40 protein-coding genes and 10 pseudogenes (2 of these 50 running past the window's edge) are annotated in these 57,671 nt (G+C 69.3%); 28 read left to right on the top strand and 22 right to left on the bottom strand.

Annotated features, from left to right (window positions below; genetic code table 11):
- From FRZ33_RS16030 to FRZ33_RS04840, 4 genes and pseudogenes are all read right to left on the bottom strand, one after another.
- A protein-coding gene (locus tag FRZ33_RS16030; protein ID WP_227978371.1) for a hypothetical protein crosses the window boundary here: on the bottom strand, positions 1-50 show its 5' end (the start). The gene continues 145 nt to the left of window position 1, outside the view; the window shows 50 of its 195 coding nt (coding positions 1-50); it begins with the start codon at positions 48-50; its stop codon lies beyond the left edge, outside the window.
- A complete protein-coding gene (locus tag FRZ33_RS04850; protein WP_146908021.1) occupies positions 47-1,912 on the bottom strand; it encodes an FAD-dependent oxidoreductase in 1,866 nt (621 codons plus the stop codon). Before FRZ33_RS04850 ends, FRZ33_RS16030 begins: the two co-directional genes overlap by 4 nt.
- Before the next feature lie 145 nt (positions 1,913-2,057).
- Positions 2,058-5,122 (bottom strand): annotated as a pseudogene (locus tag FRZ33_RS04845) (efflux RND transporter permease subunit).
- Positions 5,123-5,131: 9 nt separating this feature from the next.
- On the bottom strand, positions 5,132-6,223 hold the full coding sequence (locus tag FRZ33_RS04840; RefSeq protein ID WP_227978138.1) for an efflux RND transporter periplasmic adaptor subunit: 1,092 nt from the start codon (positions 6,221-6,223) through the stop codon (positions 5,132-5,134).
- Between the two features lie 102 nt (positions 6,224-6,325).
- Here FRZ33_RS04840 and FRZ33_RS04835 point away from each other — a divergent pair, with 102 nt between their 5' ends.
- From FRZ33_RS04835 to FRZ33_RS16790, 5 genes are all read left to right on the top strand, one after another.
- Complete coding sequence (locus FRZ33_RS04835) at positions 6,326-6,976, top strand: TetR/AcrR family transcriptional regulator (protein ID WP_227978278.1); 651 nt, start codon at positions 6,326-6,328, stop codon at positions 6,974-6,976.
- Positions 6,977-7,189: 213 nt separating this feature from the next.
- Complete coding sequence (locus FRZ33_RS04830) at positions 7,190-7,843, top strand: protein-L-isoaspartate O-methyltransferase family protein (RefSeq protein ID WP_146908017.1); 654 nt, start codon at positions 7,190-7,192, stop codon at positions 7,841-7,843.
- 17 nt (positions 7,844-7,860) lie between these two features.
- On the top strand, positions 7,861-8,676 hold the full coding sequence (locus FRZ33_RS16025) for a TolC family protein (RefSeq protein ID WP_227978136.1): 816 nt from the start codon (positions 7,861-7,863) through the stop codon (positions 8,674-8,676).
- The gene (locus tag FRZ33_RS16020; RefSeq protein ID WP_227978134.1) at positions 8,559-9,104 is read left to right on the top strand and encodes a TolC family protein; all 546 of its coding nucleotides are present in this window, start codon (positions 8,559-8,561) and stop codon (positions 9,102-9,104) included. The genes FRZ33_RS16025 and FRZ33_RS16020 overlap by 118 nt, the downstream gene beginning before the upstream one ends.
- Positions 9,083-9,205, top strand: a complete 123-nt coding sequence (locus FRZ33_RS16790) for a hypothetical protein (RefSeq protein ID WP_265468722.1) — start codon at positions 9,083-9,085, stop codon at positions 9,203-9,205. Before FRZ33_RS16020 ends, FRZ33_RS16790 begins: the two co-directional genes overlap by 22 nt.
- Before the next feature lie 59 nt (positions 9,206-9,264).
- Here the strand turns inward: FRZ33_RS16790 and waaA are convergent.
- A pseudogene (waaA, locus tag FRZ33_RS04820) lies at positions 9,265-10,567 on the bottom strand (lipid IV(A) 3-deoxy-D-manno-octulosonic acid transferase).
- A 54-nt stretch (positions 10,568-10,621) separates the two neighbouring features.
- On the opposite strand from waaA, the gene lpxL reads away from it, so the two are divergent.
- Positions 10,622-11,527 (top strand): LpxL/LpxP family Kdo(2)-lipid IV(A) lauroyl/palmitoleoyl acyltransferase, encoded by a 906-nt coding sequence (gene lpxL / locus FRZ33_RS04815; RefSeq protein WP_146908015.1) that lies wholly within the window; start codon positions 10,622-10,624, stop codon positions 11,525-11,527.
- A gap of 1 nt (position 11,528) precedes the next feature.
- On the opposite strand, the gene FRZ33_RS04810 is transcribed toward lpxL, so the two are convergent.
- From FRZ33_RS04810 to FRZ33_RS04795, 4 genes and pseudogenes are all read right to left on the bottom strand, one after another.
- Positions 11,529-12,413, bottom strand: a complete 885-nt coding sequence (locus FRZ33_RS04810; RefSeq protein ID WP_146908013.1) for a lysophospholipid acyltransferase family protein — start codon at positions 12,411-12,413, stop codon at positions 11,529-11,531.
- A gap of 2 nt (positions 12,414-12,415) precedes the next feature.
- The gene (locus tag FRZ33_RS04805; RefSeq protein ID WP_146908011.1) at positions 12,416-13,744 is read right to left on the bottom strand and encodes an O-antigen ligase family protein; all 1,329 of its coding nucleotides are present in this window, start codon (positions 13,742-13,744) and stop codon (positions 12,416-12,418) included.
- A pseudogene (locus tag FRZ33_RS04800) lies at positions 13,716-14,826 on the bottom strand (glycosyltransferase). Before FRZ33_RS04800 ends, FRZ33_RS04805 begins: the two are co-directional and overlap by 29 nt.
- A gap of 17 nt (positions 14,827-14,843) precedes the next feature.
- Positions 14,844-15,047: a zinc-finger domain-containing protein gene (locus tag FRZ33_RS04795; RefSeq protein WP_146908009.1), complete on the bottom strand. Its 204-nt coding sequence runs from the start codon at positions 15,045-15,047 to the stop codon at positions 14,844-14,846.
- Between the two features lie 173 nt (positions 15,048-15,220).
- On the opposite strand from FRZ33_RS04795, the gene FRZ33_RS15090 reads away from it, so the two are divergent.
- Both FRZ33_RS15090 and FRZ33_RS04785 read left to right on the top strand, forming a co-directional pair.
- The gene (locus FRZ33_RS15090; RefSeq protein ID WP_158637089.1) at positions 15,221-15,991 is read left to right on the top strand and encodes a hypothetical protein; all 771 of its coding nucleotides are present in this window, start codon (positions 15,221-15,223) and stop codon (positions 15,989-15,991) included.
- Positions 15,992-16,164: 173 nt separating this feature from the next.
- Positions 16,165-16,998, top strand: a complete 834-nt coding sequence (locus FRZ33_RS04785; RefSeq protein WP_322619016.1) for a mitochondrial fission ELM1 family protein — start codon at positions 16,165-16,167, stop codon at positions 16,996-16,998.
- A gap of 4 nt (positions 16,999-17,002) precedes the next feature.
- On the opposite strand, the pseudogene glnE reads toward FRZ33_RS04785, so the two are convergent.
- Both glnE and FRZ33_RS04775 read right to left on the bottom strand, forming a co-directional pair.
- Positions 17,003-19,790, bottom strand: a pseudogene (glnE, locus tag FRZ33_RS04780) (bifunctional [glutamate--ammonia ligase]-adenylyl-L-tyrosine phosphorylase/[glutamate--ammonia-ligase] adenylyltransferase).
- Between the two features lie 163 nt (positions 19,791-19,953).
- Entirely contained in the window at positions 19,954-21,090 is a 1,137-nt protein-coding gene (locus FRZ33_RS04775; protein ID WP_146908005.1) for a magnesium transporter, read from the bottom strand.
- A 192-nt stretch (positions 21,091-21,282) separates the two neighbouring features.
- On the opposite strand from FRZ33_RS04775, the gene FRZ33_RS04770 reads away from it, so the two are divergent.
- From FRZ33_RS04770 to FRZ33_RS04760, 3 genes and pseudogenes are all read left to right on the top strand, one after another.
- Positions 21,283-21,660 (top strand): biotin/lipoyl-containing protein, encoded by a 378-nt coding sequence (locus FRZ33_RS04770; RefSeq protein WP_146908003.1) that lies wholly within the window; start codon positions 21,283-21,285, stop codon positions 21,658-21,660.
- Positions 21,657-22,355: an efflux RND transporter periplasmic adaptor subunit gene (locus FRZ33_RS04765; RefSeq protein ID WP_146908001.1), complete on the top strand. Its 699-nt coding sequence runs from the start codon at positions 21,657-21,659 to the stop codon at positions 22,353-22,355. Before FRZ33_RS04770 ends, FRZ33_RS04765 begins: the two co-directional genes overlap by 4 nt.
- A 4-nt stretch (positions 22,356-22,359) precedes the next feature.
- Positions 22,360-25,415, top strand: a pseudogene (locus tag FRZ33_RS04760) (efflux RND transporter permease subunit).
- A gap of 59 nt (positions 25,416-25,474) precedes the next feature.
- On the opposite strand, the gene FRZ33_RS04755 reads toward FRZ33_RS04760, so the two are convergent.
- Together FRZ33_RS04755 and FRZ33_RS16780 are read right to left on the bottom strand one after the other, a co-directional pair.
- Positions 25,475-27,559 (bottom strand): tetratricopeptide repeat-containing protein kinase family protein, encoded by a 2,085-nt coding sequence (locus FRZ33_RS04755; RefSeq protein WP_146907999.1) that lies wholly within the window; start codon positions 27,557-27,559, stop codon positions 25,475-25,477.
- 5 nt (positions 27,560-27,564) lie between these two features.
- Positions 27,565-28,311: a serine/threonine-protein kinase gene (locus tag FRZ33_RS16780; RefSeq protein WP_146907998.1), complete on the bottom strand. Its 747-nt coding sequence runs from the start codon at positions 28,309-28,311 to the stop codon at positions 27,565-27,567.
- Between the two features lie 96 nt (positions 28,312-28,407).
- Between FRZ33_RS16780 and FRZ33_RS04745 the strand changes: the two genes are divergently transcribed.
- From FRZ33_RS04745 to FRZ33_RS04720, 7 genes and pseudogenes are all read left to right on the top strand, one after another.
- Positions 28,408-29,085, top strand: a complete 678-nt coding sequence (locus FRZ33_RS04745) for an ECF-type sigma factor (RefSeq protein ID WP_265468720.1) — start codon at positions 28,408-28,410, stop codon at positions 29,083-29,085.
- Positions 29,086-29,290: 205 nt separating this feature from the next.
- Positions 29,291-30,091 carry a hypothetical protein gene (locus FRZ33_RS04740; protein ID WP_146907996.1) on the top strand — a complete coding sequence of 267 codons (801 nt, stop codon included), beginning with the start codon at positions 29,291-29,293 and terminating at the stop codon, positions 30,089-30,091.
- A gap of 273 nt (positions 30,092-30,364) precedes the next feature.
- Positions 30,365-30,715, top strand: a complete 351-nt coding sequence (locus FRZ33_RS16010) for a hypothetical protein (RefSeq protein ID WP_174754914.1) — start codon at positions 30,365-30,367, stop codon at positions 30,713-30,715.
- On the top strand, positions 30,679-30,846 hold the full coding sequence (locus FRZ33_RS16005; RefSeq protein ID WP_343195850.1) for a rhodanese-like domain-containing protein: 168 nt from the start codon (positions 30,679-30,681) through the stop codon (positions 30,844-30,846). Before FRZ33_RS16010 ends, FRZ33_RS16005 begins: the two co-directional genes overlap by 37 nt.
- 102 nt (positions 30,847-30,948) lie before the next feature.
- Positions 30,949-32,530 (top strand): annotated as a pseudogene (locus FRZ33_RS04730) (flavin monoamine oxidase family protein).
- Positions 32,527-32,967 (top strand): c-type cytochrome, encoded by a 441-nt coding sequence (locus tag FRZ33_RS04725; protein ID WP_146907994.1) that lies wholly within the window; start codon positions 32,527-32,529, stop codon positions 32,965-32,967. The pseudogene FRZ33_RS04730 and the gene FRZ33_RS04725 overlap by 4 nt, the downstream one beginning before the upstream one ends.
- A gap of 14 nt (positions 32,968-32,981) precedes the next feature.
- Positions 32,982-33,470: a RidA family protein gene (locus tag FRZ33_RS04720; protein ID WP_146907992.1), complete on the top strand. Its 489-nt coding sequence runs from the start codon at positions 32,982-32,984 to the stop codon at positions 33,468-33,470.
- A 12-nt stretch (positions 33,471-33,482) separates the two neighbouring features.
- On the opposite strand, the gene FRZ33_RS04715 is transcribed toward FRZ33_RS04720, so the two are convergent.
- The 7 genes and pseudogenes from FRZ33_RS04715 to FRZ33_RS04685 all read right to left on the bottom strand — a co-directional run bounded on the left by FRZ33_RS04715 (position 33,483) and on the right by FRZ33_RS04685 (position 41,289).
- The gene (locus FRZ33_RS04715; RefSeq protein ID WP_146907990.1) at positions 33,483-34,217 is read right to left on the bottom strand and encodes a tetratricopeptide repeat protein; all 735 of its coding nucleotides are present in this window, start codon (positions 34,215-34,217) and stop codon (positions 33,483-33,485) included.
- Positions 34,214-35,542, bottom strand: coding sequence for a phospholipid carrier-dependent glycosyltransferase (locus FRZ33_RS04710; RefSeq protein WP_146907988.1), 1,329 nt, complete (start codon positions 35,540-35,542; stop codon positions 34,214-34,216). Before FRZ33_RS04710 ends, FRZ33_RS04715 begins: the two co-directional genes overlap by 4 nt.
- 66 nt (positions 35,543-35,608) lie before the next feature.
- The gene (locus FRZ33_RS04705) at positions 35,609-36,709 is read right to left on the bottom strand and encodes an acyltransferase family protein (protein WP_265468719.1); all 1,101 of its coding nucleotides are present in this window, start codon (positions 36,707-36,709) and stop codon (positions 35,609-35,611) included.
- 4 nt (positions 36,710-36,713) lie between these two features.
- A pseudogene (nagA, locus tag FRZ33_RS04700) lies at positions 36,714-37,855 on the bottom strand (N-acetylglucosamine-6-phosphate deacetylase).
- The gene (locus FRZ33_RS04695) at positions 37,852-38,889 is read right to left on the bottom strand and encodes an SIS domain-containing protein (RefSeq protein WP_146907986.1); all 1,038 of its coding nucleotides are present in this window, start codon (positions 38,887-38,889) and stop codon (positions 37,852-37,854) included. The pseudogene nagA and the gene FRZ33_RS04695 overlap by 4 nt, the downstream one beginning before the upstream one ends.
- A 12-nt stretch (positions 38,890-38,901) precedes the next feature.
- Positions 38,902-39,963 carry a LacI family DNA-binding transcriptional regulator gene (locus tag FRZ33_RS04690; RefSeq protein ID WP_146910577.1) on the bottom strand — a complete coding sequence of 354 codons (1,062 nt, stop codon included), beginning with the start codon at positions 39,961-39,963 and terminating at the stop codon, positions 38,902-38,904.
- A 65-nt stretch (positions 39,964-40,028) separates the two neighbouring features.
- Positions 40,029-41,289: pseudogene (locus tag FRZ33_RS04685) on the bottom strand (sugar MFS transporter).
- A 458-nt stretch (positions 41,290-41,747) separates the two neighbouring features.
- On the opposite strand from FRZ33_RS04685, the gene FRZ33_RS04680 reads away from it, so the two are divergent.
- The 3 genes and pseudogenes from FRZ33_RS04680 to FRZ33_RS04670 all read left to right on the top strand — a co-directional run bounded on the left by FRZ33_RS04680 (position 41,748) and on the right by FRZ33_RS04670 (position 47,946).
- Complete coding sequence (locus FRZ33_RS04680) at positions 41,748-42,698, top strand: glucokinase (protein ID WP_425480616.1); 951 nt, start codon at positions 41,748-41,750, stop codon at positions 42,696-42,698.
- Positions 42,699-42,797: 99 nt separating this feature from the next.
- Positions 42,798-45,569, top strand: a pseudogene (locus FRZ33_RS04675) (TonB-dependent receptor).
- 139 nt (positions 45,570-45,708) lie between these two features.
- The gene (locus tag FRZ33_RS04670) at positions 45,709-47,946 is read left to right on the top strand and encodes a family 20 glycosylhydrolase (RefSeq protein ID WP_227978132.1); all 2,238 of its coding nucleotides are present in this window, start codon (positions 45,709-45,711) and stop codon (positions 47,944-47,946) included.
- Positions 47,947-48,715: 769 nt separating this feature from the next.
- Here FRZ33_RS04670 and groL read toward each other — a convergent pair.
- Together groL and groES are read right to left on the bottom strand one after the other, a co-directional pair.
- A complete protein-coding gene (gene groL, locus FRZ33_RS04665) occupies positions 48,716-50,365 on the bottom strand; it encodes a chaperonin GroEL (RefSeq protein WP_146907982.1) in 1,650 nt (549 codons plus the stop codon).
- A gap of 69 nt (positions 50,366-50,434) precedes the next feature.
- Positions 50,435-50,722, bottom strand: a complete 288-nt coding sequence (gene groES / locus FRZ33_RS04660) for a co-chaperone GroES (RefSeq protein ID WP_034213129.1) — start codon at positions 50,720-50,722, stop codon at positions 50,435-50,437.
- Between the two features lie 565 nt (positions 50,723-51,287).
- Between groES and FRZ33_RS04655 the strand changes: the two genes are divergently transcribed.
- The 7 genes and pseudogenes from FRZ33_RS04655 to prmA all read left to right on the top strand — a co-directional run.
- Entirely contained in the window at positions 51,288-51,653 is a 366-nt protein-coding gene (locus tag FRZ33_RS04655) for a helix-turn-helix transcriptional regulator (protein WP_146907980.1), read from the top strand.
- 112 nt (positions 51,654-51,765) lie between these two features.
- The gene (locus FRZ33_RS04650) at positions 51,766-53,880 is read left to right on the top strand and encodes a protein-disulfide reductase DsbD family protein (protein WP_146907979.1); all 2,115 of its coding nucleotides are present in this window, start codon (positions 51,766-51,768) and stop codon (positions 53,878-53,880) included.
- 16 nt (positions 53,881-53,896) lie between these two features.
- Positions 53,897-54,451, top strand: coding sequence for a TlpA family protein disulfide reductase (locus FRZ33_RS04645; RefSeq protein ID WP_227978130.1), 555 nt, complete (start codon positions 53,897-53,899; stop codon positions 54,449-54,451).
- A 94-nt stretch (positions 54,452-54,545) separates the two neighbouring features.
- Positions 54,546-55,015, top strand: a pseudogene (gene aroQ / locus FRZ33_RS04640) (type II 3-dehydroquinate dehydratase).
- Positions 55,016-55,069: 54 nt separating this feature from the next.
- Entirely contained in the window at positions 55,070-55,540 is a 471-nt protein-coding gene (gene accB, locus FRZ33_RS04635; protein ID WP_146907976.1) for an acetyl-CoA carboxylase biotin carboxyl carrier protein, read from the top strand.
- A gap of 10 nt (positions 55,541-55,550) precedes the next feature.
- On the top strand, positions 55,551-56,918 hold the full coding sequence (accC, locus tag FRZ33_RS04630) for an acetyl-CoA carboxylase biotin carboxylase subunit (RefSeq protein ID WP_146907974.1): 1,368 nt from the start codon (positions 55,551-55,553) through the stop codon (positions 56,916-56,918).
- Positions 56,919-56,924: 6 nt separating this feature from the next.
- Positions 56,925-57,671, top strand: partial view of a 50S ribosomal protein L11 methyltransferase gene (gene prmA / locus FRZ33_RS04625; RefSeq protein ID WP_146907972.1) — the 5' portion only. It continues 159 nt past the right edge of the window; 747 of the gene's 906 nt are visible here — the first part of the coding sequence; it begins with the start codon at positions 56,925-56,927; the stop codon falls past the right edge of the window.

Raw genomic sequence — 57,671 nt, 5'->3', positions numbered from 1 at the left:
TTGACGACGAAGTCGTTGACCGCCTCCAGCGGTGCGTGCGACGGCGTCATGCGGCACCGCCGACGAGCTTGCCTTTCCCGCAGCCGGGAGAGGAACCGGGGGTGGCGGCCGCGCTGCGGCACCCCGGCCCGGCATGGACCTCCTGCAGCAGGAATTTCTGCATGTCCCAGGCCCCGGTCGGGCAACGTTCGGCACACAGGCCGCAGTGCAGGCAGACGTCCTCGTCCTTCACCATGACCCGGAGCGTCTTCAGCGGCCCGGACACGTACAGGTCCTGGCTGGTGTTCAGCGCCGGCGCGGTCAGGCGCTTGCGCAACTCCTGCTCCTCGCCGTCGGCGGTGAAACTGATGCAGTCGGTCGGGCAGATGTCCACGCAGGCGTCGCACTCGATGCATTTGTCCTTGGTGAACACCGTCTGCACGTCGCAGTTCAGGCAGCGCTGGGCCTCCTTCCAGGCAGTGGCCGCATCGAAGCCCAGCTCGACCTCGACGTGCATGCTGTCGAGTTTGCGCGCCGCTTCCGACCACGGCACCGCGTAACGTTCGTCAGGCGACACCGAATTGTCGTAGCTCCACTCGTGGATGCCCATCTTCTGCGAGTCCAGCCGCACGTCCGGCGCTGGGCGCTCCTGCGGGTCCTCGCCGTTGAGCAGCTTGTCCACGGTGACCGCGGCGGCATGCCCATGCGCCACCGCCCAGATGATGTTTTTCGGCCCGAACGCGGCGTCGCCGCCGAACAGGACCTGCGGCAGGCTCGACTGGAACGTCGTCTTGTCCACCACCGGCATGCCCGCGTCGTCGAAATCAATGCCGATGTCGCGCTCGATCCACGGGAAGGCATTCTCCTGCCCGACCGCGATCAGGACCTCGTCGCAGGGATGGAACTCGTCCGGTTCACCGGTCGGCACCAGCCGGCGGCGGCCGTCCTCGCCGTATTCGACCTTCACCTTCTCGAAGGTCATGCCGGTCAGCCGGCCGCTGGCGCGCACGAAACTCTTGGGCACGCGGCAGTCGAGGATCGGGATGCCCTCGTGCATCGCGTCCTCCTTCTCCCAGGGGCTGGCCTTCATCTGGTCGAAGGCGGAGCGCACGATCACCTTGACGTCCTCGCCGCCGAGGCGACGCGCGCTGCGGCAGCAGTCCATCGCGGTGTTGCCGCCGCCGAGCACCAGCACGCGGCGGCCGACTCGGGTCACGTGGCCGAAATAGACATTGGCCAGCCAGTCCAGGCCGACGTGGATCCGGTCGTCGGTACCGTGCCGGCCCGGCAGGTCGAGATCGCGGCCGCGCGGCGCGCCGCTGCCGACGAAGACCGCGTCGTAGCCTTCGGCCAGCAGCGCCTTCATCGACTCGATGCGGCGGCCGCCGACGAACTCGACGCCCAGGTCGAGGATGTAGCCGGTTTCCTCGTCGATCACTTCTTCCGGCAGGCGGAAGCGCGGCACCTGGGTGCGCATGAAGCCACCCGGTTTCGGGTCGGCCTCGAACACGGTGACGTGGTAACCCAGCGGGGCCAGGCCGCGGGCCAGGGTCAGCGAGGCCGGGCCGGCGCCGACGCAGGCCACGCGCCGACCGTTGTGCGTGGCGGCCGGTCGCGGCATCAGCGCGCGCACGTCGCCCTTGTGGTCGGCGGCGACGCGCTTGAGCCGGCAGATCGCCACCGGCTCGGGCTTCTCGCCGTTGTTCTCCTCCACCCGTCCGCGTCGGCAGGCGGGCTCGCAGGGCCGGTCGCAGGTGCGGCCCAGGATTCCGGGGAAGACGTTGCTGTGCCAGTTCACCATGTAGGCGTCGGCGTAGCGGCCAGCGGCGATCAGGCGGATGTATTCGGGGACCGGGGTGTGGGCGGGGCAGGCCCACTGGCAGTCGACGACCTTGTGGAAAACGTCCGGATTGCGAATATCGGTCGGCTTCACCGCGATCCCCGCTGGCTGTCTGGCCGGACGCGCCGGCCATCGCTTGCCGGCCGAGTCTAGCGCCGCGGACGCGGGGCCACCATGCCTCCCCTGCCGGCCGGCGGAGCCCGCCGGCCTCGGCCGGGAACGGCCCCGGACCGGCAGGTCAAACGCGCTCGGGTCGAGGCACCCGGAACCACGCCGCGTACAGCGCCGGCAGGAACAGCAGCGTCAGCGCCGTGGCCACGATCAGGCCGCCCATGATCGCCACCGCCATCGGCCCGAAGAACACGCTGCGCGACAGCGGGATCATCGCCAGCACCGCCGCCAGCGCGGTCAGCACGATCGGGCGGAAGCGGCGCACGGTGGCGTCGACCACCGCCTGGGCCGGCGGGCTGCCGGCGGCGATGTCCTGCTCGATCTGGTCCACCAGGATCACCGAGTTGCGCATGATCATGCCGCTGAGCGCGATCGTGCCCAGCATCGCCACGAATCCGAACGGCACCCGGAACACCAGCAGGAACAGCACCACGCCGATCAGCCCCAACGGTGCCGTCAGCAGCACCATGGCAGTGCGCGGGAAGCTGCGCAATTGCAGCATCAGCAGCGTGGTCACCACGCCCAGGAACAGCGGCACGCCGGCGGCGACCGACCGCGAGCCGCGGCCCGAATCCTCCACCGTGCCGCCCGTCTCCAGCAGGTAACCCGGCGGCAGCTGCGCGCGGATGTCCTCCAGCGTCGGCAGGATCTGCGCGGTGACGCTGGGCGGTGTCTGCTCGCCGTAGATGTCGGCGCGCACGGTGACGGTCGGCAGCCGGTTGCGGTGCCAGATGATGCCGTCCTCGAAGCCGTATTCCAGGGTCGCGATCTGCTCCAGCGGCACGCTGCGGCCGTTGCCGGCGGGCACCGACAGGCTGCCCAGCAGCGACAGCCGTTCGCGCTCCTCGTCCGGACCGCGCAGCAGGATTTCGATCAGCTCGTTGCCGTCGCGGTAGGTGCTGACCGAGGTGCCCGACAGCGAACCGCGCAGGAAGGCGGCGACATGCGCCGAACTGACACCAAACACGCGCGCGCGCTCCTGGTCGATGTGCAGGCGCACGACCTTGCTGGGCTCGTCCCAGTCCAGGTTGACGTTGCTGACGTGTTCGTTTGCGCGCACCTTGTCGGCGACCTGGCGCGCCAGCCGGCGCACTTCATCCACGTGTTCGCCCGAGACGCGGAACTGCAGCGGGAAGCCGACCGGCGGCCCGTTCTCGAGCCGCGACACACGTGCCTGCACGTCGCTGAACTTCTCGTCGAACAGACCGATCAGCCAGCCCCGCACTTCCTCGCGCGCCTCGATGTCCGGCGTCAGGATCACGAACTGGGCGAAACTGGCCTGCGGCAGCTTCTGGTCCAGCGGCAGGTAGAACCGCGGCGAACCGGTGCCGACGTGGGCGACGTAGCTCTCGATGTCCTCACGCTTGGCCAACTCGGCTTCGAGCCGTTTGGCGACCGCCTCGGTCGCATGCAGTGAAGAGCCTTCGGCCAGCTCCAGGTCCACCATCAGCTCCAGCCGCGTGGACGAGGGGAAGAACTGCTGCGGCACGAAGCGGAACATCATGATCGAGCCGACGAAGGCCAGCACCGTCACCGCGATCACCGTCTTGCGGTAGCGCACGCACCAGGTCACCCAACCACGGAAACGGCGATAGAACTTCGTCGCGTACGGGTCGTGGGCCTGGCCGTCCGCATCGTGGGGCTTGGGCGCGGGCAGCAGCTTGTAACCGAGGTAGGGAATGAACACCACCGCCGCGATCCAGGACAGGATCAGCGAGATCGTCACCACCTGGAAGATCGAGCGGGTGTATTCGCCCGTGCTCGAGGCCGCGGTGGCGATCGGCAGGAAACCCGCCGCCGTCACCAGGGTGCCGGTCAGCATCGGGAAGGCGGTGGACTTGTAGGCGAAGGCCGCCGCCTTCATGCGGTCGTAGCCCTGCTCCATCTTCACCGCCATCATCTCGACCGCGATGATGGCGTCGTCCACCAGCAGGCCCAGGCCCAGCACCAGCGCGCCGAGCGAGATCTTGTGCAGGCCGATGCCGAAGTAGTGCATCGCCGCGAAGGTCATCGCCAGCACCAGCGGGATCGACAGCGCCACCACCAGGCCGGTGCGGAAACCCAGCGAGAAGAAGCTGACCAGCAGCACGATCACCACCGCCTCGGTCAGCACCCGCACGAATTCGGCCACCGAGCTGCGCACCGACTTGGGCTGGTCCGACACCTTGTTCAGCGTCATGCCGACCGGCAGGTTTTCCTGCAGGCGCGCGAACTCCTGGTCCAGCACGTCGCCCAGGCGGATGATGTCGCCGCCGGCGCGCATGGCCACGGCGATGCCGATGGCGTTCTCGCCCATGAAGCGCATGCGCGGTGCGGCGGGGTCGGCGAAACCGCGCCGGACCTCGGCCACGTCGCCCAGGCGGAAACTGCGGTCGCCGATCCGGATCGGGAAGTCGCGGATCTGCTCGACGCTGTCGAAACGGCCCGACACCCGCAGCTGCACGCGGTCGGTGCCGGTCTCGAAGAAACTCGCCGGCGCGATCGCGTTCTGTTCGTCCATCGCCTGCTGCACCACCGCCAGCGGCACGCCCAGGTGGCCAGCTTGGTGTTCGACAGCTCGATCCAGATCTTCTCGTCCTGCAGGCCGATCAGCTCGATCTTGCCGACGTCGGGCAGGCGGTGCAGCTCCAGCTCGATGCGTTCGGCGTAGTCCTTCAGCGTCGCGTAATCGAAACCTTCGCCCTGCAGCGCGTAGATGTTGCCGAAGGTGTCGCCGAATTCGTCGTTGAAATAGGGGCCGACCACGCCCTGCGGAAGGTTCTGGCGGATGTCGCCGACCTTCTTGCGCACGTCGTACCAGAGCTGCGGCAGCTCGCGCGACACCAGCGAGTCGCGCGCCACCAGCATCACCAGCGACTCGCCCGGCCGCGAATACGAGCGCACGAACTCGTAGCGCCCGGTCTCCATCACTTCCTTCTCGATGCGGTCGCTGACCTGGCGCGCCACTTCCTCGGCGGTCGCGCCCGGCCAGAAGGTCCGCACCACCATCACCTTGAAGGTGAAGGGCGGATCCTCCGACTGGCCCAGCCGCTGGTAGCTCCAGAAACCCACGAAGGCCAGCACCAGCATCGTGTACAGCACCAGCGCACGGTTGCGCAGCGCCCACTCGGACAGATTGAAATCGGAGGCCATGGCCGGTCCTCAGCGCGCGTCGGCGGTGACGGGCGCCGCGGCGGCCAGGGCCACCGGGCGGTTCTCGCGATCGATCGGCTTGATGCGCTGGCCCTCCAGCAGCAGGTGCACGCCGGCGGCGACCACCCACTCGCCGGGCTGCAGGCCGGCGGTCACCGGCACCATCGTTTCGCCATAGGGACCGACCTGGACCGGACGCAGGCCGACCCTGGCGGTGTCCGGGTCGACCACCCACAGCGCCGGTTTGCCGTCCATTTCGTACAGGGCCGACAGCGGCACGGCGAGCGCGCTGCCGTTGTCCTGCAGCGCGTAGACGCGTGCGCTCTGGCCGATCTCGGCGCGGGTGTCACCGGCATCGAAGCTGACGCGGGCGGCGAAGGTGCGCGCCTGCGCATCGGCCGCCGGCGCGATTTCGCGCAGCTTGCCGGGAAACCGCTTGCCGGGCGCCGACCACAGTTCGACCAGCAGCGGCCGGCCGGGCACGAAGTCGGCGGCACTCTGTTCGGGCACGCTGATCGCCACTTCGCGCTCGCCGTCCTGGGCCAGCACGAACACGGTCTGGCCCGCGGCCACGACCTGGCCGGCTTCGGCCAGGCGTTGCGCGATCACGCCATCCTTGGGTGCCTGCAGCACCGCATACGCGGCCTGGTTGCCGGACACCGCGGCCTGCGCCCTGGCCTGGCGCACCCGCGCCTCGGCGGCCTTCTGTGCGGACACCCGCTCGTCGTAGAGCGAACGGCTGACCAGTTGGCGGTCGATCAGCCCCTTGTAGCGTTCGAGTTCCGAGGTCGCCAGCGCCAGGTCGGATTCGGCCGAGGCCAGCTGCGCACGCGAGGCTTCCAGTTGCAGGGCGACGTCGGCGGCGTCGAGTTCGGCCAGGGCCTGGCCGGCCTTCACCCGGTCGCCGACATCCACCAGGCGGCGGCTGATCTTGCCGCCGATGCGGAAGGCCAGCGCCGGTTCGTACTGGGCCCGGACTTCGCCGGCATAGGCACTGGCCGCGGCCGCGGCCATGCCGGGCTGCACCACCATGGCCGGGCGGGCCGGGCCTTCCGCGGGTTCGTCGCTGCCGCAGGCCGCCAGGCCGAGCAGGCCCGTCATCAGTAGAATCCGGAGAATCATGGGTGCGCCGTTCATGGGGGAGGTCGATATTTATTGAACCGGGGAGGATACTATCTTTACAATACCGCCCAGTTCAATAATATTTTTCGCCATGAGCCTTCCCGCCAAGCCCCCTCCCTCGGTCGCCCCAAGGACCTGGAAAAGCGCGCCGCCATCCTCGAGGCGGCCAAGACGCTGTTCCCGGTGCGCGGCTACGGCGGCGTCAGCATGGACGCCATCGCCCAGGCGGCCGGCGTGTCCAAGCTCACCGTCTACAGCCACTTCCAGGACAAGGACACGCTGTTCGTCGAGTCGGTGAAGGCCCGGTGCGAGGAACTGCTGCCGTCGGACCTGTTCGTGCCGCGCTTCGAGGGCCCGGTGCGCGCCCACCTGACGCGCATCGCCCACGCCTTCTTCCGGCTGATCACCAGCGACGACGCCATCGCGATCCACCGGATGATGTCGGGCCAGACGACCGGCGATTCGCACCTGCCGCGCATGTTCTGGGAAGCCGGTCCCAAACGCGTCCAGGAGGCGCTGACCACGTTCCTGCAGGCCGAGCATGCCGCGGGCGAACTGCACGTGCCCGACTGTGCGCTGGCCGCGTCCCAGTTCTTCTGCCTGCTCAAGGGCGAATGCCATGCCCGGCTGCTGTGCGGCATCGGCGAGCACTACACGCCGGAGCAGATCGACCGGCACGTCGACGCCACCGTGGACCTGTTCCTGCGCGCCTACGGACCCGGCCGTCGATGAGGCCTGAACCATCACCCACCCTGCCCACGGTCGCGGTGACTAATGGCACTACGGCCGTAGTTGACGGCCCCAGCATCCTGTCGCGGCCCGGACACGGTCCGCGCAGGTCAACGTTTTGCAGTCCCTTCCGTTATCTGGCCCTGGGTCCGGCTACCGCTGGACACCGGCCGGGGCGTAAAATCGCGACCCTTGCGATTCAAGGATTTAGCCGTCATGCCGATTGATTTCCAGCAGGCCCGTTTTGCGATGGTCGAACAGCAGGTCCGTCCCCAGGACGTGCTCGACCCGCGCGTGCTCGATGCCCTGATGACCGTGCGCCGCGAGGACTTCGTGCCGCCGCGCCACCGCAAGCTCGCCTTCGCCGACCTGCCGCTGCCGCTTGAGCACGGCGAGGTCATGATGAAGCCGGTGCTCGAGGGCCGCCTGCTGCAGGCGATGAACATCGAAGCCGGTGACGAGGTGCTGGAGATCGGCACCGGCTCGGGTTTCGTCACCGCCTGCCTGGCGGTGCTGGCGCGCGAAGTGGTCAGCATCGACCGCCATGCCGATTTCATCGAACGCACCCGCGTCCGCCTGACTGCCGACAACGTCACCAACGTCCGGCTGGAAGTCGCGGACGTCTTCTCCTGGCAGCCCGGCCGCCAGTTCGACGCCATCTGCGTCACCGGCGCCGTCGCCACCGACCCGGAACGTTTCGGTGCCTGGCTCAAGCCCGGCGGCCGCCTGTTCGTCATCCACGGCCAGTCGCCGGTGCAGGAAGCCCTGCGCATCACCCGGCGCGGCGAAGGCTTCCACCGCGAAAGCCTGTTCGAAACCGACGTCCCCTATCTGCACGGCGCCGCCCCGGCGCCGAGCTTCGCCCTTTAAATCACCAGGACCCCTCCATGCGCCTGAGCCTCCGTCCCCTGACCTTCGCCATCCTGCTGGCCGGCACCGCCGGCAGCGCCGGCGCCGCCGACCTGATCGACGCCTACGAGATGGCGCGCCAGAGCGACCCGGTGCTCTCCGCCGCGGAATCCCAGCGCCAGGCCACCGGCGAGAACGTGGTGCAGGCCCGCGCCAGCCTGCTGCCACAGCTCAGCGGCACGGCCAGCCTCACCGACACGCGCATCCGCGGCGTGGACGCCTACGGCCGCGACCGCAGCTACGGCCTGAGCCTGGGCCAGTCGCTGTACGACCACGGCAACTACACCCGCCTCAACGCCAGCAAGCTGCGCCGCGAGCAGGCCGATGCCGAGTACCGGGCCACGGCTGAAATCCTGGTCATCCGGGTCGCCGACGCCTACTTCGGCGTGCTCACCGCGATCGAAACCCTGGCGTCCTCGCGCGCGGAAGAGCGCTCGGTGAAGCGCCAGCTCGACCAGGCCGAAAAGCGGCTGGAAGTCGGCCTGGCCCCGATCACCGACGTGCACGAAGCGCGTGCCCGCTACGACACCGCGCGCGCCAATGCCATCGCCGCCGCCATCGCGCTGGACGACAGCCGCGAGGCGCTGGCCGAGATCACCGGCCAGCCGCTCGAGAACCTCCGGGGCCTCGCGCCGGACTTCAAGCCGGTCAACGACGATCCCCGCACCGCCGAGGAATGGGTGACGATCGCCACCGAATCCAACGCGACCCTGCAGGCGCGCGAACTGGCGCTTGCCGCCGCCGAGCGCGACATCAGCACCGCCCGCTCCGGCCACCTGCCGACCCTGGCCTGAGCGCCTCGATCGGAGACAACGCCGGCTGGCAGAACGAGTACCCGGGCGGCCCGAACACCTCCGGCGGCGGCAGCACCGTCGGCGTGACCCTGAACGTGCCGATCTTCAGCGGCTTCGCCACCCAGTCCGGCGTGCGCCAGGCGGTGGACTTCCGCGACATCGCCGCCGACGACCTCGAGGCGCAGCGCCGCGCCGTGGTCCGCGGCACCCGCAATGCCCAGCGCTCGCTGGCCGCCGGCGAAGCCGAAGTCGAAGCCCGCCGCCTGTCGGTGGTCTCCGCCCAGGCCGCCTACGAGGCCAGCGAAGCCGGCCTGGAAGTCGGTACCCGCACCATCGTGGACGTGCTGATCACGCAGCAGGCGCTCTACAACGCCCAGCGCGAATATGCCCGCTCGCGCCACGCCTTATGGTCAACACCCTGCGCCTGAAGCAGGTCGCCGGCGTGATCGAGATGGCCGACCTGCAGGCCGTCAACCAGGTGCTGGTGAACGACGCCGAAGCCGCGCTCGAGTCCACCACCGTCGACTGACCCCGAAGCACCGCCGGCGCGCCCAGGCGCGCCGGCCCCCCTGCGATTGCCCTGCGCGTCTAGGCGCGCCGGCCCCGCAACACCTCGTCGATCAGGGCCAGCGTCCGCGCCAGCGCGCCGGACAATTCGCCCACCTGTGCCCGGCCCGCCGCCCCCATCGCCGCCCGGCGCACGGGATCACCGGCCAGTTCCAGCAAGGCGTCGGCCATCGCCGCCGCATCCGCCACCTGCACCGGGGCATCGGCGTCGCGCAGGCGGCGCGTGACCTCGGCGAAATTGAACGTGTGCGGCCCGACCAGGCTGGGCACGCCCAGCGCCGCCGGTTCCAGCACGTTGTGCCCACCCACCTCGCACAGGCTGCCACCGACGAAGGCGACATCGGCGGCGGCGAAGAAACCCAGCAGTTCGCCCATGGTGTCGATCACGAACACCTGGGTGGCCCGGCCGGGAAGCTGCTGGGCCTGCCGCATGCAGACGTCGAACCCACCGTCGCGTGCAGCATTGGCCACGGGCGCGAACCGTTCGGGATGCCGCGGCGCCCAGAGCAGCAGCCCATCGGGATACGCCTCGATGAACCGCGCATGCGCGTCCAGCACCGCCTGCTCCTCCGCGGGATGCGTGCTGGCGGCGATCCAGACCGGCCGCTGCGCGCCAGCCACGACGCCACGCGGCGGCCTGCGCTTCGGTGCCCGCGGGCACGGCGAGGTCGTACTTGAGGTTGCCGGTGACGACGATGCGGGACGGGTCGGCACCGATCCGGGCCAGGCGCGCGGCATCGTCCGCCGACTGCGCCGCGATCAGCCGCACCGCCTGCATCGCCACGCGCGCCAGCGAACGCACCGGCAGGTAACCCCGCAGCGAACGCTCCGACAGCCGCGCATTCACCATCACCAGTGGAATGCCGCGCCGCCCGCATTCGACGTAGAGATTGAGCCAGATCTCCGTTTCCACGATCACCGCCAGCGACGGCTGCGCGCGGTCGAGGAAACGCCGAACCATGCTGCCCAGGTCGTAGGGAAGATAGACGTGGTGCACCCGGTCGCCCCAGAGCGCGCGCACGCGCTCGGAACCGGTCGGCGTGATCGTGGTCACCAGCAAGGGACGACCCGGGTGTTGCGCCAGCAGGCCGTCCACCAGCGGCCGCGCCGCCAGCACTTCGCCCACCGACACCGCGTGCACCCAGATCGCGCCGCGCAGGTCCAGCTGCCCCTCGAGCCAGGCATAGCGCTCGTTCCAGCGGTGCAGGTATTCGCGCTGGCGCAGGCCGCGCCAGATCAGGTGGTAGAGGGTGATCGGGAAGGCGAGGTGCAGGACCAGGGAATACAGGCCCAGCAGCACGCGTTGCCCGAAGGTGAGTGACATGTGCGAAGGATACCCGAGCTCCCGGCGCGACGGCGCCGGCTAGAATGGCGCGGCATGAGCGAAACCCCGCCCCCGCTGTCCCCGCGCACCTGGCCCACCTGGCTGCTGATCGCCCTGGGCTGGACCGTGGCGCGCTGGCCCTGGCGGCTGCAGCGCGCGGCCGGACCCGTGCTGGGCCGCCTGCTGCTGCGCGTGGCCGGCAGCCGCCGCCGCGTCGCCGACGCGAACCTGGCCCTGTGTTTCCCCGAGCTCGACGACGCCGCCCGCCAGCGCCTGCTGCGCGCCAACTTCGAGTCGCTGGGCATCAGCCTGTTCGAATTCCTGCGCGCCTGGTGGGGCCGGCTGGCGCCGGTGGACCGCGGCTTCGAGATCACCGGCCTGGAACACCTGCACGCCGCCCAGGCCAGCGGCCGCGGCGTGATCCTGGTGTCGGCGCACTTCACCACGCTCGAGGTCTGCCTGCGCCTGCTCTGCCAGCACGTGGCGCTGGCCGCGGTGTACCGCCCGCATGAACAGCCGGCGATGGAATGGGCGGTCCGGCGCGGACGCCTGCGCCATGCCCGCGCCATGTTCGCGCGCGACGAACTGCGGCCGGCGGTGCGTCATCTCAAACAGGGCGGCGTGCTGTGGTTCGCGCCCGACCAGGAATCGCGGCGTGGCGAAAGCGTGTTCGTGCCCTTCTTCGGCCAGCCCGCCTACAGCCTGACCTCCACCCACCAGCTGGCGCGGCTGAGCGACGCGTCGGTGCTGCCGCTTTTCCACGAACGCCTGGACGACGGCCGCTACCGCATCGAAGTGCTGCCGCCGCTGGAAAACTTCCCCACCCCCGACGCCACCGCCGACACCGCGCGCATCATGGCCACGCTCGAAGGCCTGATCCGGCGCCGGCCCGAGCAGTACCTCTGGCTGCACCAGCGCTTCAAGCGCCAGCCCGACGGCAGCCGCCGCCGCTACGACTGATTCAGTACACCGGCGCTTCGCCGGGTGGCCGCGTCTTGAAGCGGCGGTGCGCCCACAGGTACTGCTCCGGGCATTCGCGCACCACGGTTTCCAGCTCGGCCATGTAGCGCGCGGCATCGCGCACCGGATCGCCGCTGGGCCAGCCCGGCCAGGTCGGCTCGATCCGGATGCGGTAACGGCCGTCGGCCTCGCGCCGGTACCAGAACGGCAGCAGCACCGCGCGTCCGCGCTGCACCAGGTCGGGGGTGGCGGTCAGCGTCGCCGCCGGCACGCCGAAGAAGGGCACGAAGGCGTTCTGGTAGGTGAAGTTCTGGTCGGCCGAATACACCACCGGCTGGCCGTCCATCAGGTTCCGCAGCAGGGCACGCACATCCTTCTTGCCGATGGTCGGGCCGTACACGGCGGCGCGCGCGCGGTCGAACCAGGCCTCCAGGCAGGGGTTGTTGTGCCGGCGCACGACCACGCGCACCTCGCGGCCCAGTGCTTCCGACAGCAGCCGCACCGCCAGTTCGGTGTGGGTGAAATGCCCGCACATCAGCAGCACGCCCTGGCCACGCGCCAGCGCTTCGCGCAGGTGCTCCAGGCCTTCGATCTGCGCCAGGCCCGCCAGCGTGCGCTTCGGCGCGAACCAGGCGCGCATCAGCTCCAACGCACCGATCACCGTATTGGTGATGCTGTCGCGGCACAGGCGGCGTTGCGTCGCGGCGTCCGCCTGCGGGAAACACAGCCCGACATTGATGCGTGCGATGCGCCGGCGCGACGCCAGCAGCGGCCACAGCAGCCAGGACAGCATCCGACCCAGCGCCAGCAGCGCCGGCTGCGGCAGCCGCGCCACGCCACGCGCGGCCCAGTCCAGTGGCGGCAGGAACAAACAGCGCGCCGGCATGTTCAGGTTCCGGCGTCGGCCGGCGTGTCGCCGACGCGTCCCGACGCCAGCAGGCTGCCGGCATACAGCGCCGCCAGCAGCAGGGTCAGGCCGCCCCAGAAGCTCGAATAGAACGCCAGGTGGGTATTGAACGGGAACACGGTGACCGCCAGCGCCAGCATCGCCGGTCGTGCGCGCTCGCGTGCCGCCTCACTGGCGAAACGCCAGGCCCGCCAGGCCATGGCCGCACCGGACAGCCACAGCAGCAGGCCGATCAGCCCGGTTTCGCTGAGCACTTCCAGCACGATCTGGTGGGCGTGGTAGGCCGTGCCCTTGCCCCACTCCGCCTCCACCTCGGCGTTCGGATCACAGTCCGGGAAGGCCTTGCGGAATCCCCGCGCACCGACACCGTTCACCGGGTGCCGGGTGGCCATGCACCAGGCGGCCGCCCAGATGCGCGTGCGCCCCGACAGCGCCACGTCCATGCCGGCGGTGTCGGCGCTCAGCGCCTGGGTGGTGCGTTCCAGCCGCTCGCGCACCTGCGGTGAACCCAGGCCCAGGGCCACCACCGAGACCGCACCGAAGGCGAAGGTCAGGGCCAGCCGCTTCCAGCCCAGCAGTCGCCAGCCCGAGAACACCAGCACCAGCGTGAAGGTGATCCAGGCCGCGCGCGCGCCGGCCATCAGAATCACCAGCCCCACGGCGGCGGCGGCCACGCACCAGCCCACCACGCCGAAACGTTTCGCCGCCAGGTACAGCAGGAAGGGCGACAGGCTGGCCAGCACCAGCCCAAGCTTGAGGTTGCAGGGACCCAGCACGCCGCTGACCCGGCCCAGCGCCGCCATGTCCGGCTTCGCGCACAGGTCCTTGCCGCTGATCAACTGCTTGAGTTCATTGAGCGCGAAGAAGATCGGGCTGGTGTCGAACACCGCCTGCACCAGCGCGTCCAGCGTCCACACCGCCATGATCACGCCCAGCCCGCCGAAAGTGAGGCGGCGCCCGCGTTCGTCCGCCACCGCGATCGCCACCAGCCACAGGAAGGGCAGGTAACGCAGGTCCAGCAGCGACTCGCGCACGGCACGTGCCGGATTGATCGCATCGGGCGCGGAAATGACCTCCGGCAGCCAGTAGCTGAGGAACAGCACCGTGGTCAGCGCCCAGGCTTCGTGGGAAAGCAGGGTCATGCCACCGCGGAATCGGTGGTAGGCCAGCGCGCCCAGCGCCAGGATCGCGCCCAGCGACAACACGGTTTCCGCCGGACCGGGCAACGGCCACAGCGCCACGAAGGCCAGCACCCAGCCGGGGGCCCAACGCAGGCGGACTTCAGTCGGCGGCGAGGCGTTCATAGACATCCAGCGTGGCGGACTGCATGGCCGCCAGGGTAAACGGGATGGTAACCGGCATCGGCGGCGGTGCGGCCAGCAGCGCATGCGCCGCGCCGGTCAGGGCATCGGGTTCGCCCAGCGGCACCGCACCGGCGGGATACAGGCGGCGCAGCAGGTCGCCGACGCCGCCGTGGTCCCAGCCCAGCACCGGCCGGCCCACCGACAACGCCTCCAGTACCGTGCGGCCGAAGGCTTCGGGTTTGTTCGACAGCTGCAGCACGAGGTCGGCGACGGCGTAGGCCTCGCGCACGTCGGTGCGTGGCGCGCTGATCGCCATCACCGCGCGCACGCCCAGGGGTCCCGGCCAGCGCCTCGAGCTCGGCGACATACTGCTCGCGCCCCGGTTCGCGCGTGCCCAGCAGCCACAGTCGCGCGTCTTCGCCGGTGGCGCGCAGCGCGGCCAGCAGGCGGATCGCTTCGTGGTGGCCTTTCAGGCGGGTGCCGCGGCCGGGCAGCAGCAGCAGGCGGCCGCCCTGCAATTCCGGCAGGTCGGCCGCGAACGCCTGGCGCCACGATTCCGAGGCCTGGAAACCGCGCGGGAACTCCGCCGGATCCAGCCCGCGCGGGATCACGCACAGCCGCTGCGGATCGGTCTGCGGCCAGTGCCGCGTCACGTACTCGCGCACGCTGTCGGACACGCAGATCACCCGCTCGCCGCGCAGCATCACGCCGCTGTAGCGGCCGGGCGAATTCATGCCATGCACGGTGGTGACGAAATGCGGCCGCGGCGCCGGAAGGCCACGCAGTGCGAACCAGCCCAGCCAGGCCGGCAGGCGCGAACGCGCATGCACGATGTCGGGTTGCAGCGCCGCCAGCTCGGCGCGCAGGCGGCGCATGGTCGCGAAGGCGCGCAAAGACTTGCGGCCCACGTCAAGGGTGATGTGTTCGCTGCCGCCGCCCAGCAGCGGCTGCACCAAGCGCCCGCCCGCTGAGATCACGACCGAACGGTGCCCGGCGGCCACCAGCGCCGCGGCGATTTCCAGCGTGGACCGTTCAACCCCGCCGCTGTGCAGCGCGGGCAGCAGCTGGACGACCGTCAGGCGGCGCAAGGCCGGGCCCCCGCCACTCAGTCCTTCAGGACGAAGTTCGCGCCGCAGTACGGGCAGACGGCACTGCCCGTCGCCTCGACCGGCAGGTAAACGCGCGGATGGGAATTCCACAGCGCCATTGCCGGCGTCGGGCAGGACAGCGGCAGGTCGGCGCGGCGGACCTCGTAGCGGCGTTCGGCATTGGCGGGCGCGCGGCCGGTGGCGGTGTCGGTTCGCGACATGGCGGGATTCCTCGGGGTCGGCCGGCATTTTACACCCGCGCACGCCATCGCGCCGGGGTGGCACGACCGGATTCCACCCTGAATCCCGTGTTCCCTGATGTGTCCGCACCAGCCCCCGCCGGCGCGGCCCTCGCGGCACCACCCGGTGTGCGAGCCCCTCCTGGAGAGTCCCCATGCCGCATCGTTCACTGTTGTCGCTGCTGATCCTGTCCTGCCTGGCCGGAACCGCCCATGCAAAACCGCCGTCCCACGCCGAGGTGCTGCTGCCGCCGCGTCGAAGGCCATGGCAGCCGCCGCGGTCACCGCCGACGAAGTCGGCGACGCGGACTCCTTCGGCCGCAACGTCAAGTGGCTGGGCGTGCTGGCCGGATCGATCCGGCTCGCCATCGACTGCACGCCGGCCCCGGCGACCCGCCGGACGAAAGCTGCGTGCCGCTGTCGGCGGCCCCGGCCAGACCGCGTTCGACGTGCCCGACATCGACAGCATCACCCTGCCGGCTCGCTCCAGCCGGTCCCTGCTCTGCCACTGGCAGACGCCGATCGTCTATTACTCCGCCAGCAACAACACCGGCAGCACGCAGAACTTCACCCTGCGCGCCCAGCCCGTCTACCGGATCGAGAGCGAAGTGCTGGACGAGCCCGGCCTGCTGAACCCGGGCACCGGCCTGCCCTATGGCGGTGAGATGGAGCTGCCGCTGACGGCGATCTACAAGGCGGGCAGCCGGGACCCCGGCGAATACGAATTCGAGGTCATCACCGGCGCCCGCATGTGCATCGGCAGCCTGGTCAGCCTGTCCAGCCTGGTGTCCACCCATGGCCTGACCCCGGCGCAGGCCCGGCGTTTCTTCAGCCGCCCGATCACCATCCACCTGGGCATCAGTGGCCAGGCACAGCTGGTGGATGACGCCCAGATCTACTTCGGCACGCGGTTCGTCGGCGATTGATGTTTCGCCGCGGCGGCCTCGCCCGGCCGCCGCGGTTCCGGCTACCCTTGCCGGAATGAACGATCCCTCTTCCTGCTGGGCCCTGCACGACGGTGCCGCCGGCCATCGTCAGCAGGTGCTGGCACTGGCTGCCGCGCTGGCGCCGCAGGTTCACGAATGGCCGCTGCAGGTGCGTGCCCCCCTGGTCGTGGCTGGCGCCACGCCGGCTGCCGGGTGCCGGGTCCGCATTTGGTCCCGATTTCGAAGCCGCCCTGGCATCGCCGCCGGCGCTGGCCGTGGGCTGCGGTCGCCGCGCCGCCCTGGCCACGCGACTGCTGCGCGACCGGGGCACGCGCGTGGTGCAGGTGCTGCACCCACGCCTGGACACCGGGCACTGGGACCTGGTGGTCGCGCCCGAACACGACGGCCTGAGCGGGCCGAACGTGATCACGCTCTGCGGCAGCCTGCATCCGGTGGACGGCGCCTGGCTCGATTCCGCGCGCGCGCAGTACGCCCATTTCGCCAACCTGCCGTCGCCGCGCACCGTGGTGCTGCTGGGCGGGCGCACATCGGCGGTGCGTTTCGACCGCGGCGCCTTCGAGGTGATGGCGGCCAAGCTCGAACACTGGCTGGCGACCGAAGGCGGCAGCCTGATCGTGCTGGGCTCGCGCCGCACGCCGGCGCTGATCGCCCGGCTGGCACGCAGTTACTGGGCCGATACGCCCGGCCTGCGCTGGTTCGACGACAGCGACGGCGCCAATCCCTACGCCGGTGCGCTGGCCTGGGCCGACCGGTTCGTGGTTTCACCCGACTCGGTGAACATGGTGTCGGAAGCCTGCGCCACCGCCGCGCCCGTGTACGTGGCCGAACCCGGCCGTGCGACGGGCCGCGTGCGCGCCTACCTGGACAATATGCTGCGCCGAGGACGCATCCGCGCCCAGGGTCGGCATCCCGAGCCCTACACTGCCGCCCCGCTGCGTGAGACATCGCGCGTCGCCATGCTCGTGCTCGACCGCCTCGGGTTCTAGCGCGTCAGAAATTCAGTTCCGCCCCAGCGCAGGCGTCCCGCACGACAGCGCGAGCGGCATCCAGCGCGGGATCGGGCGGCACCAGCCGCGGGCGCTGGTCGAGGGTGCAGTCAGGCCCAGGCCCAACATGAGTGTGTGCGCCTGCGCCAGGGCTTCGACGGTGTCCGCAGGCATCACGCCGGTCGCCACCAGTACGTGCAGCAGGGCTGGCGTATCGCGTGGCTCCCGCAGCGCCGGTTCGGCGGCCGCATGCTGCAGCACCTGCGCCTGCAGCAGGAACTCCAGGTCCACCAGGCCACCCTCGCCCTGCTTGAGGTCGAAACGCAGCGCGTTGCTGCGATCGAGTTCGCCACGCATGCGCCGGCGCATTGCCTGCACGTCCTCGCGCAGCGTGGCGACGTCGCGCGCCTGGCCCAGTGTTTCCGCGCGGATCTTCTCGAACGCGTCGGCCACGGCCGGCGCACCGGCGATCGGCCGCGCGCGCACCAGGGCCTGGCGTTCCCAGGTCCAGGCGCGGTGGCGCTGGTAGTCGGCGAAACTTTCCAGGCTCGACACCAGCATGCCTTTCGCACCGTCGGGGCGCAGGCGCACGTCGATCTCGTAGAGTTTTCCGGCGCCGGTCACCGTGCCCAGCAGGCTGACCAGGCGCTGCGCCAGGCGCGCGAAATATCGCCCGGCGTCCAGCGGGCGGGCGCCGTCGGAAACGGCGTCGGTCGCGGCATCGTGCAGGAACACCAGGTCAGGTCCGACCCGAACCCCAGCTCATGCCCGCCCAGGCTGCCGTAACCCAGCACCGCCAGGCCGGCGCCGGGCACGCGGCCGTGCGCCGCCACCACGTCGGCTTCCGCCACCTGCAGCGCCGCCGCCAGCAGCGCTTGCGCCAGCGCCGCCAGCCGCCGCGCCGCATCCACCGCCGGCAGACGCTGTCCCAGGGTCGCCAGCGCGATGCGGAAGGCGATGGCCTGGCGCAGTTCGTTCAGTGCGTTCAGCGCGGCCTCGGTGTCGCCGGGCGGCAGCGGCGCCATCGCTTCGGCCACCAGCGCCGGGAAATCGGCTTCTTCCGGCACCGGGCCAGCCGCGCGCGAATCCAGCAGTTCGTCCAGCAGCAGCGGATGCGCCGCCAGCCGTTCGGACAGCAGCGCGCTGCGGGCGGTGACGTCGGCCAGGCGCGCCAGCGCCGCCGGCTGTTCTTCCAGCAGGGCGAGGTAACTGGTGCGCCGCGTGATCGCCTGCAGCAGGGCCAGGCCGCGCGGCAATGATGCGTCCGGCGCTTCGCTGCGCGCGGCGGCGTCGAGCAGCTGCGGCAGCACGTTGTCCAGGCGCTGGCGGCCACGGGTGGACAGCGCGCGCACCGCCGGCGTGCGGGCGAAATCGCGCAGCGCCGCGTCCTGCGCCGCGGCATCGGCGAAACCGGCTTCGGTCAGCACCGCGGCGTCGCCGCCGTCGGGCAGCGCGCGCCAGTACTGCTCGATCGCGCCGGGCTGCGCACGCCGGCGCCGGCGCGCTTCGAGCAGGCCCGAAAATTCTTCCGCGACCACGCTGCGATGGTCATCGAGTTCGGCCAACATCGCCGCGGCGTCGTCGAAGTCGAGCGCACGCGCGATGCGATGGCGCGCCACCGGATCTTCGGGCAGCGCGTGCACCTGCTGGTCGCCCAGCATCTGCACGCGGTTCTCCAGCCGGCGCAGGAAGCGGTAGGCCGCCGCCAGCCGGTCCGCCGTCGCCGGCGCCACATGCCCCGCGGCCGCCAGCGCCGACAAGGCCGCCAGCAGCGAGCGGTTGCGCAGCGCCGGTTCGCGGCCGCCACGGATCAGCTGCAGCGCCTGCACCAGGAATTCCACCTCGCGGATGCCGCCCGGCCCGAGCTTCAGGTCCTCGGCCAGTTCGCGCCGCTGCACTTCGGCGGCGATCAGCGCCTTCATCTCGCGCAGGCCGTCGAGCGCGCTGTAGTCGAGATAACGCCGGTAAACGAAGGGCCGCAGCGTCTCCAGCAGGCGTTCACCGGCAACGATATCACCCGCCACCGGCCGCGCCTTGATCCAGGCGTAGCGCTCCCAGTCGCGGCCCTCGCGCTGGTAGTACTGCTCCATCGCGCCGAAACTCAGCGCCAGCCGGCCACTGGCGCCGAAGGGCCGCAGGCGCAGGTCCACGCGGTGGCAGAACCCGTCGGCGGTGACGTCGCCCAGCAACTGCGCCAGGCGCTGGCCCAGGCGCGTGAACCAGGCCTCGGCGTCCAGCGCGCGGGCGCCGTCGCTTTCACCGTGTTCGGGAAAGGCATAGACCAGGTCCACGTCGGAACTGAAATTGAGTTCGTCGCCGCCCAGCTTGCCCAGCCCGAACACCACCAGCGACTGCGGCGCACCCGCGGCATCGCGCACCACGCCATGGGTTGCGGCCAGCGACGCCGACAGCGCCGCCACGCCCGCCTGCAGCGCCCGGTCGGCGATGCGGCTGCTGCCGGCCAGCGTGGCATCCACGTCGTCCAGTCCGCGCAGGTCGCGCCAGACCAGCCGGGTGGATTCGCCGGTGCGCCAGCGCCGCAGGCGCGCCGGCCAGTCGGCTTCCTGGCCGGGCTCCAGCAACAGCGCCGCGGGCGCATCGTCCAGCGTGTCCAGCAGCTCGGGCTGCCGGCACAGGGTGTCGATGGCGAAGTCGCTGCACAGCGCCAGTTTCGCCAGCGCGGCACGTCGTGCGGGATTGATCAGCGCGTCGGGCGCACGTTCGGCCAGGCGCGCCAGGGCGCGCTCGACCAAGAGGGATGAAGTGGAATCGAGCGAAGGCGAATCGGGCATGGCCGGATTCTGTCACGCGCGCCGGGCGCGGAAAAAAAGAAAGCCCGCAGCGCGATGCAGCTGCGGGCTTTCAGCCCCTCCCCACGTCGGAAGCGCTGGCATCGTGGCCCGGCTCCGGAACGCATGCACGTTGCACTGCAACATGTACCGTCGGGTACAGGAATCAGAGCACCAGCCAAGTCACCAGGCCCAGGAAACTGCCCATGCTGACCACGTCCGTCAGCGTGGTCAGGAAGATGCTCGACGCCGTGGCCGGATCGGCGCCCAGGCGCTTGAGGATGAGGGGAATGGTGGCGCCCGCCAGGCCCGCGCACATGCAGCTGATGGCCATCGCGCCCATCGTGATCAGGCCCAGCATCAGGCCGTCCTCGCCGCCGCCGCGGGTCACCACGAAATACATGGCCGCACCGGCGATCGCACCGGTGACCAGCCCGTTGAGCAGACCCAGCAGACCTTCCTTGCTGACGATGGCGGCGATCTTCGTCGCCCGCAGTTCGCCCAGGGTCATGCCACGCAGCATCACCGCCAGCGCCTGGCAGCCCAGGTTGCCGCTCTGCCCGCCCAGCACCGGCAGGAATACCGCCAGCACCACCACGCGGTTGATGGTGTCCTCGAAATACCCCACCACTGCCGCCGCCACGAACACCGTCAACAGGTTGACCAGCAGCCAGGGATTGCGGAACCGGAAACTCCGCCACAGCGGCGTGGCCAACCGCTCTTCTTTCTCGACACCGACCATCGAGCCGGCCTGCGCCGAGATCTCGAAGGCCTGCTGTTCGAACAGCACCTGCCCGCGCACCTGGCCCACCAGCCGGCCATCGTCCTCGCACACCGGATACACCGGGTAGTGGCGCGTCACCACTTCGCGCATCGCGTCCACCAGGGTGGTGTTCGGGCGCAGGCAGAAGGGCGAGCGGATCATGATCTCTTCGAGCCGGCGTTCGCGTTCGGCGTACAGCAGGTCGCGGAAAGCCACCACGCCCTGCAGCTTCTGCTCCGCGTCCACCACCCACAGGTAGGTGACCAGGCGCTGCTTCACCACTTCGCGCAGGGCTTCCACCGCTTCGGTCACCGTGGTCGCGAGCGGGAACACCGCCGGCGGATCCTCCAGCAGGCGACCGACGCTGCCCTCTTCGTAACGCTGGCCGTCGTGCCAGTCGGTGCCGGCCGGCGCCGCGGCCATGATGCGGGCGCGCTGTTCGGGCGCCATCGCCGCCAGCAGGATGTTGGCGCGCGCCGGCGCCATGCCCGCCAGCAGCACGGCCACTTCGGCCGGCGGCACGTCGTGCAGGTGTTCCAATGCGGACTGGGTGTCGAGCGCGGCGACGCGCTTGGCGAGATTGGGGGGATGGGGCGACTTCGGTCACAAGGATCTCCGGGCAGCGCCGTGAAGAACGGCTTAAGCCTAGCCCACCGGACAGTGGCACGCGCGCACCCATGACGGCCGTGCTTTGAGACAATCGCCGCCTCGCACCCCACGGCGAACCCCCAAATGCCCCGTTTCCGCGTCTTCCTGGCCCCGCTGCTGCTGCTTCTTGTCGCCTGCTCCGGCGACGCCCCCGTCCCCGAAAACACACCCAGCCTCACCGTCAGCGTCGCCGCGCCGGTGCAGCAGGCGTTGCCCCAGCGCATCACCGCTTCCGGGTCGGTCGCGGCCTGGGAAGAAATGAGCCTGGGCGTCGAACTCAACGGCCAGCGCGTGGCCGAGGTGCTGGTCGAAGTCGGCGACGAAGTGAAAGCGGGCCAGCCGCTGCTTGTGCTCGATACGCGTGCGTTGAAGATGGAACTGCGCCAGGCCGAAGCGGCCCTGGCCCAGGCCGAGGCCAATCTCACCGTGGCGGCCGCCAACGCGCCCGCGGCGAGCGCCTGAAACGCGAACAACTGGTCGCCGCCAGCGAAGCCGACCAGCTGATCGCCGGCGAACTCACCGCCCAGGCCCAGCGGAACACCGCGCAGGCGCAGTTGGAGAACGCGCGGCTGCGCCTGGGTTTCGCCACCCTGCGCGCGCCCGACGACGGCGTGATCTCGGCGCGGCACGTGCAGCCCGGCCAGGTGGTCCAGACCGCGGTCGAGATGCTGCGCCTGATCCGCAAGGGCCGGCTGGAATGGCGCGCCGAACTGCCCGAGGCCGACCTGATCCGTGTCGAAGCCGGCATGCCGGTGCAGCTGCAGGGCCCCGACGGTTCGCCGGTGATGGGCACCGTGCGCGCAGTGTCGCCGTCGCTGGATGCCACCAGCCGCACCGGCACCGTTTACGCCGACTTGCCCGACCCCGGCGCGCTGCGCGCCGGCATGTACGCGCAGGGCGACCTGGTGCTGGGCGAACGCAGCGCGCGCACGGTGCCCGAACAGGCCGTGGTCGAACGCGACGGCCACCGTTACGTGTTCGTGCTGGGCGCCGGCGACATCGTGGCGCAGCGGCGGGTCCAGACCGGCGCGCGCGGCGGCGGCGTGGTCGAGATCCGCGACGGCCTGCAGGACGACGACCAGGTCGTGACGCAGGGCGCGGGTTTCCTCACCGACGGCGACCGCGTGCGCGTGGTCCCGGCCGGCGACGCGGGCTGAGCGCATGAATTTTTCCGCGTGGTCCATCAACCGGCCGCTGCCGGCGATCCTGCTGTTCATCCTGCTGGGCATCGTCGGCCTGGTCGGCTTCCAGCAGCTGGCGGTGTCGCGTTTCCCCGACATCGCCTTCCCGGGCATCACCGTCACCGTGGCGCAGCCGTCGGCGACGCCGGCCCAGCTCGAGACCGAGGTCACCCGCAAGGTCGAGGATTCCATCGCCACCCTGCCGGGCATCAAGAACCTGGTGTCCACCGTGGTCGAGGGCCGTTCCACCACCTTCGTCGAATTCCGGATCGGCAAGGACCTGAACGAAGCGCTGGACGAGGTGCGCGACGCCGTCACGCGCGTGCGCACCGACCTGCCGCAGGATGTCGAAGAACCCATCGTCGCCAAGATCGACGTGGTCGGCGGCACCCTGGTCACCTACGCGGTCGCCGCCGATTCGATGGCGGAGGACGAGCTGAGCTGGTTCGTGGACAACGACGTCACCAAGGCGATGTTCGGCGTGCCCGGCGTCGGCCAGGTGACGCGCGCCGGCGGCATCGACCGCGAAGTGCAGGTGGACCTGCGCCCGGGCGTGCTGCAGGCCTACGGCATCACCGCCGGGCAGTTGTCGCAGCAATTGGCGGAAAGCCAGCTGGAACGTTCCGGCGGCCGCGCCACCTGGGGCAGCAGCGAACAGGCGATCCGCGCCGTCGGCACCGTCGCCAGCGCCCAGGACCTGCGCGCCTTCCCGATCCGCATCGCCGACGGCCGCCAGGTGCCGCTGTCGGCCCTGGCCGACGTCAGCGACGGCCACGAGGAGCGCCGCCAGGTCGCCCTGCTCGATGGCAAACCCGTGGTGGCCTTCGCCATCACCCGCACCCGCGGCAGCAGCGAGATCGAAGTCGGCGCCGGCGTCGAAGCCGCCGTGCGCCAGCTCGAGGCCGACCACCCTGGCGTGAAGATCACCCCGGTGTTCTCGGCCGTGCAGGAAGTGCAGGCCTCCTACACCTCGTCCATGACCATGCTGTGGGAAGGCGCGCTGCTGGCCGTGATCGTGGTGTGGTTCTTCCTGCGCGACTGGCGTTCGACCTGGATCTCGGCGGTGGCGCTGCCGCTGTCCATCATCCCGACCTTCGGCGTGATGTGGCTGTTCGGTTTCAGCCTGAACATGGTGACCCTGCTGGCGCTGGCGGTGGTGGTGGGCATCCTGGTGGACGACGCCATCGTCGAGGTCGAGAACATCGACCGCCACCTGGCCATGGGCAAGCCGCCGAAGCAGGCCGCGACCGAAGCCGCCGACGAGATCGGCCTGGCGGTGATCGCGACGTCGGCGACGCTGGCGGCGGTGTTCGTGCCGGTGGCCTTCATGCCCGGCGTGGCCGGCAAGTTCTTCCTGGAATTCGGCTGGACCGCGGCCACCGCCGTGCTGTTCTCGCTGCTGGTCGCGCGCCTGTTGACGCCGATGATGGCGGCCTACCAGCTCAAGGCCAAGGCGCACCCGGAGAAAGAAGACGGCCCGGTGATGCGCTGGTACCTGGGCTGGGTGGAGTGGGCGCTGGCGCACCGCTTCCTGACGCTGCTGGCGGCCTTCCTGATGTTTGTCGGTTCGCTGGGCATCGCGGCGATGATTCCGGCGACCTTCATCCCCGGCTCCGACCTGGGCCGCAGCAACCTGAGCCTGGAACTGCCGCCGGGCGCGCGCCTGCAGCAGACCGTGGACGTGGCCGAACGCGCGCGCAAGCTGCTGTCGGACATCCCGGAACTGAAGCAGGCCTACGCCACCGTCGGCGGCGTGGTGGACTTCGGCGACCCCAACGTCAGCGGCATCGCCGACGTGCGCAAGGTGGTGATGGTGCTGGACTGGGGTCTGGAAGACGGGCGCGACCGGTCGCAGAAGGAACTGGAGCGCGAGGTGCGCGAACGCCTGGCGGTGATCCCCGGCGTGCGCCAGCGTTTCATCAGCAGCGAACCGGGCGAACAGATGCAGGTGGTGCTGGCCGGCAATGACCCGCAGGCGCTGTATTCGGCGGCGCAGTCGCTGGACCGCGAGCTGCGCGGCATCCAGGCCTGGGCACGATCAGTTCCACCGCCTCGCTGCTGCGGCCCGAGCTGGTGATCGTGCCGGACGCGCGCCGCGCCGCCGACCTGGGCGTGTCGACGATGGACATCGCCGAAGCCGCGCGCATCGCCACCAGCGGCGACTACCGCCAGCGCCTGGCCAAGCTGAACCTGGCCGACCGCCAGATCCCGATCCGCGTGCGCATGGCCGAGGACTCGCTGTCGGACGAGGCGCTGCTGTCGTTGATGCGCGTGCCCAGCAACAAGGGCGGCACCGTGCCGCTGTCGGCCGTGGCGGACATCCGCACCGGCAGCGGACCGTCGGTGATCAACCGCCTGGGCCGCGCCCGCCAGATCACCTTCACCGCCGAACTCAGCGGCCGCCCGCTGGGCGACGTGATGAACGAGGTGAACGAGTTGCCGACGCTGAAGAACCTGCCGCCCGGCGTGCGCACCCAGCCCTACGGCGACGCCGAGATCTTCGTCGAACTGTTCGTCGGCTTCGCGCTGGCGATGGCGGCCGGCCTGTTCTGCGTGTACGCGGTGCTGTTGCTGCTGTTCAACCACGCCAGCCACCCGCTGATCATCCTGATGGCGGTGCCGCTGTCGGCCGGCGGCGCCTTCGGCCTGATGTTCCTCACCGGCACCCTACTGTCGCTGCCGGCGCTGATCGGCCTGCTGATGCTGATCGGCATCGCCACCAAGAACTCGATCCTGCTGGTGGACTACGCGGTGATCGCCGAGGACGAGAAGGGCATGGACATGCACGACGCCCTTATGGACGCCTGCCACAAACGCGCCCGCCCGGTGGTGATGACCTCGATCGCGATGAGCGCCGGCATGCTGCCGATCGCCCTGGGTTTCGGCGCCGACGCCGCCTTCCGTCAGCCGATGGCCGTGGCCGTGATCGGCGGCCTGATCACCTCGACCGTACTGAGCCTGGTGGTGATCCCGGCGGCCTTCGCGGCGATGGAGACGTTCACGCGGCGGTTTACGCGTGGGGAGAAGCGGGGCTGATGACGATGGGATCCGGGGTTCTGGTCTGCGTTTCGGGTGTCTAGAAAGCCTTGGTCGATTCAACTTTCGCCTTCACAGTCGACAAGCTCCCATTCGGTGGCGCCAAACATACCAAGGGTGCCGAAGGTGCGACCGGTGACGATGGATTGGCCATCAAGATCGTAAAACCTGCCCGTCACGAGAAGACAAACGGAACTGCCCGGGGCGACGAGCGGCGCTTCCTGTGCGCCGAACCCGAGATCCACAGCGTTATCCGGATTTCCGGCCTTTGCAGCATCGCAGTCCTTGAACAAGGCGTGCGCCCCGAGCTCCGTCATAACAACACAGCCCGTGACCGAAACGCTGGCCAAGTCGCCGACGTGTGACTCGAGCTCCTGGAAAGTCATATGCCGGGGGCGGTCGCACAAGCGTTGACCATTGCCGCGCCCAAGGCGGCAAGTGCGAGTTGCATCGTTCTCATTCCTGATCCATCGAGTTCGTTGTTCCGCAGGCGCTACGGCAACGCCGGCTCCGTCGGCACGATCCCGGCGCAGCTCGGCACCGGTGGATCGCGCGGCCGCTTGCACAGGCCCTGGCGCACATAGCCGAGGCCTTCGACGATGTACTCGGGCGGCGCTTCGAGTTTCGCCAGGTCGGCTTCGGCGCGACTCAGCACTTCGCCGGCGTCGACGAACCGTTTGTTGTTGATCAGCGCGCCGGCCTGGATGCCCATCGCGAACACGGTGTCGGCATTTGGTTGCGGGTAGGCCTGCGTGGCCACTTCGACCGCGCGCGTCGCCAGCCGCAGGCCGGTCTCGGCGTCGTCGCGCATCAACGCACTCTGCGCCAGGTCCAGCATCGGCCGCACCAGGGGCCGGGTGCTTGTCGCCCAGCACGCCTTCGCGCATCGCCAGCGACTGTTGACGCATAACGTAGGCTTCGTCCGCGCGTTCCAGGTCGTCCAGCAGGAAGGCGCGGTTGTTCAGCACCGACGCCAGTTCGGCGCTGCCGTCGGGGTGCAGGCCGCGGTGCATGGCTTCGGCCTGGGTATACAGCTGGTCGGCGTTCTCCAGCTCGCCCAGACCGTGGGCGACATAGGCCAGGTTGGCGACCAGCACGGCGCGCGAATTGGCGTTCAAGGTGCCCAGCGTCCGCAGCGGCAGTGCCTGCGCTTCCTGCAGGTAGCGCCGCGCCTCGGGATAATTCTCCAGGTCGAGATACAGCTGCCCCAGGTTGTTTAGCACCAGGAAGTGCAGCGGGTCGTCCTGCAGGCCGGAACCGCGCAGGTCGGCCAGCAGTGACAGCAACATCTTCTCCGCATCGTCGATGCGTCCTTGGGCGATGCGCACTTGGGCGATGCCTTCGCGGATCTCGAAAGAGCGACGGTCATCGGGGCCGAAGGCCGCGGTAGCCTCCTGCAGCGCCTTGCCCAGCTGTTCGTCGGCCGATTCCAATTGGTTGCGGCTGGACTGGCTGTAGCCCAGCACGTGGCGGATGCCGGAAGAAATCTCCGGGCGATCCGGGAACCGGCGTTCCAGGTGCACCACGGCCGCGTCCACCGCCTGCGCCAGGGTCGCTTCGCCGCCGGCGCTGTACGGGTCGGAATACCGGAGCACGTCCAGCAGGAAGCTATTGACCTCGGCCATGTCGCTGGCCGCCTGGCGCGCCACCTTTGCCTGCCACACCGCCACGCCGCTGGCGGTGAGGATGGCCAGCAGCGCCAGCGAGGCCGCCGCCACGCCGATGCGATGCCGGCGCACGAACTTGCGCAGGCGGTAGGCGGTGGAATCCGGATGTGCCAGCACGGGCTGGCCGTCGAGGTAACGCTGCAGGTCGTCGGCCAGTTCCGAGGCCGAACCGTAGCGCCGCGCCGCTTCCTTGTGCATGGCCTTGGCGACGATGCGCTCGAGGTCGGGCGTCAGCTGGGCGCGGCGCTGTTTGCGCTCGGCGTCGGTCAGCACGGCCTTGTCCAGCATCTTCCTCATCGGATCGGGCAGGGTCTCGCAGACGACGTGTTCGGCTTCCGACGGACGCAGGCCGCCGAGTTCGTAGGGCCGCACGCCGGCCAGCAGCTGGTACAGCATCACGCCCAGCGAATAGACGTCGGAGCTGGTGGTCAGGACTTCCTGGCGCACCTGTTCGGGGCTGGCATAGGCCGGCGTCATGGCGCTCAGCGACGTGCTGGGTTTGCCGGCCGGGCCAGCGGTTCCTGTTCCAGGATCTTGGCGATGCCGAAATCGAGCAGGCGCGGTTCGCCGTTGTCGCCGACCAGGATGTTGTCGGGCTTCAGGTCGCGGTGCACGATCAGGTGGCGGTGCGCTTCCTGCACGCCGTCGCAGACCTTGCGGAAGAGTTTCAGCCGCGCCGGCACGTCCAGCTTGTTGCGCTTGCAGTACTCGGTCAGCGACACGCCATCCACGAACTCCATCATCAGGTAGGGGATGCCGCCGGCGGTGCTGCCGCCGTCGAGGATGCGGGCCACGTTCGGGTGGCTCATGCGCGCCAGGATCGACCGTTCGTCCTCGAAGCGCGAGATCAGCTGGCGACGGAACTCGGCCGCGGCCAGCAGGTGCACCGGGCGCACCAGCTTGATCGCCACCTGCTGGTCGTAGACGTCGTCGGCGCGCCGGCCCAGGTAGACCACGCCCATGCCGCCGGCTTCCAGCGGCTTGAGCAGCTCGTAGTTGCCCAGGCGTTCGCCCACTTTGGGGAACTCGGGCGGCACGGCGTCGGGCGCGACCGCGGTTTCCTCCATGAAGCCGCCCGCGGCGGGTTCGGCGTCCAGCAGGCGCTGCACGCGTTCGCGAACTTCCGGCGCCAGGTCCTGGGCCGCCAGCCAGTCGGTACGGTCCTGCGGCGGCTGCGCCAGCACACGCTCGAAAACCTGCAGCACCTGCACTTCCATCGATGTTTTCATGCGTTCCCCCGACCGCACCCTGCGGCCTGACACTAGCAGAAGGCGCAGGAAGGGACCGGACCGGCTCACGGCCCTGGCCGGGCGTAGACTGCCGCCATGTCGGGGGACGTCACTGCACTGCTTTTGGCCTGGCGCGGCGGCGACACCGGCGCGCGCGACCGGCTGGCCGCCGTGGTCTATCCGGAACTGCGGCTGCTGGCCGACCGCCAGTTCCGCGGCGAACGCGCCCAGCACACCCTGCAGCCCACCGCCCTGGTCAACGAGGCCTGGATGCGGCTGTCCGGGCTGGACCGCATCGACTGGCAGGACCGTGCCCACTTCGTGCGCATGGCGGCCCGGCTGATGCGCGAGATCCTGGTGGACCACGCCCGCCGCCGCGACGCCGCCAAACGCGACGGCGGCCAGCGCGTGACGCTGACCGGGCTGGAGGTCGCCGCCGAGGACACCGGCCTGGACGTGATGTCGCTGGACGCGGCCCTGGCCCGGCTGGAGGCCCCTGGACCCGGACAAGGCGCGGGTGGTCGAGCTGCGTTATTTCGGCGGGCTGACCATCGAGGAAACCGCCGAGGCCATGGCCAGTTCGCCGGCCACGGTGAAGCGCCACTGGCAGGCGGCCCGCACCTGGCTGTACGACGCGCTGGCCGAACCGGGGTAGGCCCGCGACCGGTGCGTGAGCCGATCCGTCGCCGTTCTGCGCCACAAGGATCAAAGGGGGAACCACCATGCCACGACCGCACCGCCTCACCTTCGCCCTGGCGCTGGCCGCCAGCCTGAGCACCGCCGGCGCCGACAACGGCCTGCAGCGGGTGCCGGTGATCGACCCCAACGGTTTCGAGAAACCCATGCCGGCCTTGTGGGTGCAGATCCCGGCCGGCTGGAAAACCGCCGGCGGCGTGGTCTGGAACCCGCAGGCGCCGTGCGGCGCAACGCCGGGCTTCCAGTGGCAGGCGCAGTCCCCGATGGCCGGCAGACACTGCAGATGCTGCCTGCCGAGGCCTGGACCTGGGACAACCTCAACATGGGCATTCAGAACCCGAGCTGCCCGCGCTGGCCGATCGGCGACGTGCGCGCCTACCTGCAGTCCTTCGTGCAGCGCCATCGCCCCGGGGCGCGCATCCTGGACTTCCGGGCCCGCAACGACCTGGTCCGCACGCCGGCGCCTGCACCCGTCGGCCAGACCCGCTACTGGAAGGAAGGCGGCGAAGTGCTGATCGCCTACCGCGATGCCGGCGGCGAGGTGCGCGAAAGCATCGCCGCCGTGGTGCAGTTCAACGAAACCACGATGGCGGGCGTGATGCCGGGCGAGGTGCGCAAGTTCTACGGTGGCATCGCGGGGGCGCCGGTATCGTCGCGCGCACCGTCCGGTCAGCTGGACATGACCCTGCTCACCCACTTCGCCAATTCGATGCAGCCCGACCCGCAGTGGCAAGCGCGCATGAACAAGCACAACACCACGATCGCGCGGCAGGGCGTGCAAGGGCAAATCCAGCGCGGCCAGATCATTTCCGACACCCAGCGCGAGATCGCAGACATCAACCAGCGCGGCTGGGACGCCCGCAACGCCAGCAGCGACCGCATCCAGCAGCAGACGGTGGACGGCATCAACAACGTGGACCGCTACACCGACCCGACCACCGGCGACGAGGTGCAGCTCGACAACCGGTACGACAACGCCTGGCGCGCGCAGGACGGCACCTACCTGCAGACCAACGACCCCAACTTCAATCCGCAGACCGAACTCGGCATAGACGCCGAACAGATGGAGCGCAGCGATGACTGACCTGGCCTCCCGCCGAAACAAGATGCTGATGCTGGCCCTGCTGGTTTCGTCGATGCCGGCGGCCGCCGCCGCGCAGGACAGCTTCGGCAGTGCGCCGCAACAGCCGCCACCGCAGCAGCAATACCCCAGCAGCCACCGGCACCACAACAACAGCCGCAGTCCCCGCAACAGCAGTATCCGCAGCAACAGCAACCCGCCTACCCGCCGCAGCAAGCGGCACCGCAGGGTTATGGCCCGCCGTCGGCCGCCGCTCCCGCGCAGGGCGGCGACGCCGTGGCACGCCTCGTGCAGATGGAGCGCCAGGACATGGGCGTGGCACCGACCGCCCAGCTCAAGTCCGGCGGCCTGCACGGCCCGACGCCCACCGGCATCCCCGGCGGCCAGCTGATCACCACGCCCGAGCTGGTGCAGCTGATGCAGGACCGCAACGCCGGCGCGATGATTTTCGACGTGCTGGGCGGCCAGCAGATGCTGCCCAACGCCATCCCGGTGGTGCCGGCCTCGCAGGGCGGCAGTTTCAGGACCAGGTCCAGACCGATTTCGGCAACTACCTGCAGCAGGCCACCCAGGGCCGCAAGGACCGGCCGATGGTGTTCTATTGCCAGAGCACGCAGTGCTGGATGAGCTACAACGCCGCGCTGCGGGCGATAAACCTCGGTTACACGAAGGTGCTTTGGTATCGCGGCGGCATTGAAGCCTGGCAGCAGGCCGGGCTGCCGATGGGCGGACCGGGCGGGCAGGCGCCGCGCAACTAGGCCGCTGCGGGCCCGCCACCACGTTCTGTTTCAGCGGTGTTGCCGGCAACCGCCGGCCACCGCCACGCCCCGAGGGCATGCCGGATGCACAGCGCGACCCCGATGACACGCCGGAAGTTGCTGCGCATGATCGGCCTGAGCGCCGGCAGCGCGGCGATGTACCAGGCGATGAGCAGCCTTGGCCTGGCCGCGGAATCCCCTATTCGGGCCCACCGAAGTTGGGCGGCGTGCCGGCCGGCGCTTCGGTGCTGGTGCTCGGTGCGGGCATGGCCGGCATGGTCGCCGCCTACGAACTGCGCAAGGCCGGCTACCGGGTGCAGGTGCTGGAATACAACGCCCGCGCCGGCGGCCGCACCATGAGCCTGCGCGGCGGCGACACCTACACCGAACTCGGCGGCGAGACCCAGCACTGCGAATTCGACCCCGGCCTCTACATCAACCCGGGCCCGTGGCGCATACCGCACCACCACCACGGCCTGCTGGCGTACTGCCGCCTGCTCGGCGTGCCGCTCGAGAATTTCGTGCAGGTCAACTACAACGCCTTCCTGCATGGCACGCAGGCCTTCGGCGGCAAGCCGCAGCGGCTGCGCAAGGTGAAGGCGGACTACCACGGGCACGTCGCCGAACTGCTGGCCAAGGCCGCACAGGGCGGCAGGCTCGACGCACCGCTGACGAAAGAAGACCAGAAATCCTGCTGGCCTCGCTGCAGTGGTGGGGCGCGCTGGACGGGAAATACAAGTACGCGCGCGGCCACTTCAGCAGTGATCGCCGCGGTTTCGACAAGACGCCGGGTGGCGGTCTGGGCGGAAAGCCGGTGCCGTCGGAACCGGTGGGGCTGTCCGACCTGCTGGGTTCGGGACTGTGGGGCAGCCTGCCGCTGGGCGAACTCTTCGACATGCAGGGCACGATGCTGCAGCCGGTGGGCGGCATGGACCGCATCGCCGTCGCCTTCGCGCGCGAACTGGAAGGGCTGATCCGCTACCGCAGCAAGGTGACGGCGATCGAACAGGACGGCAGCGGCGTGCGGGTCGCCTACGAAGACACCGCCCAGCCCGGCCAGGCGCTCACCGCGCGCGCCGACTGGTGCGTGTGCACGATCCCGCTGTCCATCCTGTCGCAGGTGCCGATGAACGTCGGCCGGCCGATGGCCGACGCGATCGCCGCCCTGCCCTACGCGTCTTCGGTGAAGATCGGCCTGCAGTTCAAGCGCCGCTTCTGGGAACAGGACGAGCACATCTACGGTGGCATCAGCTACACCGACCAGCCGATCGGCACGATCTCCTACCCGAGCCACGGTTACCACGCCCCCGGCAAAGGCGTGCTGCTGGGCGGTTATGTCTGGGGCACCGAGGCGATGCGCTTCACCTCGATGTCGCCGGCGCAGCGGGTGCAGGCCGCCGTCGAACAGGGCCGCCGCATCCACCCGCAGTACGACACCGAGTTCGACAGCGGCGTGTCCGTGGCCTGGCACCGTTCGCCGTTCACGATGGGCTGCTTCGGGCTGTGGACGGAAGCGCTGCGCGAAAAACACTACGACAACCTGTGCGCTGTGGACGGCCGCATCGTGCTGGCCGGCGAACATGCCTCGTACATGCCGGCCTGGCAGGAAGGCGCCGTGCTGTCGGCGCTGGATGCGATCGGGCGCCTGCACCAGCGCGCGTTGTCCACGGGAGGTGCGTCATGAATCCGATGCTCGCGCGTTCGCTCGGCATGCTGATCCTCTCGTGTGCACTCGTGCAGTCGTTCGCACGCGCGCAGGAGACCGAACCCGCGCCGGAACCCGACGGCATGATGGGCGACGTTACCGGCGCGCAGATCTACACCCAGCTGTGCCAGGGCTGCCACATGCCCGATGGCCGTGGCGCGGTCGGCGCCGGGCGTTATCCGTCCTTCGCCGGCAGCCCGGCGGTGGCCTCGTCGCGTTACATGGCGGTGACCATTCTTCAGGGCCGCGGCAACATGCCCGCATTCGCCAGACCGGAAAACCACGAATTCTTCTTCCCGCCCACCTGGCTCACCGACGCCCAGGTGGCCGACGTCATCAACCATATCCGCACGAATTTCGGCAATCATCACACCGACCCGATCACCGCCGCCGAAGTGCGGGCCCTGCATCCCTGACCCGGAGAACACCCATGCGCCTGCTTATCGCCACGTTGTTGCTGCTGCCTTCGCTCGGCCTCGCCGCGGAAGGCGTGGTCCGGCACAAGCTGCCCAACAACAGCACGTTCCCGATCGCCGCCGCGGTGGAAGTTCCGGCCGGCAAGACCACGGTCTATCTCAGCGGCATGGTGCCGCCGGTCGCCGATCCGAACGCGGCCAAGGACAGCGTCGCCGCCTATGGCGACACCCACTTCCAGACCGTCAGCGTGCTGACCGCCATCGAACGCCAGCTCAAGTCGCTGGGCCTGACGATGGGCGACGTGGTGAAGATGCAGGTGTTCCTGGTCGGCGACCCGGCCCAGGGCGGGAAGATGGACTTCGGCGGTTTCATGAAGGGCTATTCGCAGTTCTTCGGCACCGAGGCGCAGCCGAACCTGCCGGTGCGTTCGACCATGCAGGTGGCCGCACTGGCCAACCCGGGTTTCCTGGTCGAGATCGAGGTGACGGCGGTCCGTCCCTGAAGCGGAACGGCATCACTCCATCCAGGGATTGCGCAGCGGCTCCAGCGACGCCGGGTCGCTGCTGCTTTCCAGCTTCGCCAGCTGCGCCTCCACCTGGGTGCGCACCAGCGCCTCCACCGGCACCTTTTCATGGTCCAGCAGCCGGCGCAGCGCGCGCACGGCCGACGGGCCGTCGCCGAGCCGCTGGTAGGCATTGGCCAGCTCCACGGCGGCGCCCACATGCGCCGGAATCACCTTGACCACTTCCTCGAGGCGCCGCGTGATCAGCACATCGTCCTTGCCGGACTTGCGGTACAGGTATTCGACGACCGCGTAGTACATGCTGCCCGCACGCCCCATCGGGTCCTCGACGCGGCCTTTCCGCACCTGCACGTGGCCCAGCCGGGTGACTACCTTGGTGTCCTTGTAGATCGTGTCCGGATCCCAGCCCCAGTCGGGTTCCGGCAACGTGCGGCCGATGTCGAGCATGAAATAACCCTCGTACACGCCGGCCACGTTGTCGTCTTCCATGCCCAGGATGCGGCGGCGGTAACGCATCTTCGCGGCGATCGCCTGTTTCTCGCCGAACCAGTAGTCCACGAACAGCGTGCTTTGTTCGGGCACGATCACCCGGTCGTGGAAGGCCCGCATTTCCGGAAACCGCTGGCCCAGGTCCAGGCCCTCGTTGCCGAACTGCGTGTAGGCGTTCGCGGTGCCGCCGGCCAGTTCGTTGTGGTATTCCCACAACCGCGGCTCGCGGAGGGTCATGCCGAATGCCGCGAGGAACAACACCGCCATCGCCACGCCGGCGAAGCGTGCGCGCCGTTGCCAGGCGGAAGCCACCGCGGCGCGCCCGCCAGGATCGCCAGCGCGACCACCAGCGGCAGCGCGTGGCGGATGCCGCCGTACGTTCCCTGTGAACCCATCAGCGCCAGCAGATGCGCCGCACTGCCGCCGAGCAGCACGGCCAGCGTCCAGCGTGCCGGCGCTTCCAGCCGTGTCGTCGGCAACAGCAACAGGCCGAGCAGCGACAGCGCCGTCAGCGCCAGCGGCACTTTGGCCAGCACGAAACTCGGCCAGGTGAACCACGGCGCCTTGCCCTTGTACTTCACGCCCCACAGCCAGTGGCTGCTCTGGCCGCGGCCCTCGATGCCGGCACGCACGGTGTCGGCCAGGCCCCACAGGTACGCGCGCGGCAGCAGGTGATGGCGGTCGGCGAAAGCAATGCCCTCGCGCCAGTGCGGGATGTTGAGGTCGGCGATCTTGTCGGGCATCGGGCGGTTGAAGGCGTCGCTGCCGTCCGGACCGGCATGGAAACGGAAACCGTACTGCCCCCACAGCACGACCCAGGCCAGCAGCGCGGCGATGCCCAGCTGACCCCAGCGACGCGCGAACGCGACCCGTCGCTGTTCGCCCAGCCCGAAGAACGTGGCGACCGCGAGCACCCCCGCGATGCCGGCGATGCCCGCCAGCGCCGAATGTTTCGCGCCCAGGCACAGCCCCACGGCCACGCCGCAGGCCAGGGCCCAGCGCCACTGCCAGCGGCTGGCCAGCAGGCCGGCACAGCCCACCGCCAGGCCGAAACACAGCGCCAGCGGCAGGTCGGTCATCACCACCGGCAGGTGCGCGCCAATGCTCGGTTCCAGCGCCAGGAAGGCCAGCGTGCCCAGCGACCAGGCCAGCCCGAAGGCCTGCCACAGCACGCCACCCAGCAGCACCAGCAGCAGCGCATGGAACAACCACAGTCCGCGGCGCGCGTCCTGCTGCGCGGCGGCGCTGTCATTGTCGAAGTACAGGGTCTCCTCGACCAGTTCGCGTTCCTGGGTCTTTTCCACCAGCGGTGCCAGCGGCCGCAGCGAGAAGTCATCGGGCATCGCCGCACCGGCCACCAGCTTCACCAGCGGCGGGTGTTCGGGATTGAGCCGGAAGTCGCCGGTGCGCAGATAGGACGCCCCGGCGACGATGTGCCAGGGCTCGTCCACCGTGTACCCGTCCAGGCGCGTGCCCAGGTGCGAGCGGAACACGGCCAGTGCCGCCAGGGCGAGGATCAGGGTGATGCCAAGCCAGCGTTGCTGACTGCTCGACCGTGCCATGCCGTTCCCCGCGCGAACCTCTCTTCAAGAACGCTCGTCGGCGGCCTTCACGGCCAATGCCGGACGCTAGATGCGCAGGTACACGCGGTGCCGGTCCATCACGAGAACGACCATCCACCAGAACGCGACGAAGGCGATCGCGAAGGCCAGCGAAGCGGCCTCGGGGCCGAAAACCGGCGTGATGGCGGGGGAAGAAACCTGCGTGTAGAGCCACGGCATCGTGCCGGTGGCCGTCAGCACGATCACCATCACGGCCGAACCGGCGTAGGCGGCGATCGCGTTGACGCCGAAACGCCGGCCCCAGGCCGGCCAGCCGCGCCGGTCGATCAACGCATGCGCCGCGGCCAGCAGCCCCATCGCCAGGCCACCGGTCCAGAGCACATAGGACGGTGTCCACAGGTTCTTGTTGATCGGCTGCCACAAGGCCCAGCACAGGCCCAGCGCCAGCGCCAGCGCGATGGCGCCTGCCAGCACCAGCGTCCGCAACCGCCCCTGCCGCAGCCAATCGCCACAGCGCAGGCCCAGCAGGCAGGTGGCGATGGCCGGCAAGGTGCTGGCCAGGCCTTCGGGGTCGTGGCCGCGCCCGGTCACGGGATCGAACTGGTAGAGGTGCGGACCCAGCAGCGCGGTGTCGATCCGGCTGGCGATGTTGTCCAGCGGTGCCAGCGTGCCGCCCGCCGCCAGCAGCAGCCCGTAACCGACCAGCAGCGCCGCGAACCACAGCCACTGCGCGCGCGCCGACACCGTGACCGCCAGCCAGGCGGTCACCGCGAAACAAAGGCCGATGCGCTGCAGCACGCCGTACGGACGGAAGCTTTCGCGGTCCAGCAGCCACCAGGCCAGCGCATGCAGCAGCAGGCCCAGCGCGATGAGGCGCGCCGCGCGCACCAGCAGCGGCCGCATGCGTGCAACCTGCGACGCGCTGGCATCGACGCGCGGCATCACGCCGAGTGCGATCGACACGCCGACGATGAACAGGAACATCGGGAAAATGAGGTCGGTGGGCGTGAAGCCATGCCATTCCGCATGCCGCAGCGGGGCGTACACATGCGCCCAGTCGCCCGGCGTGTTGACCAGCAGCATGGCCGCGACGGTCAGTCCACGCAGCGCATCCACCGAAGCGAAACGGCGGGGCCCGGCGGCCGGCTCCGCAGGCGCGCCGGCCACGGCCTCAGCCGGCCTCGCCACCGATCCAGACCGTGCGCACCTGCAGCGTGTCGTCCAGCGCCACCAGGTCCGCGCGGCAGCCGGCGGCGATGCGGCCGTGGCTGGCCTCCAGGCCCATAAGCGCGCGGGATAGGTGGACGCCATGCGTGCCGCTTCTTCCAGCGGCAGGCCCAGCATCCGCACGGTGTTGCGCACCGCGGTGGCCATGTCCAGCGCGGACCCCGCCAGCGCGCCGGCGGCGTTGCGCACCACGCCGTCGCGCGCGGTGATGGTCTCGCCGTACAACTCGTAACTGGGATCGTCCGCGCCCACCGGCGGCATCGCGTCGGTGACCAGGAACACCTTGCCGCGCGGCTTGGCCGCCAGCGCCACCCGCAGGCTGGCCGGATGCACATGGTGGCCATCCACGATGATGCCGCACCAGACATCCGGCGCCTCCAGCGCCGCGCCCACCGCACCCGGCTCGCGTCCGGTCAGCGGCGACATGGCGTTGAACAGGTGGGTGAAGCCGCGGACGCCGGCAGCGATGCCGGCCACGGCTTGTTCGTAGCTGGCGGCCGTGTGGCCGGCGCAGACGATCGCGCCGCGCGCCACCAGCGCGCGCACGATCTCCGGCCCCACGCGTTCGGGCGCCAGCGTGACCAGGCTCAGGCCTTTGTCGAGCGAGGTCGCCAGGGCGATTTCGTCGGCGTCGGGCACGCGGAATTTCCCCGCGTCGTGCGTGCCCTTGCGGTCCGGCGCCAGGTACGGCCCTTCCAGGTGGATGCCGAGCACGCCGGGCACGCCCTCGGTGATCGCCGCGCGCACGGCGCCGATCGCGGCGGACATGCGTCCGGCGTCATCGCTGATCAGGGTCGGCAGGAAGGCCGTGGTGCCGAACCGGCGATGCGCCGCGCCGATGCGCCGCAGCGCTTCGACGTCCGTCTGGTTGTTGAACAACACCCCGCCACCGCCGTTGACCTGGCAGTCGATGAAACCCGGCAGCAGGGTCGCGCCCTGCAGGTCGTGGCGCTGCACGCCGCTGGACGGCAGCTCGTGTTCCGGCACGACGGCGACGATATGCGCACCTTCCACCAGCACCGCCAGCCCGGACACGATGCCGCGCTCGGTGAGCACGCCGCCATTGACCAGGGCCAGACGGTTCATACGGTTTCGGTGACCTTGTTCAGATGCGGCGGCAGGTCGGGATTGTGCCCGCGGCGCAGCGCCAGCGCATTCACCGCGCCGTAGAAACTCTGGATGGTCAGCAGCGGTGCGTTGGCCGCGTGCCGGCTGGCGACCAGCGGCAGCTCGCCGCACGCCGACGACACCCAAACCTGGGCACCACGGCCGCGGAACTCCTCGGCCAGCGCCAGGGTGCCGGCCTCGGTGCCGTCGGGCTGGGCGAAACACAGCACCGGGAAACCGGGTCCCACCAAGGCCATCGGCCCGTGTTTCACTTCCGCCGAACTGTAGGCCTCGGCATGCAGGCCGCAGGTTTCCTTGAACTTCAGCGCCGCCTCCTGCGCTGCGGCCAGTCCCAGTCCGCGCGAGAGCACGAACAGGTTGCGTGCATCTTCCAGCCCGTGCACCAGCGGCGACCAGTCGGCGCGCCAGGCGGCACGCAGTTCGTCGGGCAGGCCGTCCAGGGACGCGAGCAGGGCGGCGTCCTGTTTCCAGTGCGCCGCCAGCTGCAGGATCGCCGACAGCGAGCAAAGGAAACTCTTGGTCGCCGCCACGCTGCGCTCGGGACCGGCATGCAGCGGCACGACGGTGTGCGCCAGCTGCGCCAGCGGCGAATCGGCCACGTTCACCAGCGCCACCACGTGGGCGCCGGCCTCACGTGCGGCCTCGGCGTTGCGCAGCAGGTCCGGGCTCTTGCCCGACTGGGAAACCAGCAGGAACACGGCGCCGCGCAGGTTCTGCCGCACGCCGTAGACCGAGCCGATCGACGGTGAGGCGGACGCGGTGACGATGCCCAGCTGGGTCTCGAACAGGTACTTGGCGTAAGTCGCCGCGTGGTCCGAGCTGCCACGCGCGCAGGTCGCCACGAACGGCGGCGGCGACAGGCGCAGGCGCGCCGCCAGTTCGGCGATCACGCCGGCATTCGCCGCGAACTGGGTTTCGACGGCATCGGCGGCGTGCGCCGCCTCGGAAAACATCAGGGTGTCGCTGGCGGCGGGCAGGCGCGTTCCGGTCATGGGGATGTCTGGTCAGTCGCCACGTGGGCGCATCGGCGCGGTGGAGCCACGCACCACCAGCTGTGGCACGAAGCCCTGGTTGTGCAGCGGCGTGGGGTGTTCGTCGTAGGCGTCGTGGCGCAGTCCGGCGATCAGCAGGCGCGCCGCCTGTTTGGCGATGTCCTCGGTGGCCTGCTTGGCGGTGGTCAGCGCCGGCCAGGACTGGCGCGAGAACGGGCTGTCCTCGAAACCGGCGATGGACAAGTCATAGGGCACATTCATGCCCGCGGACTTGGCGGCCGCCAGCACGCCGGCGGCGATCTCGTCGTTGGAACCGAAGATGGCGGTCGGCGGCTCGCGCAGCGCCAGCAGCCGGCGCGCGCCGCGGAAACCGTCGTCGAAGGTGTAGTCGCCCGGGATCACCAGGTGCTTGTCGAGCGTGATGCCGTAGTCCTTGAGCGCGCTTTCGTAGCCGGCATAACGTTCGGTGCTGGACCGGTGCGCCAGCCCGCCCCAGAGGAAACCGATGCGCTGGTGGCCGAGCTGGATCAGGTGTTCGGTGATCTCGTAGGCGGCGTCGCGGTCGTCCACGTAAACGCAGGGATACCCGTCGTCCGGGTCTTCCTTGGCCGCGATGATGCGCACGACGCGCACGCCGCGCGCGACCAGGGCGCTCACCAGCTCCATGTTCTCGGACATCGGCGCGGTCAGCACCAGTCCGGCCAGGCGCGAACGCTGGACGAAATCGGCCAGTTCCTGCGCCAGCAGCGGCGAGGTCGAATCGCAGGGATGGATCTGCAGGCCGAAGCCGGTTTCCCGGCACGCCGCCAGCACCCCGTTCTGCACGCCGATGATGTGGTACGGGTTCGGGTTGTCGTAGATCAGGCCGATCACGAAGGTCGTGCCGCTGCGCAGGTTGCGCGCGGACGGGTCGGGTTCGTAGTTGAGCGAGGCCACCGCGCGCAGCACCCGCAGGCGCGTGCCCTCCATCACCGAGGGTTCGTTGTTGATGACGCGCGAGACCGTCTTCAGGGACACCTGGGCCAGTTCGGCGACGTCCTTGATGGTGGCACGGCGGGGATGGTCGGGGGTCATGGTGGTGTCCGGCACGTGGAATGTTCCGCCCAATGATGCGCCCTCGTCCGCCGGTCCGCGCCGGTTCACCGGGCGGCACCGGCGCGGTGGCCGCGCAGCGCGAAATACAGGATGTACAGGTAACACGGCACGACCAGCGCCAGGAACACCAGCTGGAAGTCGTAGTGCTGCTTCAGGATGGCGAACAGCCGCGGGATGATCGCGCCGCCGGCGATGCCCATGATCAGGATCGCCGAGCCCAGCTCGGTGAAACGCCCCAGGCCCTTGATCGCCAGCGGGAAGATCGCCGGCCACATCATGGCGTTGGCGAAGCCCAGCGCGGCCACGAAACCCACCGACACGTAACCTCCGGTCAGGAAGGCGCCGAACGCGAACACGATGCCGAGCACCGCCGACCACTTCAGGTAGCTTTCCTGCGAGATGTAGCGCGGAATCACGACCAGGCCGACGATGTATCCCACCAGCATCGCCACCAGGGGTGAACGAGGTGAAGAATTTGGTCTCGTCCAGCGGCAGGTCGAAGCCGCGGCCGTAGGTACCGATGGCGTCGCCGGCCAGCACCTCCACGCCCACGTAAGTGAAGATGCACAGCGCGCCCAGCCACAGGTGCGGATACTTGAACAGGCTGTCGCGGCCCTGGGCGTCGCTCTCCGCGTTCACCTCGGTGGCCTTGATCTCCGGCAGCGGCGAGAACAGCACGCCCACCGCCAGCAGCGCCAGCAGCCCCGCCATCGCCAGGTAGGGCGTGTGGATCTTGGCGGCGAACTCGTTCAGCAGCTCTTCTTTCGTGGCCGCGTCGGCGGCCGCGACCTGGGTGGACAGGTCGCCGATGCCCTGCATCACCAGGGCGCCGATCACCACCGGCGCCAGCACGCCGGCCAGCTTGTTGCAGATGCCCATCACCGCGATGCGCTGGGCGGCGCTTTCGATCGGGCCCAGGATGGAGATGTAGGGATTGGCCGCCGTCTGCAGCACCGCCAGGCCCGCGCCAATCACGAACAGGCCGCCCAGCGCGCCCGGGTACCAGCGCTGGGTCGCGAACTCGCCGAACAGCACCGCGCCGATCGCCATCACGAACAGGCCCACGGCGATGCCCTTCTTCATGCCCGTGGCCTTGAGGATCCAAGACGAGGGAATGGCCAGGAAGAAGTACGACAGGAAGAACACCGTCAGCACCAGGAAGGCATTGACCTCGTCCAGGTCGAAGGCCAGTTGCGAGAACGTGATCAGCGGGCCGTTGAGCCAGGTGACGAAGCCGAAGATGAAGAACAGCGCGCCGATGATGGCGATCGAGGTCGCCTGGCGGTGGGTGGCAACGGCGCTCATGCGTGGCTCTCCTGCGTCGGTGGCGGGCCGGCGGTGCGGCCTGGGTGAGGATTACGTTGTCATACTATTGCCCCGGCAACCACTCCCCGCCCTCGCTGCCGGCCCCGACTGCGCCTGCCGGCGATACTGCGGTGCAGCAATACGGAGCCGGGTGCGTTTCGCCTGTTCCTGCGAAATTCCAGTCAAAAACGCCGGTATGACGATGAAAACCCGGAGCTCATCCGGGGCGGATGCCTGGATCGCCTGCGCCCTACACCCGGTCATCGGCAGTTTTGATGACAGGCTGTTGACATCGTTGTCAGACCGATCCACTCTCGGCCGCAATCGACCCCGCCCGTCACGGGCCGCTGGTCGGACGCCTGAGGGGAAGCCGTGGTCGGAAGCGCCAAATCCGTGATGCCTGCGAACACCGCCCCGCGGACGGCCCCTTCATCGCGGCCGATGTCGGCGGCACCCATGTGCGCATCGGCCTGGTGCAGGCCAGCGGCGACCCGGCGCATCCGGTGGCGGTGCTGCAGTACCGCAAGTACGTCTGCGCCGATTACCCCGGCCTGGCCGAGATCATCGAAGACTTCATCGCCGGCCTGGACGGCCTGCGCGTGCACCGGGGCGTGATCGCCAGCGCCGGTTACCCGCTGGAAGACGGCACGGTGATCACCGCCAACCTGCCCTGGCGGCTGTCGCCGCCCGAAATCGGCCAGCGCCTGGGCTTCGACGAGATCCGCCTGGTCAACGACTTCGAGGCCGTGGCCCACGCCGCGACCTACGTGGATGCGAACGAAGTGCTGCTGCTGACCGGCCCCACGGCCGCGCCGCTGCCCGGTCCCGCCCTGGTGCTGGGTCCCGGCACGGGCCTGGGCGCCGCGGTCTGGATCCCCACCGGCGGCCGCCCGGTGGTGCTGGCGACGGAAGCGGGCCAGGCCGCGCTGACCCCGGGCAACGCCATCGAGATGGCGCTGCTGGCGGAGATGCTGAAGCAGCGCACGCACGTACCGGTCGAACACGCACTGTCCGGCCCCGGCCTGATGAACCTGCATGCCGCGCTGTGTGCGATGCGCGGCGTGGACAACCGTTATTCCTCGCCCGGCGAGATTACCGCCGCGGCGATCGCCGGCAGCGACCCGCTGGCGCGCGAAAGCCTGGAGATCTTCTGCGGCCTGCTGGGCAGCGCGGTCGGCGACATGGCCCTGCTGTACGGCGCGCAGGGCGGCATCTACCTGGCCGGCGGCATCCTGCCGCAGATCCGCGAATTCCTTCTGCACAGCAGCTTCGTCGAACGGTTCCTCAACAAGGGCCCGATGCGCGCGGCGCTGGAACGCATCCCCGTGCGACTGGTCGAGCACGGGCAACTCGGCGTGATGGGCGCCGCCCATTGGTACCTCGACCAGGACAAGGGCAAAAACGGCTAGACGGCGCGCCGGCGGGGATGCCGGCACGACGGTTCCGGGCGGACTTCAGCAGGCAAGGCAGCAGCGCTGCCTCCACTCAAACAGCGATGGGGAAGCATCATGAACTACAGGAAATCCATTCTTTCGGCCGCCGTCGTCGCGGCCCTCGGCTTCACCGCGCAGCTGCACGCGCAGGAAACCGCTCCCGCGGCCCAGGAGGAAGCGGCCGAGGAGAAGGTGACCGAGCTTGAGACCGTGGAGGTGGTCGGCGTGCGTGGCAGCGTCGAGGCCTCGCTGGACGCCAAGCGCGACGCCGACTCGCATGTCGAGGTGGTGACCGCCGAGGACATCGGCAAACTGCCCGCCAAGAACGTCGCCGACACCCTGCAGCGCCTGCCTGGCGTCAACATCAGCTCGTCCAGCGCCACCGAAGGCGGCTTCGACGAGAGCGACCGCGTCAGCCTGCGCGGCACCAGCCCCAGCCTGACCCAGACCCAGTGAACGGCCACACGGTCGGCACCGGCGACTGGTTCGTGCTCAGCCAGGTGCAGACCGTCGGCCGCAGCGTCAGCTACAGCCTGCTGCCGGCCGAGATCGTCAGTCAGGTGGTGGTGAACAAGACCTCGCAGGCCAAGCTGACCGAGGGCGGCAGCGCCGGTTCGGTCAACATCATCACCCGTCGTCCGCTGGAGTTCGCGGAAGAGCTGACCCTGGAAGCCACCGTCGGCGGCGTTTACGCCGACCTGCCGGGCGAGACCGACCCGCAGTTCAACGCCCTGTTCAACTGGCGCAACGCCGACGGCACCGTCGGTTTCCTGGTGCAGCCCTTCTTCGAGAAGCGCAGCCTGCGCCGCGACGGCCAGGAAGTGGTCGGTGGTTATTCGACCATCGGCGCCGCCGACCCGGCCGCAGTCGCCAACCCCGACCTCGCCGGCGTGCTGTACCCGAACCTGATCGGTTCGGTGCTGTTCGAACAGGTGCGCGAGCGCAAGGGCGGCGTGATCGACTTCCAGATCAAGCCCATGGACAACCTGACCCTGGGCCTGAGCGGCTTCCACTCCGAGCTCGAGGCCGACAACTACAACCGCAACTACATGATGTGGGGCAGCCGCTTCGTGCCCTACCTGACCCCGTCCAGCTACGAGGTGCGCGACGGCGTGCTGGTGAACGCCGTCTATGACCCGGTGACCGACCCGGCCGTGATGTGCGGCGGCGCCGCCTGCGCCAACACGCCGTTCGGCGTGTACGACATGATCTCCCGCCCGGGCGCTTCCTCGGAATCGCAGTACTTCACCGGTGACATGGACTGGCGGGTCAGCGACGCGTTCCGCATCAAGGCCCAGATCGGCACCACCGAAGGCCACGGCCGCAGCCCGACCCAGGACGTGATGGAGCTGGGCATCAACGCCGGCGCCGGCGCCGGCTGGGGCATGAACGGCATCGGCAACCCGATCGATTCCTACATCGGCGGCGACAACTCGACCCCGTCGGGCATCCGCCCGCAGGACGGCTGGATCTTCGGCGCCCAGGGCATCGACGCGCTGGACGAGGAGAACTGGGGCCAGGCCGACGCCGAGTTCCGCTTCGAGAACAAGTACCCGCTCACCAGCATCGACTTCGGCGTGCGTTATTCCGAACACACCCGCGAAAACCTGTTCGAAGTGGCGCAGGGTCCGAACTGGGCCACCGACTGGACCAATGCCGCGCTGTACCCGACCGGTTTCAATCCCTTCCCGGGCGACTTCGGCAGCGATATCGGCGGCAGCTTCCCGACCGACCTGTGGTACTGGACGCCGGAGCAGCTGGCGCAGATCAACGCCGACTTCGCCAACCGCGATCCGGTCGAGCGCTTCTACTGGCAGGATCTGTACAGCGTCAACGAGGACGTCACCGCGGCCTACTTCCAGGCCAACTTCTCCGGTGACCGCTGGAGCGCCAATGCCGGCGTGCGTTACGTGCGCACCGAGCAGGACATCCTGAGCAACGTCGGCGTCAACCCGAACCTGCCTATCGCCGATCAGCCGCCGGGCACCATCAACGGTTCGGCCTTCGGCCCGTACCTGCCGACGCGCACGCTGAAGGACTACACCAACATCCTGCCCAGCGCGAACTTCAAGTTCGACATCACCGACGACCTTGGTGATGCGCCTGGCCGCTTCCCAGACCCTGACCCGCCCGGACTACTCCGCCCTGGCCGGTTCGGTGTCGCTGGACGACCTGACCCACACCGGCAGCGGCGGCAACCCGTTGCTCGACCCGATCGTGTCCACCAACTTCGACGCCTCGCTGGAGTGGTACTTCGCTCCGCGCGCCCTGCTGGCGGCCAGCGTCTTCACGATGGACATGGACGACTACGTCGCCTTCGGCACCGAAACCCGCGCCTACCTGGACCAGGCGGCCACCGCGGCGGCCGGCTCGGACGTGTTCGCCGACTACCAGGTGTCGCTGCCGGTCAACACCAATGCCAAGGTCAGCGGCCTCGAACTGACCTGGGAGCAGCCGCTGGGCGAGAACTTCGGCCTGTCCACCAACTACACCTACGCCGACAGCAGCTCCGACGGCGCCAAGCCGGTGTTCGGCACCTCCGAGAACACCTACAACGTCTCGGGCTACTTCGAGAACGACCGCTTCAACGCCCGCATCAGCTACACCTACCGCTCGGAGTTCTACGCGGGCGTGAGCCGTACCGACGACTTCTTCCAGGACGCCGTCGGCAACCTGGCCGCGTCGATCGGCTTCCGGGCCACGGACCGGATCTCGGTGTCGCTGGACGCGCTCAACCTCAACAACCCGGAGCTGAAGTACTACAGCGTGAAGAACGGCCAGGAACTGCCGTATGCCGTGTATTCCAACGGCCGCCAGTACTACCTGAACTTCCGCCTGAAGCTCTGACCGGCGCCCTTCCACCATTTCCATTGGTTCCCCCGGGGCCTGGATTCCTCCAGGCCCTTTTTTTCCGCCATGATCCCTGCTGCGACCGGAGTGCCGTCATGACCCAACCCTTCCGCTTCCGGGTGCTGGCCCGGTTCCGTTGCTGCTGGCGCTGATGGCCGGCGCAGCGATCGCCGCGCCGCTGCCCGTGGTGCCACTGCCCGCCCAGGTCGAACTTTCGAGCGGCCGTTTCGTGCTGGACGCACGCACGCCGGTCCGGTACGCCGACCCGCAGGCCCGCGCCGCCGCGGATGAATTCGCCCGCCTTGCGAAAACAACGCAGGGGGTGGCGCTGGTCGTTGATGCCGGCCGCACGTCGCGTGCCGGTGGCATCGAGTTCCGGATCGACCCGGACGCCACGGCGGAAGCCGAGGGCTATTCGCTGATCGTGAAGCCCCACCATGTCGTCGTGTCCGCGCGCGAGCCGCGTGGTCTTTTCTACGGCGCGGTCACCCTGTGGCAGCTGCTGTCCACGGATGCCGACGGCCGCATCGCGGTGCCTGCCCTGCACATCCAGGACGCGCCGCGTTTCACCTGGCGCGGCCTGATGCTCGACTCGGCCCGGCACATGCAAACGGTGGACGAGATCAAGCAGGTGCTCGACATGATGTCGCTGCACAAGCTCAACACCTTCCACTGGCACCTCACCGACGACCAGGGCTGGCGGGTCGAGATCAAGCGTTATCCGCGCCTGACCGAAGTCGGCGGCTGCCGCATCCCGCTGACCGTGCCCGGCAGCCCGCCGGCGCCGGAATACTGCGGCTACTACACCCACGACCAGATCCGCGATGTGGTCGCCTACGCCGCGTCGCGGCACATCACCGTGGTGCCTGAATTCGACATGCCCGGCCACGCTCAGGCGGCGGTGGCGGCGTATCCGGAGCTGGGCGTCACCGGCACGACGCCGCCGGTGTCGGCCGAATGGGGCGTGCACAAATACCTGTTCAACGTGGACGAGCCGACTTTCGAGTTCCTGGAAAACGTGATGGCGGAGATGATCCCGCTGTTCCCGGGCACCTATTTCCACATCGGCGGCGACGAGGCGGTGAAGGACCAGTGGAAGGCCTCCGCATCCGTGCAGGCGCGCATGCGCGAGCTGGGCATCGCCAACGAGGCTGATCTGCAGTCGTGGTTCATCCATCGCCTCGAAAAGTACCTCTCGAGCCACGGCAAGCGCCTGATCGGCTGGGACGAGATCCTCGAGGGCGGACTGCCGGCCGAAGCGACGGTGATGTCGTGGCGCGGCATCGAGGGCGGCATCGAAGCCGCGGGCGAAGGCCACGACGTGGTGATGTCGCCTTCCTCCGATCTCTACCTCGACTACCTGCAGACCCATTCGCCGAACGAACCGCCGGGCCGTCCGGCGATCATTCCGCTGTCGCAGGTCTACGCCTTCGAACCGGTGCCCGCGGCCCTGGCCGCCGACAAGCGCCACCACATCCTCGGCGTGCAGGCCAACGCCTGGACCGAACACATGCGCCGTTTCGACCGCGTGCAGCACGCGCTGCTGCCGCGCGTGGCGGCGCTTGCCGAGGTGGCATGGACGCCCGCCGCCCGCAAGGACTGGAACGGCTTCCTCGCCCGCCTGCCGGTGCAATTGCCGCGGTATCGCGCACTCGGCATCGGCTACGCGAAGACGCCGTTCGAGGTACGCAGCAGCGTGATGCCGACGGCGCAGACCGGACAGGTCGTCGTGACATTGACGAACGCGCTCGGCTACGACGGCATCCGCTACACGCTCGACGGCAGTGAGCCCGGCGCGGATTCGCCGGCTTACGCCGGTCCGTTCACCGCTCGCTGGCCGGTGACGCTGCGTGCGGCGGTCTTCGTCGACGGCGTTGCGCTGGCGCCGGCGATTCCGCACCGCATCGACGCCACCACCTGGTTCAGCCGCAGCGACGAGGAGCTGGAGATGTGTACCGGGGCGCTGATGCTGCGCCTGGAGGACGACGGTCCCGTTACCGGCGAACGCGCCATCTTCAACGCCGACATTTTCAACCCCTGCTGGTCCTGGAAGTCGGCGCCGCTGGCGGGCATCGGCGAGATCGTCGTGCGGGCTGGCCGCATTCCCTACAACTTCCAGCTGGCCGGCGACGAGAAGAGCCGTCGTTTCCAGCCTGCGGTCACCGAACACGGCGAACTGAAGGTGAGTGCAGGCTGCGACGGTCCGGTGCTTGCTTCGGCACCGCTGCCAGCCAATGCCGACGCCGACGGCTTCCTGACGCTGGCGCTGCCGATCACCGCGACCACGCAGACGCAGGACCTGTGCGTGGTCTTCACCGGCGACACGCGGCCGGCGTACTGGGTGCTGGACCGGATCACGCTGCTGCCTCGCTGATCTGCGCTGGGGGATCTGGGCCGGCAACACCGGGGAAGTGGATGCCTCTTTCTGCTCAGTGAAGCCTTTTATTTCGCAGAAAGAGGCATCCACTTCCCCGGCGCCGCCGGTCGTATCGGCGCGGGTTCGTAACGGAGTTCTTGCGGGCATAGGCGCCTTGCATACGCGTGCGGCTTGGCGGGCTTCCGCGTGTGCGATTTTTCCTGCGGATCTGGCAGTGAATCGGGCCAATGCCCTTCTCCACCACGCGTCACGTCGCGGCGCGTTCCCCTGAACGCGTCTGGTGCCATTGGGGCCAGTGTGGAAGGAGTACCCGCCGCGAAGCGGCGAAAAGCCGGCGGCGCGATGCGCCGCACACCCCTGCCAGGTTTTCGCCAGAAGCACCGCACTCGCCTACAACCCAACCTCGCCCGGAAGGCACCAGACGCGTTCAGGGGAACGCGCCCTCGATAGGCGAGTTGCCGGCTTTTCGCGTTGCCCGACTTAGCCAAACGTGTTGCGCAGGAAAGATCGCGCACGCGGAAGCCCGCCAGGCCACACGCGCAAGCAAATCGCCGATACCGCACCGGCCCTCCCATCAGCGACCCGGATGAGCCGTACCGGCAGCGCCGGGGAGACGAGGGTCTCTTTCTGCGAAATAAAAGGCCTCACTGAGCAGAAAGAGACCCTCGTCTCCCCGGTGATGACGGCGCCAGATCACACAACGCGCAAAAAGAAGGCCCCGCTTGCGCGGGGCCCTCGAATGAAGCGAGTCGCAAGAAGCAGCGGATCAGAAATCCATGCCGCCCATGCCACCCATGCCGCCACCGTGGCCGCCGGCACCGGCGCCGCCGTCGTCCTTCTTCGGCGCCTCGGCCACCATCGCCTCGGTGGTGATCATCAGGCCCGCGATCGAAGCGGCGTTCTGCAGCGCAGTGCGGGTCACCTTGGTCGGGTCCAGAATGCCGAACTCGATCATGTCACCGTACTCGCCATTGGCCGCGTTGTAACCGAACGCACCCTTGCCCTCGACCACCTTGTTCAGGATCACCGACGGCTCCTCACCGGCGTTGGTCACGATCTCGCGCAGCGGCGCTTCCATCGCGCGCAGCGCGATCACGATGCCGTGGTTCTGGTCCTCGTTGGCGCCCTTGAGACCGGAGATGGCCGCCTTCGCGCGGATCAGCGCGACGCCGCCGCCCGGCACGATGCCCTCTTCCACCGCGGCGCGGGTCGCGTGCAGCGCGTCCTCGACACGGGCCTTCTTTTCCTTCATCTCGACCTCAGTGGCGGCGCCGACCTTGATCACCGCGACACCGCCGGCGAGCTTGGCGACGCGCTCCTGCAGCTTCTCGCGGTCGTAGTCGGAGGAGGTTTCCTCGATCTGCGCCTTGATCTGCTTGATGCGGGCCTGGATGCCGTCGGCCACGCCGGCGCCATCAATGATGGTGGTGTTTTCCTTGGAGACCTGGATCTTCTTGGCGCGGCCCAGGTCCTTGATGGTGGCTTTCTCGAGCTGCAGGCCGACTTCCTCGGAGATCACGGTGCCGCCGGTCAGGATGGCCATGTCTTCCAGCATCGCCTTGCGACGGTCGCCGAAGCCCGGGGCCTTCACGGCGCAGACCTTGACGATGCCGCGGATGGTGTTGACGACGAGCGTGGCCAGGGCTTCGCCCTCGACTTCCTCGGCGACGATCAGCAGCGGCTTGCCGGCCTTGGCCACGCCTTCCAGCACCGGCAGCAGCTCGCGCACGTTGGCGATCTTCTTGTCGTACAGCAGGATGAACGGGTCTTCCAGCTCGGCCGACATCGACTGCTGGTTGTTGACGAAGTACGGCGACAGGTAGCCGCGGTCGAACTGCATGCCCTCGACCACGTCGAGTTCATTGTCCAGGCCCGAGCCTTCTTCGACCGTGATCACGCCTTCCTTGCCGACCTTGTCCATGGCCTTGGCGATCAGCTCGCCGATGTTGGCGTCGGAGTTGGCCGAGATGGCGCCGACCTGGGCGATTTCCTTCGAGGTCGAGGACGGCTTGGAGATTTTCTTGAGCTCGGCCACGGCCTCGATGACGGCCTTGTCGATGCCGCGCTTGAGGTCCATCGGGTTCATGCCGGCGGCGACCGCCTTCATGCCCTCGCGGATCAGCGCCTGCGCCAGCACGGTGGCGGTGGTGGTGCCGTCGCCGGCGTTGTCGCTGGTCTTGGACGCGACTTCCTTCACCATCTGCGCGCCCATGTTCTCGAACTTGTCGGCCAGTTCGATCTCCTTGGCGACGGACACGCCGTCCTTGGTGATCGTGGGGGCGCCGAAGCTCTTGTCGAGCACGACGTTGCGGCCCTTCGGGCCGAGCGTGGCCTTGACGGCATTGGCGAGGATGTTGACGCCCTTCACCATGCGGGCGCGGGCGTCTTCACCGAAACGGATTTCCTTGGCAGCCATTTTTCTAACTCCAGAATTCTGTGGGGGTTGTTGCGGGGCCGGTCGCGCAGGCGCGGGCCGGCGGGTTCATCAGCCGAGGATGGCGAGGATGTCGTCTTCCTTGACCACCAGGATTTCCTGGCCGTCGACCTTCACTTCGGTGCCGGCGTACTTGCCGAACAGCACCTTGTCGCCGACCTTCACGGTCGGGGCGCGGGTGGAACCGTTGTCCAGGGCCTTGCCGGCGCCGACGGCCAGCACTTCGCCCTTGATCGGCTTTTCGGTGGCGGAGTCCGGAATGACGATGCCGCCAGCGGACATCTTTTCTTCTTCCATACGCTTGATGACCACGCGGTCGTAGAGCGGCTTGATGTTCATGAGAGTCCTCGTAATTCCAATTGATTCAACGACATGGGGCCAAGGTGTTAGCACTCGGCCCCGGTGAGTGCCAATGATACGCGCGCGGCATGACAACCGGAAGCCACGCGACGGGTCCTTGGATGGGGCCGGGACCGCGCCTTTCAAGCACAAGGGTCGAAATGGGACCGATCGGGCCGTCCGGGCCGTGACACCGGGGCCATTTTCCGAACGGAAAACCTGCAGCGGCAAAGGCAAGGAACCCCGTCACGGAATGTTGATTTTGGCCGGGTGCCTGCCCCTACAATCGGCCCGGGAACGGGTTTCCGTCACCGCCGCTAACGGCCCGCATGAAGACGGGCGATCGGTGGACCGCGGAACCCAGGACGGGGAACACCCGGCGTCATGCCGGCCCCGGTCCACCCGGCGGCGCTGGATCGCGCCTGCCGCCCGTCAACGGAAACCGGTGCCGCCGGGCCTTCAGGGGAGGGCTTGCGGCGATGTCCGGTTTCCGCGCTGGACGCTGACATGGCCATCCAGGCCGTGCGGCGCTGTGGTCCTTGCTTGATTTCCGGGGAAACACCTAATGACGCTTCTTTTCAACCGCATCCGACAGGCGCGCCGTGGCGCCGAAATGTCGCAGTCCGAACTGGCCGCCGCCGTCGGCGTCGCCCGCAGCGCCGTGGCGCAGTGGGAACGCAAGGACGGGGCCAAGCCCACCACCGACAACATGGGCAAGATCGCCATGGCCACGGCCGTCAGCTTCGAATGGCTGGCCACCGGCCGCGGCGGCCGCTGGCTGGGCGGCGACGCCGAGACGCCGGCCATGCTGCTCAACTTCTACGCCCAGTGCGGCTTGGAGGAACGCCTGCTGGTCGCGTTCCGCACGCTGCGCAGCCCGGAACAGCTGCCGCTGGTGGACTTCGTCGAGGCCATGACCGAGCGGGCCTGAGCCCGGCGGCGGGTGGCCGTTCTCGCCCCGGCGACGAACTTCCGGGGATACTGGCGGTCGTAGGGGCCGGCCCGGGCGACCGGGCCGGCCGCGTCCCTTCCGAGAATCCCGCATGACCCGTTGGCTGTTGGCCGTCCTGGCCGCGCTGTTCCTCGTCCCCGCCGCCCAGGCGGTGGACGAGTCCGACCTGCTGCCGATCGACGAAGCCTTCGCGCTCAGCGCGACGGCGCCGGAACGTGGCCGGATCGAATTCACCTGGAAGGTCGCCGAGGGTTATTACCTCTACCGGCACCGCATGGGCGTCGAACTGCTGTCGGGCGGCTTCAAGACCAACCCGCTGCAGCTGCCCGACGGCCACGCCTACACCGACGAATTTTTCGGCGACGTCGAGACCTATCGCGACACGGTGACCGCGGTGCAGACCGGCGCCGCCGCCGACGGCACCACCACGCTGCAGTTCCGGGTGAAGTACCAGGGCTGCGCCGATGTCGGCGTGTGTTATCCGCCGCACACCAAGACCGTCACCGTGGACCTGCCGGCCGATACCGCGGCTGGCGACGCGCTGGCCGCGCTCACCGGCACCCGCGGCGGCGACCTGCTGGGCGGCACCGGCCCGGCACGTGCCGCCGGCGGCCTGCCCTTGCCGGAAGCGCAGGCGTTCCGCTTCGAGGCCATCGTCGAGACGCCCGAACGCCTGCTGCTGCGCTTCACCCCGGCGCCCGGTTATTACCTCTACCGCGACCGCACCACGCTGACGCTGGACGCCGACGGCGTGCGCGCCGGCGAGATCGCCTGGCCGCCGTCGGTGCCGCACCACGACGAGCACTTCGGCGACGTGCAGGTGTATTTCGATTCCTTCGAAGCGCCGCTGCCGCTGTTGCGCACGAATACCGACGCGCTGCCGGCGACCCTGGCCATCACCTTCCAGGGCTGCCAGACCGACGGCATCTGCTACCCGCCGATGACCCGCACCGTGGCGCTGGACCTGCCGGCCGGCGGCGACGTGCGCGAAACCCCGCCCGTGAAAGCCGCCACCCCGCTGTGGCTGGCCCTGCTGCTGGCACTCGGCGGCGGCGTGGTGCTGAACCTGATGCCCTGCGTGCTGCCGGTGCTGTCGCTCAAGGCGCTGTCGCTCGCACAGGGCGGACCGAACGCGAAACGTTCGGCGGTCTGGTACACGCTGGGCGTGTTGGCCAGTTTCGCCGCGATCGGCGCGATCGCGCTGGCATTGCGCCAGGCCGGGCTGGCCCTGGGCTGGGGATTCCAGCTGCAGCAGCCGGGCGTGATCGCGGCGCTGGCGCTGGTGATGGTGGCGATCGGCCTGTCGCTGTCGGGCGTGGTCAGCTTCGGTGCTTCGCTCGCAGGCGCGGGCCAGTCACTGACGGAAAAGTCCGGGCCGGCGGGCGACTTCTTCACCGGCGTGCTGGCCGTGGTGGTGGCCAGTCCGTGCACGGCCCCCTTCATGGGAACGGCCCTGGCCTTTGCGTTCACGGCATCGCCAGCGGTGGCGATCCTGGTCTTCCTGATGCTCGGTCTCGGACTGGCGCTGCCCTTCCTTCTCATTGGGTTCGTGCCGGCGCTGGCGGCGCGGCTGCCGAAACCCGGCGCGTGGATGGATACGCTCAAGCAGGTGCTGGCCTTCCCGATGTACCTCACCGCCGTGTGGCTGCTGTGGGTGCTGGCCAAGCAGCGCGGCGCCGACGCGATCGGCCTGGTGCTGGCCGGCGCCGTGGTGCTGGGCCTGGGCCTGTGGTGGTGGGAAAAGGTGCGCTGGGGTCGCTGGCCGGCACGCGTGCTGGCCGGACTGGTGGTGCTGGCGGCGCTGTGGCCGGTGGTGGTGGTGCAGCGTATGCCGGCGCCGGAGCGCACGGCCGTCGCCGAAGAAGGCGTGGTCGCCTACTCGGCGGAAAAACTCGAACAGCTGCGCCGCGACGGCCGCGTGGTCTTCGTCAACATGACCGCCGACTGGTGCGTCACCTGCAAGGCCAACGAACGCACGGTGCTGGGCCGCGAGAGTTTCCGCGAAGCACTCGAGGCGGCCGGCGCGATCTACATGAAAGGCGACTGGACCGACGTGGACCCCGCCATCACCGCCTTCCTGGAATCGCACGGCGCCGTGGGCGTGCCGCTGTACGTGGTGTACCCGCGCCAGGGCGAGCCGGTGGTGTTGCCCACCGTGCTGACCCGGGACCTCGTCGCCGAGGCCCTGGCCGACGCGGCCCGTTGAGCAAGGTCCCGTCGTCGTGAAGCGCGAGGCCGTTCTGACCTGGACCGCGATCATCGCCCTGGGCGCCATCAGCGCCGGCCTGGGCTGGTGGCTGGGCCAGCGCACCCTGACCCCGGCCGAACAGCCGCCGCCGCCGGGCCTGGTGGTGGTGAAGCCCGGCGAGGCGATGCCACCGCTGGCGTTCACCGCGCTCGATGGCGGCCCGGTGATCCCCGTGTCCGGCCCCGGCCGCCCGCGCCTGATCAACTACTGGGCCAGCTGGTGCGGTCCCTGCCGCAAGGAAATGCCGGTACTGGACGCCTACGCCGCCGAGCAGGGCGGCAATGGCGTGCAGGTGATCGGCGTGGCCCTGGACAGCGCCGACGAGGCCCGCGCCTTCCTGCGCGAGGTGCCGGTGGTGTTCCGGCTGGCGGTGGAGGCCCCCGGCCCCGGCGACAGCTCCGTGCGCCTGGGCAATGCCCGTGGCATCCTGCCCTACACCGTGCTGGTGGACGCCCGGGGCCGGCTGGCCAAGACCCATTACGGCGCCTTCCCCGACGTGGAGGCGGTGCGGGCCTGGGTCCGGGACTGAATTCAAACGCCCGTTAAAATCCGGCAAGTCGCGGTTATCTTCTGGACAACGGCCGGGCTTGCCGCCAGACTGTGCCTCCTTTGCGGAGGCCGGCGTGGCGAAGATCCCAGTATTGCATGGTCCGAACCTGAACCTGCTCGGTGAACGCGAGCCGGGCATCTACGGCCACACCACCCTGCCGCAGATCGAAGCCGCGCTCAGCGCCCGCGCCGCCGAGGCCGGCCACCACCTGGACAGCTTCCAGTCCAATGCCGAGCACGTGCTGGTGGACCGGGTCCAGGCCGCCCGCCGCGACGGCACCGCCTTCATCCTGATCAACCCGGCCGCCTTCACCCATACCAGCGTCCCCTGCGCGACGCCCTGGCCGCGGTGGCCCTGCCCTTCATCGAAGTGCACCTGTCCAACCCGCACGCCCGCGAACCCTTCCGCCAGCACAGCTATTTCTCCAGCCTGGCGCTGGGCGTGGTCAGTGGGTTTGGCGCCGACAGCTACGGCTACGCGCTGGAGGCCGCCATCCGGCGACTGCAGGCCGACGACCACGCCGAGATCCAGACCGGCATCTAGGCCGGCGGTTCCTTCTTACCTTTCCCTTTCCAGTCACCACAAGACGAGGCCACCATGGACCTTCGCAAGATCAAGAAACTCATCGACCTGCTCGAGGAATCCAATCTCGCCGAAATCGAGATCAAGGAGGGCGAGGAGTCCGTGCGCCTGGCGCGCGTGCCGCGCGGCGGCATCGCCATGGCCGCGCCGGCCCCGGTCGTGCATGCCGAGGCGCCGCGCCCGGCGGCGCCGGCCGCGCCCGCCGCACTGTCGCCGGAAGCCGTGGGCAAGTCCGTCAAGGACATCCCGGACGGCCACACCGTGCGTTCGCCGATGGTCGGCACCTATTACGAGTCGCCGAGCCCGGACAAGCCGCCGTTCGTGAAGGTCGGCCAGACGGTCAAGGCCGGCGAGACCCAGGGCATCATCGAGGCGATGAAGATGTTCAACCCGATCGAGGCGGACGTCTCGGGCGTCATCAGCGCCGTCCTGGTCAAGAACGGCCAGCCGATCGAATTCGACGAGCCCATGTTCGTCATCAGCTAAGGCCGCACCCATGCTCGAGAAAATCGTCATCGCCAACCGCGGCGAGATCGCGCTGCGGATCCTGCGCGCCTGCCACAGCCTGGGCATCAAGACCGTGGCCGTGCACTCCACCATCGACCGCAACCTCAAGCACGTGGCCATGGCCGACGAGTCGGTCTGCATCGGCCCGGCGCCCTCGGTCGAGAGCTACCTCAACATGGCGCAGATCATCGCCGCCGCCGAGGTCACCGATGCCCAGGGCATCCACCCGGGCTACGGCTTCCTGTCGGAGAACGCCGACTTCGCCGAGCGGGTGGAGAAGTCCGGCTTCGTGTTCATCGGGCCGACCGCGAAAGTGATCCGCATGATGGGCGACAAGGTCGAGGCCATCGCCGCCATGAAGGCGGCCGGCGTGCCCTGCGTGCCCGGCTCGAACGGCCCGCTGCCCGACGACGAGGCCGAGTGCATCAGCCACGGCCGCGAGATCGGCTACCCGGTCATCATCAAGGCGGCCGGCGGCGGCGGCGGCCGCGGCATGCGCGTGGTGCACACCGAGGGCGCCCTGCTCACCGCCATCGCCGCGACCCGGCAGGAGGCCAAGGCGGCCTTCGGCAACGACATGGTGTACATGGAGAAGTTCCTGGAGAACCCGCGCCACATCGAGATCCAGGTGCTCAGCGACGGCCAGGGCAATGCCATCCACCTGGGCGAGCGCGACTGCTCGATGCAGCGCCGGCACCAGAAGGTGGTCGAGGAGGCCCCGGCCCCGGGCATCAGCGACGAACAGCGCGCCGAGATCGGCCGCGTCTGCACCGAGGCCTGCGTGCGGATCGGCTACCGCGGCGCCGGCACCTTCGAGTTCCTGTACGAGAACGGCCGCTTCTACTTCATCGAGATGAACACCCGCATCCAGGTCGAGCATCCGGTGACCGAACTGATCACCGGCGTGGACCTGGTGCGCGAGCAGCTGCTGATCGCCAGCGGCCAGAAGCTCAGCCTGAAGCAGGAAGACATCGTCATCCGCGGCCACGCCATCGAATGCCGCATCAATGCCGAGGACCCGGAAACCTTCCTGCCCAGCCCCGGCCTGATCAAGCACTTCCACGCCCCGGGCGGCCCCGGCGTGCGCGTGGATTCGCACATCTACGAGGGTTACAAGGTCCCGCCGAACTACGACTCGATGATCGGCAAGCTGATCGTGCACGGCGCCACCCGCGCCCAGGCCATCGCCCGCATGCGCGTGGCGCTGAGCGAGATGGTGGTGGACGGCATCAAGACCAATGTGCCGCTGCAGAGCCGGATCATGGCCGACATCGGCTTCCAGCAGGGCGGCACCAACATCCATTACCTGGAAAAGCGGCTGGCGGAGCGCAAGGAAAAGGCGATCGGGCTGGGTTGATGTTCCATGCCCTTCCTTGAACTCTCCCTGCGCGTGCGCGCCGCCGACGAACATCGTGCCGAAAATGCATTGATGGACCTCGGTGCGCTGTCGGTGACCCTGCTCGATGCCGATGCGGCGACGCCGAACGAGCGCGCGGTGCTGGAACCGGGCGTGGGCGAGATTCCGCTGTGGCCGGAGATCACGCTGTTGGCGCTGTTCCCGGAAGAGACGATGCCGGAACTGGTACTGCACGCGCTGGAATCCTTCGACGACGAAATCGACCTGTCGCAGGCCGATTTCCGCACCGTCGCCGACCAGGACTGGGAACGCGCCTGGATGGACCAGTACGTGCCGCTGCAGTTCGGCCGCCGCACCTGGATCGTGCCCTGGAACATGGACGCGCCGCCGGAAGCCAAAGACGCGGTGATCGTGCGCCTGGACCCGGGCCTGGCCTTCGGTTCCGGCACGCATCCGACCACGGCGCTGTGCCTGCGCTGGCTGGATTCGCTGGTGCTGCGTGGCAAGACCGTGCTGGATTTCGGCTGCGGCAGCGGCATCCTGGCCCTGGCCGCGCTCAAGCTCGGCGCCGCGCGCGCGGTGGGCGTGGACAACGACCCGCAGGCGCTGGCAGCCAGCGCCGACAATGCGGAACGCAACGGCGTCGGCGACCTGCTCGATGTGTACGCGCCGGAAAACGAACCGGCCACGACCTATCCGGTGGTGGTCGCCAACATCCTTGCCGTCGCGCTCGATGCCCTGGCCGAAACCCTG

Source organism: Arenimonas daejeonensis (assembly GCF_007993735.1).
Taxonomy (GTDB): domain Bacteria; phylum Pseudomonadota; class Gammaproteobacteria; order Xanthomonadales; family Xanthomonadaceae; genus Arenimonas; species Arenimonas daejeonensis.
The sequence above is the reverse complement of the archived record's forward strand: the minus strand, read 5'-3'. Positions and strand labels throughout refer to the sequence as shown.

What these genes read in the sequence shown, in the direction of transcription:
- FRZ33_RS04840 (WP_227978138.1), bottom strand. Translation starts at nt 6,223, where the DNA reads ATGACGGGCCTGCTCGGCCTGGCGGCCTGCGGCAGCGACGAACCCGCG.
- FRZ33_RS04830 (WP_146908017.1), top strand. Translation starts at nt 7,190, where the DNA reads ATGCCGATTGATTTCCAGCAGGCCCGTTTTGCGATGGTCGAACAGCAG.
- FRZ33_RS16025 (WP_227978136.1), top strand. Translation starts at nt 7,861, where the DNA reads ATGCGCCTGAGCCTCCGTCCCCTGACCTTCGCCATCCTGCTGGCCGGC.
- FRZ33_RS16020 (WP_227978134.1), top strand. Translation starts at nt 8,559, where the DNA reads ATGGGTGACGATCGCCACCGAATCCAACGCGACCCTGCAGGCGCGCGA.
- FRZ33_RS16790 (WP_265468722.1), top strand. Translation starts at nt 9,083, where the DNA reads ATGGTCAACACCCTGCGCCTGAAGCAGGTCGCCGGCGTGATCGAGATG.
- lpxL (WP_146908015.1), top strand. Translation starts at nt 10,622, where the DNA reads ATGAGCGAAACCCCGCCCCCGCTGTCCCCGCGCACCTGGCCCACCTGG.
- FRZ33_RS04810 (WP_146908013.1), bottom strand. Translation starts at nt 12,413, where the DNA reads ATGCCGGCGCGCTGTTTGTTCCTGCCGCCACTGGACTGGGCCGCGCGT.
- FRZ33_RS04805 (WP_146908011.1), bottom strand. Translation starts at nt 13,744, where the DNA reads ATGTCTATGAACGCCTCGCCGCCGACTGAAGTCCGCCTGCGTTGGGCC.
- FRZ33_RS04795 (WP_146908009.1), bottom strand. Translation starts at nt 15,047, where the DNA reads ATGTCGCGAACCGACACCGCCACCGGCCGCGCGCCCGCCAATGCCGAA.
- FRZ33_RS15090 (WP_158637089.1), top strand. Translation starts at nt 15,221, where the DNA reads ATGCCGCATCGTTCACTGTTGTCGCTGCTGATCCTGTCCTGCCTGGCC.
- FRZ33_RS04770 (WP_146908003.1), top strand. Translation starts at nt 21,283, where the DNA reads ATGCCCCGTTTCCGCGTCTTCCTGGCCCCGCTGCTGCTGCTTCTTGTC.
- FRZ33_RS04755 (WP_146907999.1), bottom strand. Translation starts at nt 27,559, where the DNA reads ATGACGCCGGCCTATGCCAGCCCCGAACAGGTGCGCCAGGAAGTCCTG.
- FRZ33_RS16780 (WP_146907998.1), bottom strand. Translation starts at nt 28,311, where the DNA reads ATGAAAACATCGATGGAAGTGCAGGTGCTGCAGGTTTTCGAGCGTGTG.
- FRZ33_RS04745 (WP_265468720.1), top strand. Translation starts at nt 28,408, where the DNA reads ATGTCGGGGGACGTCACTGCACTGCTTTTGGCCTGGCGCGGCGGCGAC.
- FRZ33_RS04740 (WP_146907996.1), top strand. Translation starts at nt 29,291, where the DNA reads ATGCTGCCTGCCGAGGCCTGGACCTGGGACAACCTCAACATGGGCATT.
- FRZ33_RS16005 (WP_343195850.1), top strand. Translation starts at nt 30,679, where the DNA reads ATGGTGTTCTATTGCCAGAGCACGCAGTGCTGGATGAGCTACAACGCC.
- FRZ33_RS04725 (WP_146907994.1), top strand. Translation starts at nt 32,527, where the DNA reads ATGAATCCGATGCTCGCGCGTTCGCTCGGCATGCTGATCCTCTCGTGT.
- FRZ33_RS04720 (WP_146907992.1), top strand. Translation starts at nt 32,982, where the DNA reads ATGCGCCTGCTTATCGCCACGTTGTTGCTGCTGCCTTCGCTCGGCCTC.
- FRZ33_RS04715 (WP_146907990.1), bottom strand. Translation starts at nt 34,217, where the DNA reads ATGACCCTCCGCGAGCCGCGGTTGTGGGAATACCACAACGAACTGGCC.
- FRZ33_RS04710 (WP_146907988.1), bottom strand. Translation starts at nt 35,542, where the DNA reads ATGGCACGGTCGAGCAGTCAGCAACGCTGGCTTGGCATCACCCTGATC.
- FRZ33_RS04695 (WP_146907986.1), bottom strand. Translation starts at nt 38,889, where the DNA reads ATGACCGGAACGCGCCTGCCCGCCGCCAGCGACACCCTGATGTTTTCC.
- FRZ33_RS04690 (WP_146910577.1), bottom strand. Translation starts at nt 39,963, where the DNA reads ATGACCCCCGACCATCCCCGCCGTGCCACCATCAAGGACGTCGCCGAA.
- groL (WP_146907982.1), bottom strand. Translation starts at nt 50,365, where the DNA reads ATGGCTGCCAAGGAAATCCGTTTCGGTGAAGACGCCCGCGCCCGCATG.
- groES (WP_034213129.1), bottom strand. Translation starts at nt 50,722, where the DNA reads ATGAACATCAAGCCGCTCTACGACCGCGTGGTCATCAAGCGTATGGAA.
- FRZ33_RS04655 (WP_146907980.1), top strand. Translation starts at nt 51,288, where the DNA reads ATGACGCTTCTTTTCAACCGCATCCGACAGGCGCGCCGTGGCGCCGAA.
- FRZ33_RS04650 (WP_146907979.1), top strand. Translation starts at nt 51,766, where the DNA reads ATGACCCGTTGGCTGTTGGCCGTCCTGGCCGCGCTGTTCCTCGTCCCC.
- accB (WP_146907976.1), top strand. Translation starts at nt 55,070, where the DNA reads ATGGACCTTCGCAAGATCAAGAAACTCATCGACCTGCTCGAGGAATCC.
- accC (WP_146907974.1), top strand. Translation starts at nt 55,551, where the DNA reads ATGCTCGAGAAAATCGTCATCGCCAACCGCGGCGAGATCGCGCTGCGG.